Genomic DNA, 54330 nt, shown 5'->3' on the forward strand with positions numbered 1-54330 from the left:
GTGCGGCCCGCCGGCGCGACACCGCGGCCGCCGAATTGGCCGAGGCGGAGGCCGCGGTGGCGCTGGCACGCGCGAATACCGCTGCCTCCCTGCGTAGTTGGTGGAACACCCACGGTGAGCTGTACTCACCCGTGGCCGCCGGATTGTTCGAGGCGCTCGACGCCGCGCTCGCCGAGGCCGGCGGCGACGATGCGCCGCCGCTGCCGCAGGTGCTGGCCGAGCACACCGAATCGCTCACCGAGTCGCTGCGGGATCGCCGCCGTCTGGCCCGCGCGAGCGCCGATCAGGCTCGCGATCGCACCACGGCGCTGCGTGCCGAACAGCAGCGGGTCGCGGCCGAACAGGACGACGCGCCCCCGTCCCCGCAGAGCCGCGCCGAGGCCCGGACGACGCGTCCCGGCGCACCGCTGTGGCGGCTGGTGCGTTTCGCCGACGACATCGATGCCGCGCGAGCCGCCGGGATCGAGGCGGCTTTACAGGCCGCGGGCTTGCTCGACGCCTGGGTCGGTGCGAATGACGAGGCGCCGCAGGCTGATTCGGACACCTTCCTGACGCCGCTCCCGCCCACCGCCCGGCCCGACGGTCCCACTCTCGCGCAGGTGCTGGTCGTCGAGGACGGTGTCGGCGACGATGCCGATTCGCCGATCGCTACGGTCTCGCGCACCCACCTCACCGATATCCTGGCCTCTATCGCATTGAGCGACAACGGCTCCCACGTCGGCGACCTCGTTGCCGTCGGCGGTGACGGCGGTTTCCGGCAGGGTGTCCAGATCGGCCGCCACCACAAGCCGCAGGCCGAATTCATCGGCGCCACCGCCCGGGCCCGACGCCGGGAGCGGCGCCTGGCCGAGTTGGCCGAGGAGATCGCCGCCGCCGAACAGACCGAACAGACCGCTCGTGCGGACGCCGATGAGGCCTCCGGCGAGTTGGCCCGGCTGGCGGCCGCCGCGAAGGACTTGCCGCGCAGCAGTGCGGTGATCGCCGCGCTGCGTTCGGTGTCCGAGGCGGCGGGAGTTCTGCGCTCGCATACTGAGGCGGCGGCGCAGGCCGAACACGATCTGGACCAGGCGGTCGCGGCGTTCACCGCGGCCGACAAGAAGGTGCGCGCGGTCGCCGCCTCCCGCAACGCGCCTCGCGACCCCGCGGAGCTGGACGCGCTCGCCGCGGCCGTCCGCCATTTCGAGAACACCGGCACCGCCCTGCTGCGGCTGCGCGGCGACCAGCAACGCGAGGCCGAACGCGCCCGCGAGGCCAGCGACCGGCTCGCCGAATCCCGCGATCTGGCCGAGGCTTTCGCCGAGGAGGCCGAAGCCGCGCGGGCCGGGTACGAGGAACAGTTGCGCAAACTCGAGACGCTGCGTGAGGCGCTGGGCGCCGACGCCGCCGATATCGACCGCGAACTCGAGCAGGCCCGCGAGCGCATCGACGCCGCCCGCGCCGAACAGCGGGCCGCTCGCAAGGCCGCCGCCGAGGCGATCGAAGCGGTCGGTTCGGCCGAGGGCGCCTATCGCGCCGCCCACGAGTCGCTCGGCACCGCGCTGACCGAATTGCTCACCGACGTGCGGCAACTCGCGCCCTACGCGCGGCCCGATCTGCTCTCGCTGCTGGGCGCGCCCACCGAGAGCCGGTGGCCGAGTTCGCCGGCGGCCTGGTCGACGGCCGATCAGCTGCTGTATCGCATCGAATCCGGCGGGCCGGAGAACGAGACCGCCGTCCTGCCCGTCGAGGTGCACGAGTTGTTCGACAACCTCTGCGCCGCCACCACTTCCGTGCGCGCCGGGGAGTCCGCCCGCAAGTCGACCCGCAGCGCGGTGACCGCGGCGCTGCAGGAATTCGACGCCGCACTGGCCTCCGCGCGCCAGGACTACCGCCTGCAATGGGACGCGGCCGACGGCCTGACCGTGGTCCAGGTGCACGACGACAACGGGATGGCGGCACTGGCCGATTTCGCCGACCGCATCGCCGCGGCTCGCGCCGATCAGGAACTGCTGCTGACCGATGCCGAGCGGCGTATTCTCGAGGACGCGCTGCTGACCGGGCTGGCGCAGCAGATCCACGAACGCACCTGCGACGCCCGCGATCTCATCGCCCGGATGGGCACGGAGATGAAGCAGCGGCGCATGTCCTCGGGCAACACCATCGGGGTGCACTGGGTGCTGGCGGACAATCTGTCGGAGTCGGCGCGCGCGGTGTGCAAACTGCTGGACCGCGCCGCTGCCGATCTGGGTCCCGACGAGTTGGCCACTGTGCGTGCGCATTTCGCCGCCGAGATCCGGGCGGCACGCGCGGCGCATCCGGAACGGTCCTATCCGGAGATTCTGGCCACCACGCTGGACTACCGGACGTGGCGGGTGTTCTCGTTCACCCTGGTGACCGCCGACGGCTCCGAGGTTCGGCTCACCGTCGCCCGGCACAGCGCGCTCTCGGGTGGCGAACAGTCGGTGTCACTGCATCTTCCGCTGTTCGCCGCCGCGCACGTGATGCTGGATTCGGCCGATCCGCAGGCGCCGCGACTGCTCGCACTGGACGAGGCGTTCGCCGGCGTCGACGACAACGGTCGCAGCGAATTGCTCGGCCTGTCGGTCGATTTCGATCTCGACCTGTTCATGACCGGCTACGACCTGTGGATCACCTACGATCACGTGCCCGCGTGCGCGCATTACGACCTCGCGCATTCGGCCGCCGAGAACACCGTCAGCGCGACGCTGCTGGTATGGGATTCCTCGGCGCTGCTGGCCGAACACGACGGCTCCGATCTGACCACCGCCCTGGGCTCGCCCAACCGGCGCCGCACCCCGCATACCGTCGAGGGCGGCATCACTTTCGACGAGGCGCTGGAACCGACCAGCTAAACCAAATTCGTTGCGCGCCAGGCATATTCGCGCCCGGCGCGGCTCACCGGTCGCCGAAGGTGACCGACAGCGTATCCCGGTCGCCGGGTGCGACCACGACGGTCAGCGGCGGATCGGGAATCGGCCGGTCGGAGGCGGCGTAGCCGACCCAGCCGGTGCCGACGAAGACCGCGATCAGCAGGGCGGTGGGCAGTTCCGGCAGCAGCCATCCGCACGGTATGGAGGACAGACCGGTCTCGGGGATCAGCTGGACCGTGGGTATGTCCGGTCCGGTCTCGCTGTGCACCGCATTGCCACGTATCGCACCGCTCCGCCGTACCGGAACCCGCCCTTGCACCCGAACCTCCATCGCTTCGAGCGTCCCGGCCCGTCTGCCGGGAAACCGCCAGACATTTACAGTGCCCCATCCGCGAGTGCGCCACACCGGTATTGGACAGGACAATCGGCGTGTCTCCGAAAGTTTGCTGAATACCGATTGGTAGCTATCCGATTCGCGAGTTTCGCGCTACCGGTGCGGACGGACACTGGCGTCGGGCCACCGGGGCGGGCAGGCGCCACCGGGGAAGGTCTGCAACTCGAAGTGCCACCACTCGTTGTCGAACGTCCGGCACAGCCCCCACCGATTTCCGTTGTCCTGCATCCACTGCGCGCCCTGCTGCGGGCCGACGTCGATGGCCTTACCGGTTACGTGCGTGGATTCGTCCGGCGGCAGCACCCACCGCCGCGCGGCGTCGGGACCGCCGTAGGTGGCGATGCCCTGCTCCCACAGCTGTTCCTGTTCCTCGCGGGTGCGATGCCCGGACACGATCTCGAGCGGAACACCCTGCTGGTGGGCCTGGCTTTCGGCCATCGTGTAGGCGGCGGCCAGCAGCGGATCCAGTCCCTCGGTGCCGGCGGCGAACGCGGTATGGGCGGGTTCGGCCAGACCCGGTCCGGCGGCACCGGCCAGCGCCACACCGACCACCACGGCTGTACCGGCAAGTCCTCGCAGCATGAAACCGATCGTAACCAGCGCCGATCCCCACACCGCGCAACCGGGTGCCGGCCCACCGTCACGCCCGCGAGCCGCCGGGCACGACCATCGCCTGACATTCCGGGCGGCTGCGTCGTCGAAAGGACGTACCAGTTTTTCAGCCATCCAGGAGCTCCGGACATGACCAGAATCGGCATCATCCTCGGCAGTACCCGCCCCAACCGCAACGGTGCCCAGATCGCGCAGTGGGTTCTGGACTCGGCATCGCGTCGCGGCGATGCCGAATTCGAACTGATCGATCTGCGCGATCACCCGCTGCCGCATCTGGACGAGCCGGTGCCGCCGATGTTCGGCCCCTCGGTGCACGCGCACACCCGGGCGTGGGCCGAGCGGATCGCAGCGTTCGACGGTTTCGTGCTGGTGACCCCCGAATACAACGGCGGGATGCCGGGGGTGCTGAAGAACGCCCTCGATCACGTCTTCGCCGAGTGGGTCGACAAGGCGGTCGGATTCGTCTCCTACGGCGCGAACGGTGGCGCCCGCGCGGTTGTGCAGCTGCGGGCGGTCTGCAGCTCGCTGGGGATGGCCGATGTGGGCTATCAGGTCTCGATCTCGGTGCTCACCGATTTCGAGAACCACACCACCTTCACCCCGCGGGACCATCACGCCGCCGCGCTGGACAAAACGCTGGACCAAGTCGTCGCGTGGAGCACCGCGCTGGCCCCGCTGCGGGCCGGCGCCGAAACCACTCTCGCCAATTCCTGAGGAGCCGAACATGACCGTATCCAACGATTTTCAGTCCCGCGCCGACCGGCTCGCGGCCGACGAAGCCGAGATCCGCCGCCAGATCGACCGGGTGGTCGACGGACTGCGCGCCAAGGATCTCGACGCCGTGCGGCAGGCGTACGCGACCGACGTCGTGTCCTTCGATGTCGAACCGCCACTCCAGCACGTCGGGATCACCGCGAAACTCGACAACTGGGCCAAGGTTTTCCTGTTCTTCGAGGACGTGGACTACGAGATTCGCGATCTGACGTTCACCGTGGGCGAGGACGTGGCATTCGGGCACGCCTTCGCCCGGCTGCACGGCACGATGAAGAACGGGGTGGCCAACAGCGGTATGTGGGTCCGGGTCACCTACGGAATGCGCAAGATCGACGGCACCTGGCTGATCGTGCACGACCAGGTGTCGGTGCCCTTCGACATCGCGAGCGGCACCGGGGTCGTCGATCTCGAGCCCTGACAGGCACTTTCGACGTCAGCTGGCGGAGACCGCTTCCTCGTAGGCGCGCAGCGTCGCGATGACCAGGGCCCGCTGCTCCGCGGTCAGCGGGCCCAGCGCGGCGCGCCACCCCCGATCCGCGCCACCGAGCCAGTCCGCCACCGCCTTTCGGTGCGCGCCGGCGATCGCGACGAGGGTGCGCCGCCGGTCGTTGTCGTCGGTGCGGCGTTCCAGGACGCCCTGGCGGCTGAGGTCGGCGATCATCAGGCTCACGGTGGTCGGCGCCACCTCCAGTCGCCTCGCCAGCTCGTTGACCGTGAGCGGCCCGTCGAACAGCACGTACGTCAACAACGACAGATGGCGCGGCGCCAGATCGAACGATCGCAGGGCGTCGGGCACCGGCAGGCGTTTCGCCCGGCCGACCAGTCGCGGCATGAGCAGCACCATCGCCCGGACGCTCTCGTCCAGGGACAGCCCGTCGTGCTCCGTTGACATACCCTTCTCCCTCAAATACCTTTGCTTTCAAAGCTAAATTGCCGAACAGGCCCATCGTCCCATGTGGACAACTGCCCCCTTCTCGGAGGAGAACGATGACCGATCCCGCCCGGCTCCGCGCGCTGACCATCGGATTGCATCCACGAGCGCTGGACTACAGTCGCCTTCCCGATCTGGACGAGGAGCAACTCACCGCCAGGGTCGACGCCGCCAATGCCGCGCTGCGCGATACCGAATTCGATATCACACCGTGCCTTGTCTCCGCGTCGCCCGACGAGGCCGAGAACGACATCCGCGCGGTGCTGGCGACCCGGTCGTTCGACCTCGTCATGGTGGGCGGGGCGGTGCGAGCCATACCCGAGCACACCCTGCTCTTCGAGCGCGTGGTCAATCTCCTCGCCGAGGCGGCGCCGGGAATCCGGTTCTGCTTCAACACCTCACCGGAGACCACCCTCGACGCCCTCCGCAGAGCGGCCGCATTCGCCTGAATCCTGCCGGCGGCGAAGCCTTCCGGCAACGATCACAGGGAGTCGTAGACGGCGGCGACCAGGTCGTAGGCTCGCCGGTCACCGGCGAGCCAGTCACGGCGCAGATTCGGAACGAAGGCGATCGCCACCCGGTTGTCGACATCACCAATGCCGATCGAGCCGCCCGCGCCGGGATGTCCGAACGCGGTGGGTGCCGCGGCGTCCGGCAGCACGAAATTCTGCGACGGCAGCATGTATCCCCAGCCGAACGCCGTCTCGAGTTGCAGCACCGCGTCCACCCCGCGCACCCGCTCCCGCGCGGCCTCGGCGAGGACCGCCTGCGGCAGCAGCGTTCCCGCGACGAGGTCACGATAGAAGCCGGCGAGAGCGCGAGCTGTGACGACCAGACCCGACGCCGGCCACCCACCCGCCAGCACATCCGAATTATTGTATGCCGCAGCGGGATTGGACGAGGAGCGCATCAGCAGCGAATCCGGATCGCGATACGCCTCTGCCACGCGGGCCGCCGCGTCCGCATCGATCGGCCCGCTGTCGTCGGTCCACACCATCTCAGCGGCGGGCGGGCGGGCCAGGCGCGCCGCTCGAGCGGCCTCGTCGGCGGAAACACCGATGCGCAGATCCGCACCGAAGTGGCCGCGCACATACTCACCGACCGTCGACCGGGTATGGCGGCGTACGAATTCGCCCACCAGCCAGCCGAAAGTCAATGCGTGATAACCGTGTTCGCTACCCGGACGCCACATCGGGCGCTGCGCCGCGAGGGTGCGTGCCATCAGTTCCGCGTCAGCGGCCTCGGCCACCGTGATCGGCTGCTCGAAGACGGGCAGCCCGGCGCGATGGGTCAGCATGTCGGCGAGTGTCGTGGATTCCTTGCCGGCGACCGCGTACTCGGGCCACCACCCTGCGACCGGCTCGTCCGGGTCGATGCCGAGGTCGTGCGCGACGGCGAGAGCCGCCGTCGCGGTGACCGCTTTCGTGCAGGAGAAGACGACGCAGGCCGTGTCCTGCTCCCACGCCCGCCCGGTGCGTTCGTCGGCGACACCACCCCACAGATCCACCACAGCGCGCCCGTCGACACACACCGCCACGGAGGCGCCCAGATCGCGCCCCTCGCCCAGGTTGGCGGCAAACACCTCGCGGACCGCCTCGAAGGCCGGATCCACCCATCCCTGTACGCCGGTCATCACAGAATTAGAACACGTTACAGAGACTGTCGCCGGTGTTCGCCGCCGAACCCGGCGCACCGGGGCGAAATGCGCGGCGGCGTGTCGCTCTGCCGCGAGTCCGAATCACCCGATAGCGTGCGAAGCGGTCGTGTGCTCTGCCGGCCCGACGACGAGGAGGCAGTCATGGCTCTTCCGCTGACCGCGAACACCCTGGTGCCGCTGGCCGCCGCACTGGGGGCGAGCGCACTGGTCGCAGTCGCCTCCCTGGCGCCGGGACGAACCCGGAGGATCCCCGCGCAGGCCGACGAGGTGACCCGGCGGCGCCTGGTGCGCCAAGGTGGCGTCGCACCCACCGGCCGGCACCGGGCGGGACGAGCTCGGTGGCGTGCGGCCACATCGACGTCGCGATAGGACGGATCACGAATCGAGCCATTGTTCGATCGCGTTCAGTTCAGCGGTGCAGAAGACCTCTTCCCCGCTTTCCCTGTCCAGCAGTTTCCATTCCGGTTGCGGGCGGACGCTGCGGAGGAGAACGTAGCCGGCGGTTTCGGCGCGCGCGGTGAGCTCGGGAATGCGTTCCGGCATCGGATCTGCTTGCGCTGCCGAGGTATTCGTCTCACGATCACTCATCGTCGTCGCTCCTGAGGGTGTTCGGGCGGGTGGAATCGGGACGAATGCGACCGGCGGCGACCAGCGCGGCGAAGGCCTCACGCTTGCGCGGGCAGTCGTGATCGCGATGCATCTGCATCCAGTGGTGAGCCTCGGCCGTAGTGAAGGACCGGGCGGGCGGGGCACAGCTCCAGTCCGTGAGCCGAGCGATCGGCGACCTGGAGTTCGCGCCGTTCCATCGCTCGACGTGCCCGGTACGCGGAGAATCATCGCTCGGCCAGAAGCATCCGACAGCGAGCAGCACGACGCCGCACCCCGCCAGCACTGTGACGACGCTCGACAGGGCGTTCCACGTTCCCATCGCTCACCGGTCACGAATGGTGTTGGGGTACAGATCGTTCGCGAGTTCGCTCAGCCCGGCGAGCACCTGCTGGAAGGTTTCGATCGGCACGCCGCGCTGTCGCGGTAGACCGGAAAGGTCACTGCCGACCGGGAATTCGATGCCGCGCCGATGCGCACGCTCGCGCGGGCTCAACCGCGGCGGCTCGATCCGCCGGACATGCACCAGGGTCCGATAGGCAACCTGTTTCCACGCGCACAGTTCGATACGGCAGTTCCGGTGATGCTGCATCAGATGGTGGGCCAGTTCGATCTGCGAGAGATCGCAGATATCCGGTAGCGCGAGGAGAGCATCCTCGTCGATCGGCGAGTGCGGCACTGGTTGCATCTCCTTCGATAACGTTGGGCTGGAACGCAATTCACGACCGGCGCTCGCCGGGCGGGTACGATTCGGCTATCATGTGCGGTAGCCGTGGCACAGGGGGCGCACTCCACCTGTAGCCGCACTAGCGATTCGTCAGGTTCCTCTGTTTGTGCCGACCGCAGGAGCGGTCATGCTTTCGCGTCGGTCGTGGTCGCAGCACCAGAACACCATCGACCGGCCTGGTCCGCGTGCGCGACATGAAATCCCGCCGGAAGTGCCGCAAAGCGCCAGGACGGATTACAGGAATCCAGAGGCACCATTTCACTTCGCAACGCATAGAAAGGGGCATTCGATGGCCGAACGCGGGGAACCGCTGTCCCTGCCGAAACGCCAGCTCGGCTACTACCTCAGGCAGGCCCGGGAGGAAACCGGCATGAGCCTGGCCGAGGCCGCGGCACATATCGGACGCTCGGCACCCACGTTGATGCGTATCGAGAAGGGGCTCACCCAGAAGCTGTCGGTTCCCGAGATCGAGGCGTACTGCCGGCTGTACGAGTTCGATGAGGAGAAGGTCGAGGCGATGAAAGGCCTTGCCCAGCAGGCCGATACACAGAACTGGTGGCACGATTACGACGATCTGATTCCGGCCGACTTCGATATCTATGTGGGGTTGGAAACCGCCGCACAGGAGATTGCGACATACCAGCCCGAACTGATCCCCGGCCTACTTCAAATCCCCGACTATGCCCGGGTCCTTTCGCGAAACGCGTTGCCGAGCGGCACGGATGACGCGATCGAACGGCATGTCCACCTCAAAATGCGACGGCAACTCCTCGTCACTCGCAAGGTCCGGCCAGTTGGATTGCAGCTCATCGTTCATGAGGCGGCTCTTCGTCGTGTCGTCGGAAGCGGCAAAGTGATGAGTTCCCAGGTGCGTTACCTGGCAGATATAAGTACGCGCGCGAATATCGACATTCGGATTCTTCCATTCACCGCCGGCGTACCGGTAGGCGAAGCGATCGGTCCATTCGTGATGCTGCGCTTCGGCCACGCCAACCACAACGTCGTGTACGCGGAAACCTACACGGGTGACCTGTATTTGGAGAAACCCGCTAGCCTCCGTCGGTACGCTGGAGCATACGAGGTCATGCAGTCTGCCGCACTGGATGCGGCACGCAGCAGGATCACGTTACGGCAGATAGCGAAGGAGCATCTAGGGTGAGCGCTGATCTATCCGGGGCGAAGTGGTTCAAGAGCAGTCGAAGCGGGGGCACGAAGGAGTGCGTCGAGGTCGCATTCCTCGACGGTGGAGCGGTCGGTGTCCGCGACTCCAAGAACCCAGGTGGCCCAGCCCTCGTGTTCACCCCCGCTGAGTGGGACGCCTTCACCAGCATCGTGGGCAACGGCGGCCTCGACGGATCACAGGCGTAGTCGACCGGCGCAGCGAGTCGGCCGGGCGGCTCGCAGTCGGTGATTCCGCACGGATCCCTGTTTCAGGAATCGGCGAGTCTGAAAAGTGTTGCGCCACAGTCCTGCTGGCACAGCAGGCCGGGCCGCCACCGGCACCGGTTCTCGCTGCCACCGGCACCGGTTCGCGGCGAGCTCCAGGCCGATCCCGCGTCCAGTACCACCGCGGGAGCGCTCGGACGGTCTACACGTAACACTGCCCCAGCGCCGATGGAGGTGGTCAGCGCGGCATCGTCGTGTCGGCATTCGCGACTGTCGATCCTCCCGATCCGCTAAGTACCGGAATCGGGCTGAAGCTCGAAAGGCACTGGGCAGGAGGGTGTCTCACTGCAGGTGAGCAGGTCCTCGCACCCGGCGGCCAACGCGGCACGCAGGGTGTCGCGGACCGCGCCGAGTTCGGCCAGTTCGGCATCGACCTCCGCAAGCTTGACGCGCGCACGGGTCCGCAATCCGGCATCGCGCCGGTGGTGGCTGGTACCGGAGAGCAGGTCGGCGACCTCGTCGAGGGTGAACCCGAGCCGCTGGGCAGCCTTGATCACCCGCAGCACCGTCACCGCTTCCTCCGGATACAGGCGGTGCCCGCCGAGGGTGCGCTGCGGTTCGGCCAGCAGGCCGCGGCGTTCGTAGTACCGCAGGGTCTGGGTGTTCACCCCGGCCGCGGCCGCGAGCTCGCCGGTGCGCAGCCCGGTCACCGCGCACCGCCGGTGATGCGGGCGGCGAATGCGTCGAGCACCGCCGTATAGGCCGGTGGGACAACGATACTCAGCACTGAACCTTCCTCGGTGGCGCCGAAGTCGAACGCGAAGAACGAGCAACAGCTACTCTCCCGCGCCGCGAGGTCCCGGGCCCGCGGCTCGGCATCGGCGGCGAGAATCAGGTCGAGCCGGTGAGGGCCCGGTCGACGAACAGCACGGACCGCCTCAGCGAGAAACCGATCGAACTCGGCCACCCGGATCGGCTGCTCGGCCGTGGGCAGGGTGCATGCCGACGGCACCCAGTCGTCCTGAAGCGGAGAAATCGTCATATGTCGACGGTAAGCCTGTACCCCGGTACCGGATGCAAGCTCGAGATTCACCCGAAGACCACCCAGCAATAATTCACTCTTTTCTGTATACAGATTTCGATGTACCGTTTATGTTATGCAGACGTTGCCTGTGGCCCACACCGATGCGCTGGCCCGCTTCGGGCACGCCCTGTCGGATGCGACCCGCACCCGGATCCTGCTGAGCCTGCGCACCGGTCCGGCCTATCCGGCGGAGATGGCCGAGCAGATCGGGGTATCTCGCCAGATTCTGTCCAATCATCTTGCGTGCCTGCGCGGATGCGGGCTGGTCGTAGCGGTCCCCGAGGGTAGGCGTAACCGTTACGAACTTGCCGACCACCGCATCGCCGCCGCCCTCGAAGACCTGCTCGGGCTGGTGCTCGCGGTCGATCCGGCCTGCTGCCCCGCCGCCGAGACCGAGGGCTGCTGCTGATGTCGCAGTCGCTGGGTATGCCGGGTGTGCCGTCGACCGTGGCGGCCGGCCCGTCGTCGCAGCGGCGTGCCGTGCTGGCGCGGCGGATCCGCTGGTTCGTGGCCGCGACCATCTCCTACAACGTCATCGAGGCGATCATCGCGCTCACCGAGGGCAGCCGGGCGTCCTCGACCGCGCTGATCGGATTCGGACTGGATTCGGTGATCGAGGTGTCTTCCGCGGCCGCGGTGGCGTGGCAGTTCGCCGGACCGAACCCGGAGGCCCGGGAGAAGATCGCGCTGCGCATCATCGCGTTCTCGTTCTTCGCACTCGCGCTCTACGTCACCGTCGACTCGATCCGCGGCCTGCTCGGAATCGGTGAAGCTCGCCACTCCCCCATCGGAATCGGTTTGGCCGCAGTCAGTTTGGTGATCATGCCCATCCTGTCGGCCGCGCAGCGACGCGCCGGTCGCGAACTGGGCTCCGCCAGCGCGGTCGCCGACTCCAAACAGACCCTGCTCTGCACCTACCTGTCCGCGGTACTGCTCGTCGGTCTGCTACTCAACGCCCTGTTCGGATGGTCGTGGGCCGATCCGATCGCCGCACTGGTCATCGCCCTGATCGCGGCGAAGGAGGGCGTGAACGCCTGGCGCGGCGACACCTGCTGCCCCACCCCGGCCGCCCTCGGCCCGCACCAGACCGACGACCACACCTGCGACTGCGAGCACCCGTGATCGCGTGTAAGTAGCCGCACATCGCCGCGAAAACCTGTTGCCGGACAACCGGGACCACTGCTATCTTTCCCGGAGCCGTGCAAGAGAACGAGGAGGTGGTACCCGTGAACGCAGTATCGACATGGGTGCTCCCCTCAGGGGTCACGGTCGGGCGATAGGTCGTCCGGGAGCGCCGCGAAAGCACTCCCGAAAGGCACGACCATGCATCTCACCTCGGAACAGCGTCTCGACGACGACGTCCTCGAACGCCGGTTCACCCTCGGCGAGATCCCCGGCATCCTGTGGACGCCGGCATCCTCCCCCGCACCCACACCGCTGATCCTGCTCGGCCATCCCGGCGGACTGGACAAGATGTATCCCCGTCTGGCGGGCCGGGCCCGGCGCGCGGTGGCGCAAGGCTACGCCGCGGCCACGATCGAACTCCCCGGCAGCGGTGACCGGCCGCGTTCCCCCGACGCCGAGCAGGCCCGCGCCGATCTGCGCCGGGCGGTTCAGGCCGGCGAACCGGTCGACGGCGAGATCGTGGACCGGCTCGTCCTACCGCTGGTCGACAAGGCGGTACCGGAATGGCGGGCCACCCTGGACGCCCTCCTGTCGCTGCCCGAGATCGGCGGGCCGGTCGGGTTCTCGGGAGGGGTGATCGCCATCGCGCTCCGGCTGGCGGTCGTCGAGCCACGCATCGTGGCTGCCGTGTTCTTCGCCGGAAGTTTCGTGCCCCGCAGCATGTTCGACGAGGCCCGGCAGGTCACCATCCCGCTGCTGGTCCTGCTGCAGTGGGACGACGAAGGAAACGATCGGCAGCAGGCCCTCGACCTGTTCGACGCCTTCGGCTCGAAGGAAAAGACGCTGCACGCCAACATGGGCGGGCACACCGGCGTCCCGCACTTCGAGGGAGACTACGGAGACCAGTTCTTCGCACGGCATATGAAGTGATGCCGCGCAGCGTCTCTCGACCTGCACCCCATGCGGTCCCGTCGGCATGTCGCTGCGCATAACCGTGCACACCGCACCGCCCTATGCGGTTTTCCGCGATTTTCATCGAGGTTTGCACGATATGTTCGGCCGAGACAGACCCGCCGCTATCGCACCAGCATCCAGTCGAATGTCGTTGCGGTGTCAGCAGTTGCCGCCACGATGACGGTAGCTCGCAGCTGACCCGACCGGCCGGCGCCGGTCGGGTCAGCATCCCCGCGAATCATGCGAGGCCGTCGGTCGGTTAGCGGGAGGGGTCCGGGTGATTTCGTTGATCGTTCGCGTCAAACGCGGCGCCGCCTGGTCGCTGTCGTGAGCCGACAAGGCTTGGTTGACGATCAGCCAATCTTCGATGTTGTCACCACCGACGTACTTGCGAAAACAGTTGTAGATCGCGTAGTAGGCGAACTCCACCGGGTCGGGGAAGGCGAGATCATCGTCTTGCAGCGCGGTGATGGGCTCGAGATACCGGTTGCCGACATCCGCGAGATCCACACCGGCCCCGGCAGAGCGAAGGGCATCGGCGGGAAGCTCGACATCCACGTGGTGCCGCATTCCGACAACCGAGTCGCGATAGCGTAGCGCGCTGGGCTTCTCCCGCACGTAACCGATCCAGGTCGGCAGCGCATCCTCGCACAGCGACAGGTGAACCCGTCGTCTGTACTCGGTTCCGAGTTGGAAGAAAAGGGCGCTCGGCGTCATGAACGACACTCTGCCAAGTGGCGCATCAGTTTTCGATCGCCGGTGCCGGCGGGCGCTCTTGCGGGGTCTCTTGGTCGATGGCGGCTCGGTCCGAAGCGGCTGTGCGCGAGCATGTTCGCACGCGCACTACCGTTGCCTTGGCCGCGTCTTCGGAAGGGCTTGCGGACCGCGGATTCAGTAGCCGACGGTGAAACGCCGCTGCACGAAGCGAGGAGTCTCGATCTCGTCGAGTAATGCGACGGCGGTGTCCTCGAACGAGATACGACTGCGGCCGTCGCGGTCGAGGACCGGCTGGTCTCCGCCCACCCGGAAGCGGGCGGTGCGCTCGCCGGGGCCGATCTGCTCGGCGGGGCTGAGATAGGTCCACAGGCGGTTCGACGTCCGCAGCACAGTCGCGCCACAGTCGCGTACACGGTGGGGTCCGCGATATCGCCGCTCTCCGCGAGCGAACCGAACCAGCTCAGCGGTGACGGGCAACGAACGTCCTGTCATGCCGCATATCGCGCCGGCGAACTCGCCCCACGACTCGGACATGCCGAAACCAACTGGGGGCAGTAATCCCGGCCCAGCGAAGCTATGACTCGCATCACAAGGTGTTATCCCGCAGTCGTGGGCGGTGTCGCGTGGGCGTGCCCGAACACAACGGCATTCGCCCACAGTCGTGGCGATCGGCAGCGGCTACGTCGCCGGCGTGGCGGCGTCGACGACCAGCCACACTCAACCAGTGAACAGGACAAACCATGACGAGCAACATCGAGTCGAGTGAACTGACCGGGAACTACGTCATCGATACCGAGCACACCCGAATCGGGTTCATCGCCCGGCACACGATGTCCACGAGGGTGCGCGGTAGCTTCGGCGAGTTCGAGGGCAACGCGCACCTGGACGGTGACCACCCGTCGAAGTCGAACGCCCAGCTCATAATTCGGGCACAGAGCCTCGACACCGGTAACAAGCGGCGCGACGATCTGGTGGCAAAGAAGTTCCTCGGTGCAGACGACCACCCGACCATCACCTTCACTCCGACCGAGGTCGAACAGACCGGCGCAACCATCCTCAGAGCCACCGGCGACCTGACTATCCGCGGCGTCGCCGCACCCGTCACCGTCGACTTCGAATCGACTGTCAGGCAACGCGATACGCGCGGGATCGTCCGGCTCGGCCTCACCGGCAGCACCACCGTCGACCGCAAGGACTGGGGCGTGCATTGGAAGGCGGCCGTCGGCATGGTCAGCCCGAAGGTCACCCTGGAATTCGACGTCGTCGCGGTGCGCCGGTCCTGAGCGACAGCGGAAACGCTTGTCCGCCATAGCAAGAGAAGGGGAAGGTAGATGAGGTCCGATGGGGCACCACAGCGGAGACGCCGGCGGTGGTGGATACTCGTGGCGGCGCCGGTCCTGCTGGTGATCGGTATGGTGGCGCCGGCCCGGGCCGATCCGGGCACGGACCCGGCGCCCGGTGAATGGCTGTATGCCGACACCCCGGCGGCGCGGTTCCACTATCGGAAAGCGGGCGAGGGACCGCCGCTCATCCTGCTGCCGGGCGGGACCCTATGGTCGTACACCTACCGCGACATCATCCCGGCGCTCGCCACAGACCACACCGTCTATGCCGTCGATCCGCCCGGCACCGGGTACACGACGCTGCACGATCCCGGCTTCGGATACGACGTGCATGCCATGGCGGATGCGTTGCGCCAGTTCGTATCCGCGGTCGGGCTGACACGTGCGTCCGTCCTCGCACATTCCCTGAACGGTTCCGTCGCGGTGGATTTCGCCGCACGGTATCCGCAACAGGTAGATCGTTTGGCACTGCTCGCGCCGCTGGTCCTCGACACCCGGCTCAACGCGAACATGCAACTGATGCGGCAGCCGGTCATCGGCGAACTGGCCACATCGGTGATGACCAGGGACATCTATCGAGCGAGCCTGCGGGACGCCTACGCGCATCCGGAAATACTCACCGAGGACCTGACCGACACGTATTGGGCCCCGCTCAGCCGTCCGGAGAATCGGACCGCCATGTGGAAGCAGCCTCGGCACCTCGATCTGGCGGCCGTACAGCGGGAGGCAAGCGAGGTCCGCGCCGACACGCTGATCCTGTGGGGTGAGAACGACCGTGTCGTCGATCCGTCGCAGGCCCAGCCGCTCGCGCGGCTGATCCCGACGTCCAGGCTGCGGATCGTCCCCGGCGCCGGACACAATGTCCACGAGGACGATCCAGCCACGGTCACAGCCGCCCTCACCGAGTTCTTCGGCCCGCACTAGCCTGCGGACGAGTTGGGCACCGGGGATGAGGATGCGATTCCGGCTGTTGCGAGGTGACGCGTGTCACGCCGTGTTACGTCGTGGGCGTTTCCGGTGTCTGATGGGCATGACTGATCACAGCGACACCACCGAAATCGTCGTCATCGGCGGCGGATACGCAGGCGTCATGGCGGCCAACCGGCTGCGCAAACGCCAGGACGTGACCGTCACGCTCGTCAATCCCCGTCCGCGCTTCGTCGAGCGTATTCGGCTCCACCAGTTCGTCGCCCGAACCCGCGATGCCGCCCTCGACTACGACACGCTGCTCGGCAACGGCGTGCGGCTGCTGGTCGACCGCGCCACCCGCATCGACACGGGTGCCCGCACTGTGCTGCTCGCATCGGGGCGTGTTCTCGACTACGACTACGTGATCTACGCCGTCGGCAGTAGCGCCGACTCGCCCACCTCCGTACCTGGCGCGGCCGAATTCGCCCACCCTATCGGCGAGTGGGAGCACGCCGAACGACTGCGGACCGCGATCGACGAATTGGCCCGGGATGCCCGGATCACCGTTGTCGGTGGCGGTCCCACCGGCATCGAAACCGCCGCCGAACTGGCTGATCAGGGCCGCGCAGTCACGCTGGTGGGTGGCGGCCGGTTGGCGCCGACGTTCCGGGAACCTGCCCGGCGCTCGGTGCTGAAATGGCTGTCCTCGAACCAGGTCGAGGTGCTCGAGGATGCGCGGGTGGCGAAGGTGTGGCCGGACGCGGTGACATTGGCGGATGGCACCGTGCTGGCCGGCGCTCTCACGATCTGGACCGCCGGATTCGGTGTGCCGGATCTCGCTGCCGACAGCGGCCTGCCCGTCGATGCGCTGGGCCGGCTACTCACGGATGAGACACTGACCAGCGTGGGCGACGATCGCATCATCGCGGCCGGTGACGCTGCCGCACCCTCGGGCCGGCCGCTGCGTATGAGCTGCCAGGCCGCCGCGCCGCTGGGTCTGCACGCCGCCGATACCGTCCTGGCACGCATCGCCGGCACCCGTCCCGGCGTGCTGAACATCGGGTTCATCGGCACCGGTATCAGCCTGGGCCGCCGCGCCGCGGCGGTGCAGTTCACCCACCGTGACGACACGGCCGGAAAACTTCACCTCGGCGGTCGCTGGGGTGTCCCGATCAAGGAGGCGGCGAGTAATGGTGCGGTGACGGGAATTCGGAAGGAAGCCCGCAAACCCGGCTCGCTCTCGATCTACAAGGGTGCCGGAAACCGGCACCCGCTGCCGGCGGCGGAGAACGTCACGCGATGACCGCCACTACCGAACACGCCGAGCGGTTCACCTTGCTGCGACCGCTGTTGTTCACGATCGCCTACGAAATCCTGGGCTCCGCGACGGAATCCGATGATGTGCTCCAGGACAGCTACTTGCACTGGTCCCGGGTGGATCTCGCGATCGTGCGGGATACCAAATCGTATCTGGCACAACTGGTGACTCAGCAGGCTCTCAACGCGGTACGGGCCGGTTCCCGCCGACGCGAGGACTACGTCGGTCCGTGGCTGCCCGAGCCGCTGCTGATCAGCGAACAGGATGCGGTCAGCGATGTGGTGCTCGCCGAATCGGTATCGATGGGGATGCTGGTGCTGCTCGAAACGCTCACTCCGGATGAGCGCGCGATCTTCGTGCTGCACGAGGTATTCGGCTTCGCCTACGACGAAATAGGTTCGGCGATAGGCAAATCCGCGACCGCGGTGCGCCAGATGGCCTACCGTGCCCGTGCCCACGTCCAAGCGCGACGCAACCGATTCGGGCCTGTCGACTCCGCCCGCACCGCCGATCTCACCGAACGGTTCCTGGCCGCGGCGACCACCGGCGACCTGTCCGGACTGCTGGCGCTACTCGCACCCGATGTCGCCTTCACCACCGACAGCGGAGGCAAGGTCAGCGCGGCCGGCCCGCGGGCGCGGGGAGCGCAGGATGTGGCCACCATTGTGATCGACGTATTCCACATGGTCGGACGGGTGCCCGGCCTGCGGCTCGAGTCGGCGACCTACAACCACACCCCTGCGATCGCGATCTACGACGGCGATCGGCAGGAGGCCGCCTGCCTACTCGAGAGCGCCGAGGGCCGGATCACCAACCTCTACATCATCCGAAATCCGGACAAACTCGCGACCCTCGCGGTCCCGCGCGCCATCACGCGCAGCGACCCGACCGTGCACAGGCCATAACGCGCCCCGGCCGGCGCCCCCCTGGGCGGGACGGCCGGCTCGGTTCGTCCACGTCGGTCGGTTACCACTCTGCCAAGTGGCGCAGGGATATCCGTTCACCCGGTTCCGGTTGGCGCTCTTACGATTTGCGCACCTTTCGCGCGTCAAGGCCGTGCGGCCACCACCTCGGACGCAACCTCGAGGAATTTCAGGTCGGTGACGGCCGGGACCAGGATGAACTCGTCACAGCCGGCCCGCTCCGCGCCGTCGAGAATGCCGGCGAGCACCTCGGGATTCGACGCGCGCGCCGACGCGGCGATCATGCCGGCCAGGTCTGGCCCGAGGAAGCCGAGGTAGCGAGCGGTGAAGGAGCGCAGCGCCTCGGACGCATCGGGGACGCCCAGCGCGGTGAAGCAGCCGCTGACCTTGCGTGGCTTCGTCGTACGACCGGCCTCGGCCCAGCATCGGTCGGCGAGCTCGCCGACCTTGGCGATCTCCTCGGCGTCGCCGGAGATGCTGAAGCCGGAGATGCCGTCGGCCCACCGCGCCGCGCGACGCATCGCCTTGGGCCCCATCGCGCCGGCGAGGATGATCGGCCCATCCGGCTGCACGCACGCCGGCCCGATCGGGTCCGCGCCCTCGAACGGGGGCTCGCCGGCCAGCAGTGACTTCAGCTCGGCGACCTTGTCGTCGAGTCGCTGGTGCCGTCGCTCGAATTCGGCGCCGAGAGCGCGGTAGTCGTGCTCGCGAGCGCCGACGCCGACGGCTACCTCGAGACGGCCGTTCGCGAGCTGGTCGAGGGTGCCGATCTGCTGGGCGACCATCGCCATCGGATGCTGTGGGAGCACCCAGAGGTTCGCCAGGACCTGCACTCGCTCGGTGACCGCGGCGCAGGCGCCCAGCGTCGCGACCATCTCCGGATTCGAGAACGTCACCCGCTCACCCACGGAGACGCTCGAAAACGGACCCGCGTCGATTCGCCGGGCCCAATCGAGCGTCGTACCCGGCCCGTAGCCGGGAGCCATCTGCGGAAGTGCGACACCGATCTTCATGGGGCGACCCTTTCAGACCCACCCGGCCCCGGTCACGCGATCCCCGATATCGCTCCGGAGCTTCACATGCGGTTCGTCCTCGACCGCGGCCGGCGCCATGGCGTTCGCAACACGACTCACGCGACCGGTCCCGGCAGAAGGCGCTCTTCCAGGGCGTCGCGCGGGATAGTAGGCCATCCGAAGTGATTGGCTCACAAGGCTTTACAGCGCATACCCCTGACATGTCAGGATGGGGCGCATGACTTCGATTCCGGAAGGCCATGCATTCACCGCTGATCCGGCCGCGGTGAGCGGCTACGACAGCATCGCCGAGGGGTATGCGGCCGAAAACGAGACCGGCCTCCTGCACGCGTACTACAACCGGCCCGCGATCGTGGAGCTCGCCGGGAATGTGTCCGGGCGGCGGATCCTCGATGCCGGCTGCGGCTCGGGTCTCCTGTTCGCCGCGCTGCGCGACCGTGGCGCCGTCGTGACCGGCATCGACGCGAGTGCCCGGATGCTGGAGCAGGCCCGGCAGCACCTCGGCGCCGACGCGGATGTGCGAGTCGCCGACCTGGCCGATCCGCTGCCCTTTCCCGACGACGCGTTCGACGATGTCGTCGCGTCTCTGGTCTTGCACTATCTGCGAGATTGGGGACCGACTCTCGCCGAGTTGCGACGAGTGCTGGTCCCCGGCGGCAGACTCCTGGTCTCGGTCGAGCATCCTTTCGCCAACTTCCTCGGGCAGCGCCTGGCCGGTGACCCGACCAACTACTTCGAGGTCCGCAACCGGATCGAGGAATGGACCATGGGCGGCCGGACCGCCCGACTGAGCTTCTGGGACCGGCCATTACACGCGATGACCGACGCCTTCACCGCTGCGGGATTCCGCATCGGTGTCATCAGCGAACCCCCGGCCCTGCCGGCCGCCCGCGACCTGATCCCCGAGGTGCTCGGCGAGAGCACCGACAACAGATTCCTGTGCTTCCTGTTCTTCGTCCTGCACGCCGACTGACAACCGCAGCCTCGGGCGCGGCCGGTCCTGGATGTCCGGACGATGCCCGGATTCTCGACCGGGATCCCCGCGCGCAGGGACTGGCACCCACCCCAGCATGCCTCTAAAATAGAGGCATGGTCGAAAGTCTCATCCTGCCGGTGTGGCAATCGAAAGACACCACGCAACTGCCGGCCTTGCTCGCCGAAGGCGTGACCTTCTCGAGCCCGGTCGGCGACTACCACGGGCGCGCCCGCGCGGCACATCTGCTGGCCACGATCGCGACGGTGCTCGACTCGGTGCAGCAGACGCGGCAGTGGTCCGACGGGCAGCAACGGATATTCGCCTTCACCGCCCGATTCGCCGACCAGGAACTCCAGGGTGTGTTGCGGGAAGAACTCTCCGAGACCGGCAGCTTGACCCACGTGACACTGTTCCTGCGACCGTATCGGGCATTGCGCGCGGCCATCGCGGAAATGGCACGGCGACTGGAAGATTCGCCCCCGCCGCAGGCGGCATGACCGTGGCGGCCGAAACGCCGCGCCCGGGGCGCCCGGTGCGCGGATCGACCACCGGGCGCCCGATCATGGCGCTGTTCGATCTGCTCGGGCGGCGCTGGGTGCTGCGGGTGATCTGGGAACTCGATCAGGCCCCGGGTCCGCTCACCTTCCGCGAACTGCGCACCGCATGCGGCGACCTCTCCTCGAGCGTGCTGACCCGCCGGCTGTCCGAACTCACCGAGGCGCGCCTGGTCGAACATCACGAGGGTTATCGGCTGACCCGCGCCGGGCGCACACTCGTCGAGCGACTCACACCGCTGACGCAATGGGCGACGGAGTGGCGCATGATGATGGACGAGTAGCCACTCCGGGCCGGAGGGCAGCGGTAACGCTCATTCGGATACCGCACCGGGCCGTCCAGGTCGACATCGCGCCGGAATCCTCGAACCAGCCTTCACGTATCAAAAATAGATTTATGAGACGGGCGGGCCGCCGTCGGAAGTTGTGAGGTTCCGATAGACGGTCGCACGGGACACGCCCAGGCTCGCGGCGATCTCGTCGACGGTACATTCGCCGGAATCGCGCATTCGCCGAGCGGTTTCGACCATCGCGGGGGTCATCGCACCCGGTCGGCCGCGACCGGTCCGGCGCCGCGAGATGTCGGCGGACCGCCCGGACGCGCGAGCAGTGACACGGGACGGCGCCCCACCCAGCAGTCGCTGCACCCCATCGAGAATAGCTGCGCGTAAACGCTTTTCACTCTGGTCGGCAAAGAACACCACCGGATCACTGAGCGCCGCGTAGATCTGCGCGGCCCGGACCCGGGCGGTGAAATCCGCGCCGGGGCCGGCGAGCAATGCCTGCGCGGTCAGGGCGATGTCACGCAGCCGCCGGTAGGTGGCAGTATCGGCCGACAGCGCCTGGTCCTGCATATGCATCCGCAGCAATGGCCGATGCTGGAGCCAGGTATCGATGAGCCCTTCGGCCACTGCCCACCGTCGCGCGTCCGGATCCCGGATGGATCGGACCGATTCGAGCATGGCCTCGGTGTCTGCGAGCAATGGTTCGACCAAGGCGACGACGATGTCGCTCTTGCTCGGAAAGTGATAGAGCACAGCCGTTTTGGTCAGTCCGACCTGCTCGGAGATCTCCCGCACGGAGACGGCGTGGTAGCCGCGCTCGGCGAACATCACCAGCGCGGTGCGCAGGATTCGAGCACGCGAATCGTCGGTCACGATCCCGATCCTATCCCTTGACTGACCGACGGTCAGCACCTTATCGTTGAGACCTGACCAATGGTCAGTATTTTTGCGACAAGGAGGACGCGGTGAAGAACGAGCGGATTCTGATTTCCGGCGCCGGTATCGCCGGACAGGTGTTGGGGTACTGGCTGGCACGGCACGGATTTCGGCCCACCGTGGTGGAACGGGCACCCCGGTTGCGGACCGGCGGCCAAGGGGTCGATATCCGCGATCAGGCGATCGACGTGGCCGAGAAGATGGGGATCATGGCGCGTGTGCGGGATTCCGCGGCCGACGTCGCGGGAATGAGATTCGTCCGCGCCGACGGACGCGACCTCGCTCGGATCGACATGCAGGGAATCAAGGAGAAGTACGGCAGCACCGAGGCGGAGATCATGCGTGGCGATCTCGTCCGGATCCTGCACGACATCACCGCCGACAACGTCGAGTACATCTTCGGCGACTCCATCCGCGGGCTCGAGCAAGACGCCGACGGTGTCACCGTCACCTTCGAGCATGCGCCGACGCGACGCTTCGACCTGGTGATCGGAGCCGACGGCCTGCACTCGGCGGTCCGGCGACTGGCCTTCGGCCCGGAGTCCGACCACGTGCGGCACATGGACCACTACTTCGCCTTCGGTAACACCGACTCGGCGTTGGGACCCGACCGGTGGATGACGGTCTTCAATACGCCGGGACACTTCGCCGGGATCTACCGCTCGGGCAACCACACACAGGCCAAGGCGTACCTCATGTTCCGCAGTCCGCGGCGCGATATCGACCCGCGCGACCAGGAGGCGGCGCGGGCGCTGCTCGCCACCGAGTTCCGTGGCGAAAACGCCTGGCACGTGCCGGAATTGCTGCAGGGCGTACTCGCCGATCCCGACGCCTACATCGACACGCTCGGCCAAGTTCGCATGAATTCCTGGTCGATCGACAGGGTCGCGCTGGTCGGCGACGCCGCCTACTGCGCGTCTCCGGCCTCGGGCGCCGGGGCCGAACTGGCGTTGATCGGCGCCTATCGGCTCGCGGGTGAACTCGCCGCCGCCGGCGGCGACCATCGCATCGCCTTTCACCGGTACGAGCGGACCCACCGGCCGTTGGTCGACCGCAAACAAAAGATCGGCCCCAACCTGCGACTGATGGCCCCCAAAACGCGGGTCGGCATCGCCGTGCGCAACCTCATCACCCGCCTGCCGCTCCTGGAATCGATGGCCGGAATGGAACGCATCATGGCGCCCAAGTCCGTCGAGCAGCTTCCCGACTACAGGCCGCCGGCAGCGACGATCGCGGAATGAACCGCTTCGGCGCACAGTGCCATCGCGGTTCGCCTCGCGCCCGCTGGTCCCTCGTCGACGCCGGCCGAGTTCAGCCGGAATCAGGAATCTTTGTCCTTGCGAAGTTCGTCCGGTGGTTTGTTCTCGGTGACCTGCTCGTCGACCGAGTCGGCGAAGGCGGTACCGGCGACCATGCCGTCGGTACCGGGTACGACGACGCTGGCCCGGGCGCCGGGCTCGTAGATCTTGTCCAGCCTGTCGGCTTCCTTCTTGGCCCGCTCGCGGGTTTCCCGATCCGGTTCCGGCGCGGCCGTCTCGGCGGGCTTGGCGGTCGACTCCGAGGCATCCGATGTGTTCTCTGTCATAGTGGCGTGATTCCCGCCCGTCCCGCTCTTACACGGGCTCTGCGATCATCGAGGTCGGCGTTCGACATCGGTCCGGTGTGGCACGGCGTGTGGCATCCGCCTGTGGACCTCGCAACCGGGCCCGTCCGCGACATCGACCGGCGAAGTGCCCCGTCGGACTACCCGCAGCCTGTGCCGGCATCGCGGCGCCGAGTGCGCGCCGGCACGACCTCGCGCGAGCCCCGGGCACCGTGCTGCACCCGCACATGATGCCGGTCCCGTAGGGCGCCGAGCCGACTCGAAAGACCGGACCATACTGCGCACGTCCTGCGATGACGCATAACGCGCACACCGTAGCGACTACTCGGGCTTGCGACTGGTGAAGTCGAAGGATCCGCTGTCGATGCCCCAGGAGATGATCCGTTCGGGGATGATGCGGATGATCGCGCGTTCCTGGGGCGCGAACGGAGGCTCCTCGTCGTCGAGCGCAACGGCCGTGCCGCGCACCTCGATGCCGCGAATTTCGTAGGGCTCCAACGACACCTGCTGGTCGACGACGAACGACACGCGGCTGCCCGCCTCGACGTTGCGATACTTTCGGCTGGCGCGCATGCGCATACCCCCGATGTCGATGGTGCCGTCGGCGTTCACCCGATAGCTGGTCGGGTTGTTCTGCACGACGCCGTCGGGGGACACCGTGGCGAGGCGGCCGATTCCGGCCTCGGCGAGGAACTTCTGCTCGTTGATGGTGAAGGTCATGTCGATTACTCCTCGGTGAACTCGAATCACGGTGCGCTTCCGGCGATCAGCCGGAGTTGTCGGTGGCGCCGAGCGTCAGCGATCCGGCTCCCCTACCGAAATCTATCAGCGCTAGCGACTAGAGCGACGGTAACATCATCTTCGATAGATTGTCTAGTGTTGCTAGATTTCAGTCCATGGGCACGGGTTTACGCTCGAATCAACAAGCTCGACAGGCCGTTTCGCCCGAGCGAATACAACGACCTCGGCAGCACCGATGAATTCTCCGCGGCCCCGCCGTCGACACCACTGGATACCGACAGCACTGGGCCCGTCCCAGCGCGGGAACAAGCACAGGGAGGCAACGATGGGCACTCACGGACCCGAGCGGGGGCAGACGAACCGTTCAGTGATCGGCACGGGTGTGCAGGGGGCGCTGTGAGCGGCACTCGAGTGTTGGTGACGGGGGCGAGCATCGCCGGGCCCGCGCTGGCCCACTGGCTCGTCCGGAGGGGCGCCGAGGTGACCGTGGTGGAGCGGGCGCTCGGACTGCGACCCGGCGGTCAGGCCGTGGACGCGCGCGGAGTGACCAAAGAGGTCATCCGGCGGATGGGACTCGACGCGGCGGTTCGCGCCGCGCGCACCGAGACCGCCGGCGCGTACACCGTGGACGCGAACGGCACAGTGCTGGAGACCTTTCGGGCGGACGACGACGGCGGCGACGGTTACATCTCCGAGATCGAAATTCTGCGAGGGGACCTGTCCCGGGTGCTCTACGACGACACCCGCGACGGTGCCGAATACCTCTTCGGCGATCGGATCGCCGAACTGACACAGGACGCGGACGGGGTCGACGTCGTCTTCGCGGGCGGCGATCAGCGGCGCTTCGACCTGGTGATCGGGGCGGACGGACTGCACTCGGCGTTGCGCGCCATGGTTTTCGGCCCGCGCGAGCGGTTCATCCGTCACCTCGGGCAGGCACTGGCCTTCTACACCGTGCCCAACGAGTTCGGGCTCGAGCGCTGGCTGATCGATTATCAGGAGCCCGGGCGGTCCGCCGGTCTGCGACCCATCCCCGACGCCACCAAGGCCATGGCCATGTTCTCCTTCACCGCCGCCGACCTCGACGTCGACTACCGCGACGTCGAGGCCCAGAAGCGCCTGCTCCGAGAACGGATGGCCGGCATGGAGTGGTTGACTCCGCGCATTCTCGCGCATCTGGACGACAGCCCGGACTTCTATCTCGACCAGGTCGCCCAGGTGGTGATGGACCGATGGTCCAGCGGTCGGGTGGGGTTGCTCGGGGACGCGGCGTTCAGCTCCTCACCGCTGTCCGGGCAGGGCACCGGGCTGGCCCTGGTCGGCGCCTACCTGCTGGCCGGAGAACTGGCGGCCGCCGACTGGGACCCGAAAATCGGATTCGCCCGCTACGAGGAACAGATGCGCCCGTACGTGGAGGCCAACCAGGAAATCGGCCGATTGCACGCCCGCAGCCGTGAGGTCCCCACGCCCGATTCCGAGCCGAGCCCCGATTTCACCGGCGAATGGTTCGCCGACCTGATCGAACGCGCGCTCAACGGCGTCGAGCTGCCCGACTACGCGGGTGTGCCCGACTCCGGGATCACGGCCACACCGCCGACCACCTCAGCTGCCGGACCCCGGTAGGCCCCCGCCGAGTCGAGTGCGCCCTCCCGCCCGCTCCCCCGCATCGGAGGACTGGGCCGGCTCTGCGGCCGGCCCGAAGTGGGCGGAGAGGCGCTCGCACAACGGAATCAGAGCGGACTCCTCGATCCACGGACCGCTGTCCCACGAGTCGACTACCCCGAAAGCCGATGTGGCACTGGGGCTGCGGCGCTGGAGCATGCCGGCCGGACCGGCGATGACGCGGTGTTCAGAACATCCCGTTCGGGATCTGATCGGGTTCGGGGACGGGCTGGACGACATCCCAGTGTTCGATGATCTGCCCATTCTCGAGCCGCCAGATATCCACGACGGCGACATCGGGCTCATCGCCTCCGGGGGACATGCGGTAATGCAGTACCACGTAGTCGTCCTCGGCGATGACCCGCGCGAGTTCGAGGTGGGCGCCGGCGACCGGGGCGGTGGTGACGAACTCGATGAAATCGTCTCGACCGCTGGGGTTTCCGGGGCTGTGCTCGATGAAGTTCTCGTGTAGCAGGGTGCGGAGCACGTCGACGTTTCCTGCCGCGAACTCGCGGAAGCCGTCGACGACGAGTTGTTTGTCGGTCTGATGCATGCGACGACTGTTGCTCAGGTGCGCGGGGCGCGTCGATTACATGCGGTGTAATGGCGGCCGCGCCCGGTGACCGAGCAGACTCGGAGCATGACGAGCGACCGGCCGATCGGGGAACTGCTGCGCGAATGGCGGCACCGCAGTCGGTTGAGCCAGCTGGATCTGGCCATTCAGGCTGAGGTGTCGCCTCGGCACATCAGTTTCGTCGAAACGGGACGGACGATTCCCAGCAGCGCGATGGTCCTGCATCTGGCCGAGCAGTTGCGGGTGCCGTTGCGGGAACGCAATCGACTACTGGTCGCCGCGGGGCACGCACCGGTCTTCCGGGAGCAGCCCCTGCACGATCCCGATCTGGCCCGAGCTCGGGAGACCGTCCAGCAGGTGCTGCTGGGGCACGAGCCCTATCCGGCGCTCGCGGTGGACCGTCGATGGAATCTGTTGCTGGCCAACAGTGCCGTCGACGTATTCCTGCACGGAGCCGACCCGGCGCTGCTGGAGCCGCCGATCAACATGATGCGATTGGGACTGCATCCGGGCGGGCTGGCGCCGAGGATTCGCAATCCGGACCAGGTGCGCGGGTATCTGTTGCCCCGGCTCGCCCACCAGGCCGCACGCACGGGAGATCCGCAGCTGCACGCGTTGTACGCGGAACTGGCGGAGTTCGGCCCCGCGCACGAGCCTCAGCCTCCGGACCCCACCGAGATCGCCCTGCACATCCGGCTCGAACATCGCGGGACAGAGCTGTGCTTGATCAACACGGTCACAACCTTCGGCGCGGCGTTCGACATCACGCTGGACGAGATCGCCGTCGAAGCCTATTTCCCCGCCGATCTCGCGACCCGCCGGTTCTTCCAGACGAGCGCAACGACCGACGATCCGCGATAGCCGAACCCACCCGAGACTCCGGCCCGCCCGCCGAGGCGGCTGATACTCTCCGCTGCATGCCTGTGATCGTTGCCACCATCACCCCGAAGCCCGACAAATTCGACGAGGTCGCGGAACTCCTGACCCGTCTCATCCCGGAGGTCCACAACGAGGACGGGTGTGAGCTCTACGCCCTGCACCGGGGCAAGGACCGCTTCGTGTTCATCGAGAAGTGGCGCGACATGGCGGCCCTGGGCGCGCACGGCGCCGGGCCGAGCCTCAAGGCGTTGAACGAAGGACTCGAAGGCCTGGTCACCGGCTCGCTGGACGTCCAGGTTCTCGAAGCAGTCCCCGCAGGCGACCCGGACAAGGGCGCCCTCTAACCATTCCCTCGCGCCGCGCGGTGGCCGGACCGCGCGGCGTTTGTCATGCGCTCACCCCTCGCTGCGAGGCCCCGCTATCGCAGCCGCGACGATCGTTTCGAGCTCGGCGCCGATACGGTCGAGCGCTCTGGTGCTGCGCTCGGCGCGGCACATCGCCACACTCCCCTCGACGGCGGCGACGGTCAGCGTGGCGATACGCTCGGCGTCGGCGTCATCGGCTCCTTGGTCGCGCAGCGACGCGCTCAGCAGTTCGATCCATCGAGCGAAGGCGGCGGCCGCTGCTTCGCGAGGGCCTTCCTCGACGTCGGCGAGCTCTTCGACCGACACCGCCAGCACAGGACATCCGGCCCGGAAATCGTTGTCCACCAGAATCTTTCGCCACGTGGCGAGGAACGCACGTAATCCTTCGACCGGTCCGTTGTCGAGCTCGCGGACCAGCAGCATGGCGGTCAGGTCACCGGCGAAGGTGACGGCCTCGGTGGCCAGCTGCGTCTTGCCACCGGGAAAGTAGTGGTACGTCGACCCCAGCGGCGCGTGGGCGTATTTGGCCAGTTCGCGCACACTGGTGGCGTTGAGGCCGCGCCGCCGGATCATATCGGCCGCGCCGGCCACCAACTTCCGGCGTGCATCCTGAGATTCCACCACCCTAGCTCCTTGTCTATAACGCCCGTCATATAGTAGCGTGCGCCGATTATAACGGTCGTTATAAGCCGTTTCCCGAAGCGAAGGAGCACATCGATGCCGATGATCCACCTGACCGTGCCCGCCGGAGCCCTGTCCGGCCCGGCGCGCGACGAGCTGTTGCGATCACTTCCGACGACGCTGCTGAAGTGGGAAGGAGCGCCGGACACCGCGTTCTTCCGAGCGCAGGCGTGGTGCCGCGTCGAGGACGTGGCCGCCGGCGGATTCGCCGCACTCGAAGACGACCTGCCGCACTTCCGGGTGGATGTGACCGTTCCCGAAGGCGGCCTGTCGCCACGCCGCAAAGCCGGACTCGTCACCGACGTCACCGAGCAGGTGCTCACCGCGGCCGGTCTCGCCGACGGCGACGCCTGGCGGGTGTGGGTACTGATCCACGAACAACCGGAGGGCACCTGGGGCGCCGGCGGAAGCATCGTGAAATTCAAGGAGCTGGCCGCGCTCGCACAGGGACAGCGCGACAATGCGTGAGCTGCAGTTCATCCGAGCCGGTCGGCTGGAGTGGCGGGAACGGCCCGCACCGGCGCTGCGCGATGCGCGCGACGCGCTGGTGCGCCCGATCGTGGCGGGCCGATGCGACGGCGACACCCTGCCGATTCACCGGCATGTGTCCCGGGCCATGCAGTTCGGCATCCGGGCGGGGCTGATCGATCCGGTCGTGGGCAGTATCTGCGGGCCGGTCCCGTTCCGGGGCCCGTTCGGCATCGGGCACGAATGCGTCGCCGAGGTCGTCGAGGTCGGCGCGGACATCCCGACCCTGCGTCGCGGTGACCTGGTCGTGGTCCCGTGGGCGATATCGTGCGGCGAATGCCGTGAATGCCGACTGGGACTGACCGCGAAATGCTCCATCACGCGCACCTCCACCCTGGCGGCGTTCGGATTCGGCCCGGCGAGCGGCCCCTGGGGTGGGATGGTCGCCGACCTGCTACGGATCCCGTTCGCCGACCACATGCTCGTTCCGCTTCCGGCCGGCGTCGACCCGCTGCGAGTCGCGGCCGCCAGTGACAATCTCGCCGACGCCTGGCGATGTGTGATTCCGGGTCTGCGTATTCGGCCCGGCGGAAAGGTCCTGGTGCTCGGTGGCGCGGCACAGAGCATCGGGCTGTACGCGGCCGGGCTGGCGGTCCGGCACGGCGCGGAGGTCGTCGACTATGTCGATCATCGGCGCGAGCGGCTCGACATCGCCGAAAAGCTCGGCGCCAGAGCGCATTCCACGACGGCGAAGGGCAAGATCCGGCGCACCGACATTCCCCGCCGCGATTACGACATCGCCGTGGAAGGCACATCCACGGCCGCGGGCGTCGACGCCGCGCTGCGCTCACTGGCACCGGGCGGCTTCTGCCGGCCCGTCGGCTACTACCTACCGGTCGGCACCAAGGTTCCGCTGATGCACATGTACGCCAACGACGCCACCGTGAGTATCGGAGTCTCCCATGTCCGGCCGATCCTGCCGGATCTCCTGGATTTCGTTGCCCGGCACGACTTCCCCGCCGAAACGGTCACCACGCTCACGGCCGACTGGGACGACGCGCCCGAGGCGTACACCGCGCACACCACCAAACTGGTCCTGCACCGCGCACCGCTCCATGCCGCGGCGGACGGAGCCGCGCACGGTGGTCCGGCAGCGTAACCGGACCTCGGTCCCGGGCCGCTATCGGCAGCGGCCCGGGCCGAACCTCAGACCCGTTCCTTGGAGCGCGTCCGCACGCGCAGCGCGATCGGCTTCTGGGTTTCGGCGAAGAAGTCGTTGCCCTTGTCGTCGACCACGATGAAGGCCGGGAAGTCTTCGACGTCGATCTTCCAGACCGCTTCCATGCCGAGTTCCGGATATTCGAGGACCTCGACGTTCTTGATGCAGTCCAGAGCGAGGCGGGCGGCCGGGCCGCCGATGGAGCCGAGGTAGAAGCCGCCGTGCTCCTTGCACGCCTTGGTCACCTGCGCCGAGCGATTGCCCTTGGCGAGCATGACGAACGAGCCGCCCGCGGCCTGGAACTGGTCGACGTAGGAGTCCATGCGGCCCGCGGTGGTCGGCCCGAACGAGCCCGACGCGTAACCCTCGGGAGTCTTGGCGGGGCCGGCGTAGTAGACGGCCATATCGCGCAGGTACTGCGGCATCGGCTCGCCGGCGTCGAGGCGCTCCTTGATCTTGGCGTGCGCGATGTCGCGGGCCACCACCAGCGGACCGGTGAGCGAGAGCCGGGTCTTCACCGGGTACTTCGACAGCTCCGCGCGGATCTCCGACATCGGCCGGTTGAGGTCGACCTTCACCACGTCGCCGCCGAGGATCTCGTCGGTCTGCTCCGGAAGATATTGCGCCGGTTCGCGTTCCAGCTGCTCGAGGAACACACCCTCGGGGGTGATCTTGGCCAGCGCCTGGCGGTCGGCCGAACACGACACCGCGATCGCGACCGGGCAGCTCGCGCCGTGGCGAGGCAAACGGATCACCCGCACGTCGTGGCAGAAGTACTTACCGCCGAATTGTGCGCCGATCCCGAAGGACTGGGTCAGCTTGAAGACCTCCTCCTCCAGCTCCAGATCCCGGAAGCCGTGCGCGGCCATCGAACCCTCGGTCGGCATGGTGTCCAGATAGTGCGCGGAGGCGTATTTCGCTGTCTTCAAAGCGAATTCGGCGCTGGTGCCGCCGATGACCACGGCCAGGTGGTACGGCGGGCAGGCGGCGGTGCCCAGCGAGCGGATCTTCTCGTCGAGGAATTCCAGCATCCGGGTGGGGTTCAGGATGGCCTTGGTTTCCTGGTAGAGGAACGACTTGTTCGCCGAACCGCCACCCTTGGCCATGAACAGGAACTTGTAGGCCGGATGCGCGGGATCGCCTGCGGTGGAATACAACTCGACCTGCGCCGGCAGGTTCGATCCGGTGTTCTTCTCGTCCCACATGGTGATCGGCGCCAGCTGCGAATACCGCAGGTTCAGCTTGGTGTAGGCGTCGAACACGCCGCGTGAGATCCATTCCGCGTCGTCCGCGCCGGTGAGCACGCCCTCGGACTTCTTGCCCATCACGATGGCGGTGCCGGTGTCCTGGCACATCGGCAGGATGCCGCCCGCGGAGATGTTGACGTTCTTGAGCAGGTCCAGCGCGACGAAGCGGTCGTTACCGGAGGATTCCGGATCGTCGATGATCTTGCGCAGCTGGGCCAGGTGCGCCGGGCGCAGGTAGTGGCTGATGTCGTGCATCGCCTCGGCGGTCAGCATCCGCAGCACGTCGGGGTCGACCTGCAGGAAGGTGCGTCCGCCCGCTTCGAATGTGCTGACGCCCTCGGTGGTCAGCAACCGGTAGGGGGTCTCATCGGCTCCGGTGGGAAGCAGATCCGAATAGCGGAACTCAGGCGCGGTCACGAATCGCACTCCTTGTGTGTCTGCGGGTGCACTCGGCCGGCGGGAGAACCGCTCGCGGCCGAAACAACGCTCCGACTCTAATCAGCACACCGCGTCACACCGAGGTCAGGCCAGCCTAATCTTCATTGCCGAGCACAAAGGTTGCACCTTCAATGCGGTGGGTGTAGGTGTCGATCCGATACCGCGATCTCGGGTATGCCGACAGCGGGAAGGCAATACCATGACCGACGCAGAACCCTGGAGAGGAATCGTGACCGAACCCCGTTGGCTCGACGATCTCGAAACGCGTGCGTGGCTCGGCTTCGTCTTCACCCGTGATCTCATCGCCGCCGCCGTCGGCCGCGACTCGCTGCGCGCCTCGAATCTCACCTACGTCGAGTACACGGTGCTGGCCCGGCTGGCCGACGCCACCGACCACCGGCGCAGCTTCGCCGAACTGGCCTCGGTGCTGGAATGGTCGCAGAGCCGGCTCTCCCACCAGATCACCCGCATGGAGAAGCGCGGGCTGGTCGCCCGCGAGGCCATCCCCGACGATGCCCGCCGCACCGCCGCCGTACTCACCCCGAAGGGTGCGGAAGTGCTGGCCACCGCCGCTCCCGCCCATGTCGAGAGCGTGCGGCGGCATATGATCGACGTCCTCGACCGCGACCAGCTGGCCGCACTCGCCGACATCTACGACACGTTGCTCACTCATCATCGCGCGCCGGACCCGGGCGTCGAGGCCTGCATCGACCACAGCGGCGCCCTGCCCCGCGAACCCAGTCCGCAGCCGGGCTGATGGGGTGGCCGAGCACACACCTCCGCGACATGTTTCGATTGTTCGCCAGCGGGTATCGAGTGAGACTAGGCTCGACTGCGGCTTCTCGACGGCAGCCACGCGCGAGCGACCCCGACGAACCGACCTCCCTTAGGAAAGGGGCACGAGTTTTCATGTCCGACGTGTCCATCGGCCTCTCTCCGGATTCGATACCGGCGGGTCCGGTCGAGAATCTGCTGCCGCAACTGGTCGAACATCTGCGCCAGAATCGCACTGAGCTACGTGAGGAATGGGCACGTCGTATCGGGGATGCCGCACTGCTGACCGCGATGACCCCGGAGGAGATCTTCTCCGAGGCCACCTCCATCTACGACAACTACGTCGAGGCGCTGCAGACCGGTAGCGTCGAGGCGCTGCAGGCCTACGCCCGCGACCTGTCCGAACGCATCATCCCGCGAGGCGTCGAAACCGACGAGGTCGTCGGCATCGTGCTGCTGCTGCGAGATGTGCTCGCGCGCAGCCTGTTCGAGAAGTACCAGTCCGACTTCGAACTGCTCAAGCGGGTGCTCGACGCCTACGAGCCCGCGGCCAACCGGATCGCCAACACCGTGGCCATCTCGTTCGTGCAGGAGCGCGAGCGCGTCATCCGCCAGCAGCAGGAAGCCATCCGCGAGCTGTCGACGCCGGTGCTGCAGGTGCGTGAGCAGCTGCTGATTCTGCCGATCATCGGCGTGCTGGACAGCCAGCGCGCCCGGCAGCTCACCGAACAGCTCCTGCGCGCGATCCGCGCCAACCGCGCCAAGGTGGTCGTCATCGACATCACCGGTGTCCCGATGATCGACTCCACGGTCGCCAACCACCTGGTGCAGACCGTCGACGCGTCGAATCTGATGGGTGCCAACGTCATCATCACCGGCCTCTCGTCGGAGATCGCGCTCGCGCTGGTCACCATCGGCCTCGATCTGACGAAGATGAACGCGGTCGGTGACCTACAGGGTGGTATCGAGGAGGCCGAGCGATTGCTCGGCTACGAGATCTCGAGACTCACCGACCGCGACGGACGGTAGTCAAGGCGTCTCATGCCGGTACCCATTCTGAAGCAGGGCACCTACCTGATCGCGTCCGTGCAATCGGCTCTCACCGACGCCGATACCGAACGCCTGCAGGACGACTTGATGACCTACGTCAGCAAGTACCGTGCCCAGGGAATCATCGTCGACGTCACGGCCATCGACGTCATGGACTCCTTCGCCGCGCGCTCCCTGCGTACCATCGCGCACATGACCAAGCTGCGGGGGGCGGAGACGGTGATCGTCGGTCTGCAGCCCGAAGTGGCGTTCGCGATGGTCCAGCTGGGTCTGACCTTCGAAGGCATGCACACGGCTCTGGACCTCGAGGAGGGGCTGGCCTGGCTCAACAGACAGTTGCCCAACGGCCGGCGAAGCGGTCGGTGATCGTGGCCTCCGACAACGTGGTGATAGCGGTGAAGGTGTCGGGCGACATCGTGACCGCGCGACAGGCAGGGCGGGAGCTGGCTACCGAGCTGGGTTTCACGTTGACCGACATCACCATGATTTCCACGGCCATCTCCGAAATCGCCCGCAATATCACGAGTTACGCCGGAACCGGTGAGATCCGGGTCGCGGTGCAGGAGCGCGACGGCCGCCGGGCACTGGTCGTGCAGGCCCAGGACCAGGGGCCGGGTATCCGGGACATCCCCCGGGCGCTGGAGGACGGCTACTCCACCGGCCGCGGACTCGGGCTGGGATTACCCGGCGCGCGACGGCTGATGGACGGATTGATCGTGGAGTCGGCGCCCGGACAGGGAACGCTGGTGGAGATGTGGAAGTGGGTACCCACCGGTGCATGAGGACGGATCCGTCGGCACTGTCGAATGGGCGGTGGCGGGCCGCGCACTGCCGGGACAGCGCGTCTCCGGTGATCGGTCGGTCGTACTCGACGCCGGCGACGGTTCGGTGCTGTTCGCGGTGCTCGACGGGCTGGGGCACGGGGCCGCGGCCGCCGACGCCGCCGACCGGGCCGCGCAGGTCCTCGCCGACAATCGCGCCGAACCGCTCGACGTGCTGATGGTGCTGTGTCATCGCGCGATGGCCGACACCCGGGGTGCGGCGGTCTCGCTGGTGCTGTTCACCGGCGACGACGAACTGCAGTGGCTCGGGGTCGGCAACGTCGAATCCCGGGTGGTCGCCATCGGCCCCGGCAAACCCGCGGTGCGGGCGACAGCGCTGCTGACCGGGGGCATCGTCGGCTATCTGCTGCCGCCGAATCTGCAGACCCAGACCGTGGCGATCCGGCCCGGCGACGTGCTGGTGATGTCGACCGACGGCATCGTCAGCGATTTCGTCGACACCCTGGATCTGGCGCGGCCGACCACCGATATCGCCGACGACATCCTGCGCCATCACGTCAAGGACACCGACGACGCGCTGGTGCTGGCCGCGCGCCACCGCGGTCCGATCGCGGGTGCGTCGTGAGCCGGCCGAGCCGGCCGACGAGCGCACCACGGGTGCGGCCATGAGCGCGGTGCTGGCCGCATTCCGCGAGGCGTATGCGAATGCGCTTCGGCTGCACATGGATTCACCCACCCAGAACACCCTCGCCGAAGGGTACGAACTCGGCCGGCGCGCACTCGTCGAGGGCGTGAGCATTCTGGATCTGACCGAGCACCACTTCCGGTTGCTCGACGAACAAGGTCTGATCGCCGGCCCCGCGGCGCAGCACCTCGACGGTGATGCCGCGCAGCGCGCGCAGGCGGCGCTGGAATTCCTGCTGCAGACTCTCGCCGCGCTCGATGTCGCGACCCGCGGATTTCTCGACAGCACCCGCAGCTACGAATTGCAGCGGTTGCGGGCCGAGGATCTCGAGGGCCGCGATGCCTTCTGCACCGCACTGGTGGAGTCGCTGCAGGACGGCTTCTTCGTCGCCGCCGACGACGGAACCATCACCGAGGTCAACTCGTCCTTCGGCGCGCTGACCGGATACGGGCCCGACTCCGCCCCCTATCCACTGCCGCATCCGTGGACCGACGACGATTCCGCGGCGGACCATCCTGCGCTGGGCACCGAGGCCGCGCGCTTCGTGATGCCGGCGCGCCACCGCGACGGGCGGCGGGTGTGGCTGGCGGTCAGCACCAACTCGTTGCGCAATCCGGAAGACGACGAGCGACTCTTCGTGGGCACCATCCGCGATGTGACCGCCGAACACGACGCACAGGCCCGCGACCAGGCGGTCTCGCGGCTGGCCACCGCCGTCGGCGCCGCCACCACGGTCGCTGAAGTGCTGTCGGTGGGTCTCGAGGAACTGCGCCGGGCCATCGGCGCGGAAACCGCCGTGGTGTCGATGTGGGCGAATCGCCAGACCGCGCCGGAGTTGTACGTCTCGGGCCCGGTGGCCGGCGGCGACGCCGTCTCCCGGCAGGTGATCGACGCGCGGGCGCGGGCGCTGCTGGACCGGACCCGGATGCGGCCGCATCGCGCCATGTTCGCCATCCCCGAGGGCGTGGCGAGTTCCGAGGGCATCGTGGCGCCGCTGGGCGAAACCGGCGATGCCGCACTGTGGGTGCGCTTCGCCGCGCCGCGGGCGATCAGTTCCGGTGACTGGGCGCTGTTCTCACTGCTCGTCGGCCATCTCAGCCTGGCGGTGCAGCGCGCTCGCAACTTCGATCAGGCGCGCTCGACCTCGCTGACGCTGCAGCGCGCCATGCTGGGTCCGATCGAACTGCCGCCCGGTTTCGCGGTGCACTACGAACCGGCGCTGCCCCCGCTCGAGATCGGCGGCGACTGGTACGACGTGGTGCAGTTGCGCGACGGCACCCTGGGCATCGTGGTCGGCGACTGCGTCGGCCGCGGTCTGTCCGCGGCGGTGGTGATGGGCCAATTGCGCACCGCCGCACAGGCTTTGCTGCTGCGCGGCGCCGGGCCCGCTCAGTTGCTGGCCGAACTGGACGCGGTGGCCGCCCGCATTCCCGGCGCCATGTGCACGACGGTCTGCGCCGCCATCCTCGATCCGGTGCGCGGGCTGGTGCGGTACTCGAGCGCCGGGCATATGCCGCCCGTGCTGGCGGCGCCCGGTCACACCGGCCGGCTGCTCGAAGGCGGCCGCGCGGTACCGCTGGCCACCTTCGACATCCCGAACCGGCCCGAGGCGACCACCGCGCTCGAACCCGGCTCGACGCTGGTGTTGTTCACCGACGGCCTGGTCGAGCAGCGCGGCATCGATATCGACATCCGGTTCGACCAGATCGCCGACGAATTGTCCGGCGCCGCATCGCAACTGCCGCGCGAGGTGGCCGACGCGGTGCTGTCGCGGCTGCGCCCCGACGCGGGCTACGACGACGATATCGCGATGGTGGTCTACCGCCAGCCGCCCCGGCCACTGCACCTGGACATACCCGCCGAACCCGCACGGCTCTCGGGTGCGCGCCGCGCGCTGACGTCGTGGCTGTCCGCAGCCGCCGTCGGTCACGACCTCGCCGCCGATCTGGTCGCCGCCGCCAACGAGGCCTGCACCAACAGCATCGAGCACGCCTATCCCCCGGGCACCTCCGGCCACGTGACAGTCACCGCCGCCCATGTGCGCGGCGCGGTCTGCCTGGAGATCGTCGATTCCGGGGCGTGGCGGCCGCAGCCCGAGGATCCGGGCACCCGCGGACGCGGCCTGTCGATGATGCGCGCTCTCGCCGACGACGTGGAGATCGAGCAGACCGAGTCGGGCACGCGAGTGCGGCTGACCGCGAAATTGCCCCTGGTGACGTTCTCGGCGGCGAGCAGGGTCTGAGCAGGCCGGTCCGCGAACCGTACGGCCGTGGCCGACCAGCCCCGCGTCGACCCTTCGGTGCCCGATCAGCGCATGGACCGCACCGCGTTCCGCGTCTCGATACCGAGCAGGCCGAGGGCGAAATCCGCGTACTCGGTGGCGATCTGCTCAGGAGTGGCGGGCCCTTCGAGCCGGAACCATTGCGGCAGTGACGTACACATCGTGGCGATGGCGCGCCCGGCCACCCGCGCGTGGGCGGCGGTCAGGTTCGCCTCCGCCAGCGCGGTATCGATGTCCTCGTCGAGGCGATACTGAATCTCGTTGCGGGAGGCGGCGATTCGACGGCGATTGTCCGGTGTGAGGCTGCGCATCTCGCTGGCGCCGATGAAGGCCAGCTCGCGGCGATGGGTGTGGAACAGGGCGAGAGCCTCGACCACGCGGATCAGCCGCTCGCGGCCACCGATCACCTCGCCGCGCGCCGCCCGTGTGCGCCAATGCAATTCGTCCATGGTGAGGTCGAGGGCGCGGACGAGAAGCTCCTGTTTGTCCCGGTAGTGGTGATAGACGCCGGGCACACTCATTCCGGCGCGGTGGGCGATCGATCGCATGGTGGCGCCGTGATATCCGGTCTCGACGAAGGAATCGATCGCGGCGGCCAAGACGGGATCGATGTCCAGCGGCGGGAACTCACGCCAGGCGCGAGGCGCATCCGTTTCGGAAACGCCGGCCGTGCGAACACGCGGGCGTGGCGGCGGCGCGGGAGTTTCGCCGATCAGCCACGCGACGGTGGTGCCGAGCGCCGCGGCCACGGCGCGCAGCCGGGCGATCGAGACGCCCGTCTTGTCGTTCTCGACGGCGCTGAGTGTGGCCGGACTGACACCGATCCGTTCCGCTGTCGTGCGCAACGAGAGCCCGGCAGCGGTTCTCGCCTGCCGCACCCGGCTGCCCACACCCTGTCGATCTCGCTCGGCACTATCCATGATGTTCAGGATAACTGAACAGCGCCAGCGGGCGCAGAACACCGAATTGACAGGCTTTATCGTGTCATGCGAGTCTGCATGACAGGTTATTGCCGAGCGATCGTTCGGCGACTGAGATCGAGGAGTGGACCGTGGCGATCGAGCTGTCCCTGCCGCCCGAGGTACACGAGCTGGCCGAACGTACCCGCGCCTTCATCCGCGACCGGGTGCTGCCGCTCGAGGATGCGCACGACGGCGACATCACCGCCGCCGGTGGCGACACCTTCCGCGTCGAGCTACAGAAGGCCGCCCGCGAGGCGGGTGTGTTCGCGCCGCACGCGCCGATCGAATACGGCGGCCACGGCCTCGGGATGTCGGACCGCGCACCCGTCTTCGAGGAGGCCGGCTATTCGCTGTTCGGCCCGACGGCGCTGAATATCGCCGCCCCCGACGAGGGCAATGTGCACATGCTCGCGCATATCGCGAACCCCGAGCAGAAGCAGCAGTACCTCGCGCCGCTCGCGCACGGCGACGTGCGCTCCGCCTTCGCGATGACCGAACCGGCGCCCGGCGCGGGCTCCGATCCGTCCGCGCTGGCCACCCGCGCGGTCCGCGCCGACGGCGGATGGCGGATCAACGGCCGCAAATGGTTCATCACCGGCGCCGACGGCGCGGGCTTCTTCATCATCATGGCCCGCACCTCGGGAGAGCCGGGCCAGCGCGGCGGCGCGACCATGTTCCTGGCGCCGGCCGAGACTCCCGGCATCCGGGTCGGACGCCATCTCGACACACTGGATCGGTCGATGGTCGGCGGGCACTGCGAGGTGTTCTTCGAGGATCTGCTGGTTCCCGAGGAGGCCGTCCTCGGCGAGGTAGACCGCGGCTTCGAATACGCTCAGGTCCGCCTCGGCCCGGCCCGCATGACGCATGTGATGCGCTGGCTCGGCGCCGCCCGCCGCGGACACGACGTCGCGGTAACGCACGTGGCCCGGCGCGAGGGCTTCGGCTCGCGACTGGGTGATCTCGGCATGGTACAGAAGATGATCGCCGACAACGAGATCGATATCGCCGCCACCCGCGCACTGCTCACCCGCGCGTGCTGGGAACTCGACCGCGGCGAACCGGCCGCCAACGCCACCTCGATCGCGAAAACCTTTGCGGCCGAGGCCATTTTCCGGATCGTCGACCGCAGTATGCAGATGTGCGGCGGTCTCGGCGTGTCGGGTGATCTCCCGCTGGCGCGGCTCTCGCGTGAGGTGCGTCCCTTCCGCATCTACGACGGACCATCCGAGGTCCACCGGTGGGCTATCGCGAAACGTGCGGTCGGCGCCGCGAAGCGGGCATTGCGAGCAGCCGAATGAGCCTGCCCGGAATGGATGTCGCCGCGCTCGACCGGTTCCTGCGCGAGCAGGGCGTCGACGTGCGCGGTGAGCTGCGTGTGGAGCTGATCAGCGGCGGCCGTTCGAATCTGACCTTCGTCGCCGCCGACGAGGCGTCGCGGTGGGTGGTGCGCCGCCCGCCGGTCGCGGGCCTCACCCCGTCCGCGCACGATATGGCCCGCGAGTTCACGGTGACCCACGCCCTGCGCGAATCGGCTGTGCCCGTGGCGAAGACGGTCGCCTTCGACGCCGACGGCGCCACACTCGGCGCGCCCATGACCGTCGTGGAATTCGTCGACGGCACCGTCATCCGCGATCAGGACGACCTCGCCGCCCTCACCGACACCCAGATCGACGCCGCCGTCGACGAGCTGGTGCGTGTACTGGCCGAGCTGCACGCCGTGGATCCGAACGCGGTCGGACTCGAGAAATTCGGTCGCCCGGACGGATTCGTCACCCGGCAGGTGAATCTGTGGGCCTCGCAGTGGGAACGGGTGAAGACCCGCGAACTTCCCGACGTCGCGGCCCTGCACACCGCGCTGGCCGCGGCGGTGCCCGGCCGGTCGGCGGCCTCGATCGTGCACGGCGACTTCCGGATCGACAACACCATTCTCGATGTGCGCGATCCCGGTCGGGTCCGCGCCGTCGTCGACTGGGAACTGTCCACCCTCGGCGATCCGCTGACCGATGTGGCGTTGATGTGCGTGTACCGGGCGCCGATCTTCGATCTGGTGCTCGGTTCGCCGGCCGCGTGGACCAGCGACCGTATGCCCGGCGCCGACGATCTCGCCCATGCCTATGCCCTCGCGTCGGGCCGCGATCTCGGGGACTGGGGCTTCTATCTCGCCCTGGCCAATTTCAAGCTCGGCGTTATCGGCGAAGGCATCACCCACCGCGCGCTGCGGGGCTCGGACGCCGGCTCCGCCGCCGAACGCGCGGCCGAGGCGACACCGGAATTCATGGCCGCCGGCCTGCGCGCACTGAAAGGAGTCCGGAAGTGACCGGAAATCGGAAGTCCGCCCTGATCAGCGGGGCGTCCCGCGGTATCGGGCTCGGCATCGCGAACAGGCTTGCCGAACAAGGCTATTCGCTCACCGTCACCGCGCGTGACGCCTCGCGCCTCGACGAGGTTGCCGCGCAGCTGCGGGCGGCCGGCGCCACCGACGTCGTCGCCGTGGCCGCCGATATGTCCGACACCGACGGCGTCGAGCGGGTGCTGGCCGAGCATGCGCACCGATTCGGCACCCTGTCGGCGCTGATTCTCAACGCGGGGGTCGGCACCGCCGGTCCGGTCGCCGACACGTCCATGCGGCGCTTCGACAAAACCCTCGCGGTCAATCTGCGTGCGCCGCTGCAACTCATCCAGGGCGCGTTGCCGATGCTGCGCGCCGCCGCCGCGGCCGCGCCCGACCGCGGCGCGAAAGTGATTGCGCTGTCGTCGATCACGGGTGTCTACGCCGAAACCGGACTCGCCGTCTACGGCGCGGCCAAGGCGGCACTCATCTCCCTGATCGCCACCCTCAACGCCGAGGAATCGGGTAACGGCATCAGCGCTACCACCCTCGCCCCCGGCTATGTCGACACCGATATGAGCGCGTGGATCCACGACCGCATCCCGCCGGAGCGGATGCTCGCCGTCAGCGACATCGTCGAAATGGTCGATGCCCTGCTGCGGTTGTCGTCGCGAGCGGTGGTCCCGAACATCGTTGTGTCCCGCGCGGGAAGCGACGCCTACCGCGCATAGCGACCTCGCTGCCGCCGGATTCCGGTCCGGCGGCAGAATCCGCGACTGCGGGTGGAAATCTTCGATATCGGCGCGGTCGTCTACTTTCTACGCAAGGTGATCTGGATCGTTCCGGATTCACCTCGCTCGTTCGCCGAGAATTAGCTGCCGCTCCCCCCGCAAATCTCGACATTCCAGCGAGCAACGCGCCGACGATCGCCCCCAGAAGTGAGTACTCACTTCGCCTCGGGGGCGGACATGATGCGGCGATGTAGATGACCTCATCGCCCCTCTCGCGGGAACACGACAGACATCAAGATCATCTGAAAAACAGCGACGACGTCGCCGAATCCCCCGCCGCACCCAGCAAACACCACCGGACGAGCGCGCCTGTCAACCCCCGGACACGGGTTTGCCCGCCCCGGAGTTCGGGAAATACCTTCTGAGTTTGCTAGGTATTCGCGGGTCTGTCCGCGAGAGGTACAGCGGCGGAACTAACCGGCACCAGCTCGCCGGTGGTTCCGATTGCGGACGACGCGAGGAGGACCGCCATGAGTTTTCTGGCCCTCGGCTTTCTGCGCACGGAGGTGTCCCACCTGCAGCAGGAGTGGGATGCGGCGCAGATACGTTGTCTGGCAAGACGTTTGGGTTACACGCTGTCGGAAACGGTCGCATTCGGCGATCGCACCGACAATCCGGTGCAGTTCCTGATCGGCGCGGCGATCACCCACGATGCCGAAGCGGTGATCGTGCCCAGTCTCGAGCACTTTCCCGACGCCATCGTGCCCGCCGAACTCGTCGAGGTCACCGATGTGATCACCGTCAGGCCCGAGCGCACCTACGCGCGCTGGCCCCTCGGGGAGACGCCCGGCGCCGGCGGTGCGAACTGACTCGTCAGACCGCTTGCGCCGCACCAGCCAGACCGCGGCCACCGCGCCCGCCGCCGTCACGCCGATCGCCGGTAGCGGGATCTGCTTGACGACCTGCGCGGCCCGGTCCGCATTGTCCTGAGGGGACCGGGCACCGCGGTGCAGCCGCTCGCGGGTGCGACCGGGCACGTCGAGCTTGTCGCTCAGCGCCTGCACCGTTCGGCCCAGTTCCTCGCGCGTCAGATCCCGGTCGTAACGCAACGCTTCCGGATCGGAAGGGATGTTCATCGCCGAGTCCTCTCCTTGATGACGGCAACATCTTCCCGGACATTCGCGGCGGCATCCTCCGGTATCGGCGGACTCCCCTTGCGGATGCTCGTCCGCCCGAGGAGACCGAGGACGCCGGCGACCACGGCCAGCGCGCCGGCCACGATCAACGCGGCCGCCCATGCGGGCAACACCAGCGCCAGACCCAAGATCGCCGCCGCGACCAGCGCGCCGATGACCGCGAGCCCCAGCACGGCGGCGGCACCGACGAGTCCGGCGCCGGCTCCCAGCCGTTTGGCCTTGCCCTGCGCCTCGACGACGGCGAGTTTCGCCTCCTCACGGACCAGCCGGCTCAGTTGCTCCGTGGTGGTGCCGACCAATTCGGCCACCGACGCCGTCTCCGGCGCTCGGCCGTTCTCGATATGCGCCATGACCAACCACTCCTCCGGGCGCCGATCGAATCGGGCGACCTCGCTCCGCCCGCGAGCGAACCGCCTCTCCGGTTGTGCTCGCGATACCCGGGAAATCCGCGATAACACCTCCGGCGGGGCGCACGGGCGCGGGATTCCGCGTGCGTCGCACGGTTAACTCCTTGCGCCGGAAAGCAATTGCCCGGCCGGAGAGAGTCTCGGGTACCCAGCAGGTAGATTGACAACCGTGACCAATACTTCCGGAGACGCGTATCCCCTCGCCGACGCGATGACCACCTCGGTCAGCGTGCACGACGATGCGACCGTGCTCACGGTGGCCGGCGAGGTCGACCTGGCGACCGCTCCCGCACTGGAGAGTGCGATCGAGGCGACCCTCGGCGGTAAACCCGCGGCGCTGATCATCGACCTGTTGCAGGTGAGTTTCCTGGCCTCGGCCGGTATGGCCGCGCTGGTGGCCGCTCATCAGCGGGCCGGCTCCGCCACGAGCATCGTCCTGGTCGCCGAGGGACCGGCCACCAGCAGACAGCTCAAACTGACCAATCTCGATCAGGTATTCGCCCTGCACCCGACCCTCGACGCCGCGCTCGCGGCGCTGCACCAGGGCTGATCCGGAGACCGAGTGCCCAGGGACCGAGTGCCCAGGGACTGAGCGGCCAGGGCCGGCAGCCCGGAAGCGGACTGCCGGCCACGCCGGTCAGACCAGCTCGCGCAGCTGTTCGATCAGCTTCACCCGTTCCGGCGCGGTCGCGGCGAGCGGAACCACGTTCAGCACCGTGACCCCGGCCTCCCGGAACGCCGCCACCCGCTCCTTGACGAAGCCCGCCGAACCGATCAGCGAGATGTCGCGCACCAGATCGTCGGGCACGACCTTGGCGGCCTCGTCCTTCTTCCCGGCCAGATACAACTCCTGGATGCGGTCGGCCTCGGCGCCGTAACCGTACTGAGTGGCCAGCGAGTGGTAGAAGTTCTTGCTCTTGGCGCCCATCCCGCCGATGTAGAGGGCCAGATGCGGTTTGACGAACTCCCGCAGCGGCTCCACGTTGTCGCCGATCGCCAGCGCCGGTCCGGCATAGACGTCGAGGTCGCCGAGTTCCGGGTCCCGTTTGGCCTTTCCGGCCGCCAGCGCCTCACCCCACACGTCGCCGGCCTTCTCCGGTAGGAAGAAGATCGGCTGCCAGCCCTCGGCCAGTTCGGCGGCCAACTGCACGTTCTTCGGGCCGAGCGCGGCCAGCAGCACCGGGATACGGTCGCGCACCGGGTGGTTGATCAGCTTCAGCGGCTTGCCCAGTCCGGTGCCGCGTTCGGCGGGCAGCGGGATCGTGTAGTACTTGCCCTGGTATTCCAGGCGTTCGCGCCGCCACACCTTGCGGCAGATCTCCACGACCTCGCGGGTGCGGCCGATCGGCGCGTCGTAGGGCACGCCGTGGAACCCCTCGATGACCTGCGGTCCGGAGGCGCCCAGACCGAGGACGTAGCGGCCGTCGGAGACGTAGTCCAGACCCGCGGCGGTCATCGCGGTGAGCGTGGGCGTGCGGGTGTAGAGCTGCAGAATGCCCGAGGCCAGCTGCACCCGCTCGGTCTTGGCCGCCAGATATCCCAATCCGCTCACCGCGTCGTAGGAGTAGGCCTCGGGCACGAACACGATGTCCAGGCCGGCCCGTTCCAGATCGGCGACCTCGGCCGCGACCTCTTTGAAGCCCCCCGCATAGTTGATGCCCAACCCGATTCGCATCGTATGCAACTCCGTTCATATGCAACCAGTTGCAGTGAGATTATCGCACTGCACCACCCGTCACAAACCGCGATCCGCCGCCGCGGCCGGGGTGGCCTCGGGCTCCATCCTGCACACCGCCCGTACGCCGTCCGCGACAGGGCGGTGCGGCCCGGTCGATGATCGGGCGCGCGGCCCGGTACGGTTATCGGCGTACCGCACGCCGATTCCTCGAAACGGGAGGCCCCGCAGCATGTCTCAGGACACCGCGTCGTCGCCGCACACCACGACGTTCGGAGAGTCGACGATCGGCCGCTACCTGGACGATCTCGCCGCCAAGATCCCCGCGCCCGGCGGCGGTGCGGTCGCGGCGCTGCACGCCGCCCAGGGAGCCGCCCTGGTGGCGATGGTGGCCCGCTACACCACCCGCGCCAAGGACGCCGACAACCGCCCGGCGATCGATCGGATCATCGCGGCGGCCGACGCCGCCCGTGAGCGCGCGCTGGCCCTTGCCGACGCCGACGCCACCGCCTTCACCGCGGTCGGCGCCGCCTACAAGCTGCCCAAGGACACCGACGAGCAGGTCGCGGCCCGCAAGGAGGCGATCGCCTCGGCACTGCTGCAGGCCGCCCGGGTGCCCGCCGCGGTGGTCACCGAAGCCGACGAGGTGCTCTCACTGGCCGCGGATCTGCTGCCGATCGGCAATCCGAACGTGGTCACCGACATCGGCGCCGCCGCCGACGCCGCGCGGGCCGCGGCCGCCAGTTCACAGTTGAATATCGCCATCAACGTCGGCTCGCTCGGCGACCACGAGACCGAGGAGTTCGCACCCGCGCTGCAGCGCATCGAGGAGATCTTCGCTCGTGCGGATGCACTGCACACGGACGTTCTCGCTGCCGTCGTCGGCTGATCGCATTACCACACCCCTCGGCTAAACCTCGGTTTGCCACACCGTAACTGTCGTTACGAAGCGAAAACTATTCCGGCGACCATGATCATCCGGAACTAGGATCGAGGTCCTGATCCACACACCACCTGAGGGGGTGGAGCCATGAGGACCATGATGCGTCATGTATTCCTGGCGACAGTCATAGCAGTACTGGCCGCAGTCACCACGGGCACAGCGGCAGCGGTGCTGGTAACACCACAAACCACATCCGTGGCCTCGATTTCACCGAGCAACGGCGCCGTCGTCGGAATCGCCCATCCGGTCACCGTCCGGTTCACCGCACCCGTCACCGATCGCGCCCGCGCCGAACGATCCGTGCACGTCGGCGACCGGGCCGGGACGTTCTCCTGGGCCGACGACAAGGAACTGGTCTGGAACTCCACCGGATACCTGCCGGCCGATGCGCGATTCACCGTGACCGCCGGCAACGTTCGATCCGAATTCCGGACCGACGGCGGGACCACTGCCGATGCCGACATGTCGGCGCATACGTTCACCGTGTTCATTCCGGGGCAGGCGCCACGGGTCATGCCCGCCTCGATGGGTAAGCCCGGACGCGAGACTCCGGTGGGCACCTTCCCCGTGATAGAGAAGGACCGCACCATCATCTTCGACTCCCGCACCATCGGTATTCCGCTCGACGATCCGGAGGGCTACTACCTGACCGGCGAGTTCGCCGAACGGCTCACCTCGGGCGGCGTCTTCGTACATTCGGCGCCGTGGTCGGTCGGGCAGCAGGGTAATTCGAATGTCAGCCACGGCTGCATCAACCTGGCCCCCGCCGATGCCGAGTGGTACTACGACAACGTGAGTGTGGGCGATCCGGTGACCACCCACTGGTGATCAGCGTGCCGCTTCGGCCGCCTCCACGACGTGCCGCATCAGTAGCGCGGTGGTGACGGGTCCGACACCACCGGGAACCGGACTCAGTGCGGCCGCCCGGCCCTCGACCGAAGCGGCGTCCACATCGCCGACGATGCCACCGTCGGGTCCCTCGTTGGTACCCACGTCGATGACCACAGCGCCCTCGCGCACGTGGTCGCCACCGATCAGCCCAGCCCGCCCGGCCGCCGCGACCACGATATCGGCGGCCGAGGTGACCGCCGGCAGGTCCGTGGTGCGCGAATGGCACACCGTCACCGTGGCATTCTCGGCCAGCAGCAGCTGTGCCAGAGGTTTGCCCACCACATTCGACCGGCCGACGACCGCGACGTGCCGGCCCGCCATCGCGATGTCGTGATGTTTGGCCAGCTCCACCACCGCCTGTGAGGTGGCGGGCGGGAATCCGGGCAGTCCGGCGGCGAGCAGTCCCAGCGACAGCGGGCTGACGCCGTCGACATCCTTGGCTGCGGCGATGGCCGAGCTGACGTCGTTGAGTTCCACGCCCGCGGGCAGCGGCGTCTGCAACATCACCGCGTGCACCGCCGGGTCCTCGCTGAGCTTCGCCAGCGCCTCGCGAATCTCCGCGGCACTCGCTTGCGCTCCGAGATCGGTTGTCTCACAGTCGATTCCGAGTCGTCCGGCCGCGCGCTGCAACGAGTTGACATACCACCCGCTGGCCGGATCGTCGTTGGCCACCACCAGCACCAGGCGGGGGGCGGCCCCGCCTTCGGCCAGTGCGGCGGCGCGGTTCTTCGTCTCGGCGTTGAGGTCGGCTGCGAGTTGTTTGCCGGTCAGCGGTATGGTGTCCACCCGGCCACCCTATCGGGCCGCGTACCAGCGCCCACGGCCGCCGTCACCCGCGCGAATACCGACTCGAGCGGGAGTAAATCCGGGGCCCTCACCGATTCCGGTCGTATGGTGGGCACGGCTGTGCCCATGCCCCACCCACCCAAGCGGGATCCCGCTCGCCCGGAAAGGTGTCGACTGCAGTGAACATCGCCAGACGTGTCAAACATCTTCTCGTCGCGGCCTCGGCGGCCGCGCTGCTGGCCGGACCACTCACCACGACGGCCACGGCCGCCGACGGACCGGCGCCGCTCTACAACTCGGCTCAGGAGAACTTCGTCAACGGCAACGACGCCGCGGGTCTGGCCGACCTGCGCTCGCTGCTGGACGCCACACCCGACGACGCGCAGGCGCTGGCCCTGCAGGGTATCTGGTCGGACTACACCGGCGATCTGCTCACTCGCGAAGCCGCGTTCAACCGGCTGGCGGCCATCGACCCCGGCATGGCCCAGGGGGCCCGCAATCTCATCGGCGCCATCGGCGCGGCCGTGGGCACCCTGCCCAATCCGCTGCCGGCGCTGGTCGGCCCGCAGACCGGCATCGTGGTGCTCGGCTACGGGCTGCTGCCCGACGGCAGCCTGCGCCCCGAACTGGTCAACCGGCTCACCGCCGCGTGGTTGCAGGCGATCGCGGCGCCGATGTCGCCGATCGTGGTGACGGGCGGCAACCCGCAGAACGGAGTACCCGAAGCCGCCGCGATGGCGGGCTGGCTGATCGGCCACGGCATTCCGGCCTCCCGGGTGCTGGTCGAGGACCGCGCCACTTCGACCGTGCAGAACGCGCTGTTCAGCACCCGGATGCTTCAGGACGCCGGTGCGACCAGCGCGGTCGTGGTGACCTCACCGAATCACATCCGCCGCGCGGTGGCCGATTTCATCGTCGCCGGCACCCGCGTGGTGGGGGCGATGACCTCGCTCGATCAGCTGGTGTCGCAGCTGCCGCCGCCGAGCAAGGCCGCCCAGCGCGGCATCTATCTCGACGCCACCCGCACCTTCCTGCTGCCGTCGGCCCGCTAGCCGGCGCACGGAAGATTGTGGTTGACGCCGCGCCGACAATAGTGGGGTGATCGACCCCGAATCCGACGAGTCCGCCACCGATACGATCGTGGCCGACCTGCGCCGCGCCGGATGCGTCTTCGCCGAGGAGGAAGCGGCCCTGCTCCGGCAGGCCGCCTCCTCCCCCGGCGAGCTCTCCGCACTCGTCGCACGTCGCGTCGACGGCATACCGCTCGAATATCTTCTGGGCTGGGCCGACTTTCGCGGCGTGCGGGTGGCGCTCGACCCGGGCGTATTCGTGCCCCGGCAACGCACCGCGTTTCTGATCGACGAGGCCCTCGAACGCACCGCCGCCCGGCCGGGCGATCGGCGCACCGTTGTCGACATGTGTTGTGGCTCGGGCGCGTTGGGCCTGGCCGCGACGACCGCGTTGCGCGCCGGCGGGGTGGAGGTCGAACTGGTCGCCGCCGACATCGACACCGCCGCGGTGGCGTGCGCGCGGCGCAATCTGGAACCGCTGGGCGCGCGGGTCTTCCGAGGTGACCTCTTCGCCGCGCTGCCCGGCGAACTGATCGGGCGCGTGGATCTGATTCTGGCCAACACCCCGTACGTGCCGACCGCGATGATCGCCCGGATGCCGCCGGAAGCCCGCGACCACGAACCCCGCACCGCCCTCGACGGCGGCGCCGACGGACTCGACGTGCTGCGCCGCGTGGCCGATGCCGCCGGGCGGTGGCTGACGGTCGGCGGCTGGGTACTGGTCGAGATCGGCACCGCCCAGATCGACACCGCCACAGCGATCGCCGCGGCCGCCGGACTGCGCCCCGCGATCGCGGAATCGTCCGACTACGGCGCGACGGTGGTATGCGGAACCCGGACGAGCGCCGTGGGCTAGCCGCCGATTCCGCGGCGGAGGTCGTCGGCCGTGCGCAACCGTTCCCGCACCCCCGCCAGGTCGGCCTCGAGTGCGCTGAGATCCGGTTGTGTTGCCGCCGTGGCATAGTCGGCGACTCCCGCCTCGACCGCCGCGACCGCGCGTTCGGCCTGTGCCAGCTGTGCCGTCCGCGCGTCGGAATGCAGCATCGAGATCGCGACCAGGTGGTCGTCGAGAGCCAGGGCGGACTGTTCCAGATCCGCGCGCAGAGTCACCGTTGCCGCCGTGTCGTAGGCCGTCACCGCGCGCAACGCCGTCATCGCATCGCGCAGGCGGCGGTGCAGGCGAGCCTCGGGGTCGTGGGAACGCGCCCATGCGGTCGGCGCGCGAGTGGCCGTACCCGGGACCACCTGATTCTCGGCGGCGATGCGGCGGCGCTGATGGGCCAGGGCCACCGCCCCGATCGCGACGATCCCGCCCACGATCACCACGAGGGCGAGCACGAGCAGTAGCAACACGAACATGTCATCTCCCGTGGTGGACGACGGTGGTGTGGCCGGTGCTGTGATGGTGGGTTCCGCCGCCGTGCCACATCGACAGCGCGACCACCGCGCCGATGATCAGCAGCGTGACGACCGTGACGAACGCGGCGAGTTTGACCTTGCTCCACGGCCGCTGCCCGACGACCTCACCGGTCAGGCCGTTGATGTAGACCCGGAACGGGGTGTTCGCGTAGACCACGGTCAACAGCCAGATCGGCAGCAGAATGTGCTTGTACGCCAGCGAGTTCCAGGTCGAACGCAGGTCGTGGATGTGCTGGCGGTCGCCGCCGATGTCCTCGCGCACGGTCTGCTCGATGACCTGTTCCATCCGCGTCCGGGCGACCGGGAACATCTCCTCGGCGTCGCGATCGTAGGTGCGGGCCAGGTGGCCGGCGACGTACTCGGGCGAATAACCGGTGGCCTCCGCGACCGGCCACGGTTCGAGGTCGGCGACACGGGCGCTGTCGTCGATGTCGTTGGCGAGAATCGGCAGATCGTCGAAGCGGTTGCCGACCTCGCCCATCGCCGGATACCAGCGTATTTCGGTGCGGCTCTTCAGTTCCCCGTCGTCCCAGTACCGTTCCGTGTACTCCTCCCCGCGTTCGCCGCGATACCACGTGTGCACGTCGGCGTCGTAGGTGAAGTAGGCGTGGTAGACGCTCGCCAGCGAACCGAGCCGCTTGTACTTCTTGAACGCGGTGGGCGCGAACCACCGTCCCGCGACCCACTTCTCGACGCGTTCGCGCGCCGCCTTCTCGTCGATGCGGAACGGGACCACACCGTCCACCGGCAACCGGGCCGGAGCGTTGTGCACATCGTCGCGCTGGATCGGCGTGGTGCAGTAGGGACAGCGTGTCGCGGTCAGACTGCCGACGAATGTGGTTGTGCCACCGCAATTCTGACACTTCACCTCGCGATCGCCGGTGATCTGCGGTCCGGCGGTCACGGCCTGCAGCGCGCGCAGCTCCCCCATCGCCTGCCGCAGATCCCGCGCGACGACCGGTGCCCGCGGCGCCGAGAGCGGCGAGTAGTTTCCGCAACTGGGACACCGCAACTGCTGCGAGGCGATGTCGAACACCAGCTGGCCGCCACAGGCCGTACAGGGGTAGGTACGCGTCAGTTCGGTCCGGTGCAGCATGGCCGGATCCGCGGAACCGTGCGGGTTCGTAGGAGGTGGCGCCCCAGACTCGACGCCGCCGGGTATGTCGTTCCCGGGACCGAACGGCGTCGTGCCCGGCGGCGGATGAAGCGCCGGGCCGCCGCCCACTCCCGGCCCGCGATTCGCGACCGACGGCGGCCCGGGACGTCCGGCGACCGGCGCAGGATATTCCGCACCGACGCCCACCGGTGGCGGTGTCATGCCGTCCTGCATGCGGTAACCACCGCCCGGCATCGGTGACGGGGTCATACCCCCCGGCTCGCGATAGCCACCCGGCACGGGCGGCCGCAACGGAGGCGGCGTTACGCCCTCTGGTGCGCCACGGCTGCCCGGGATCGGCGGCACTGGATACGAGTTCGGTTGTGGGCGTGGGTCGTTCATCGGTCCCCCGGTTCGGCTGAGGTGGGGCTAGCCGGCGGGAGGCGGCGGGGGCGGGGTGCCGGGCAGCGGCGGCGGACCACCGAACAACGACTGCAGCGCGGGGACGGTCGAGGCCGCGGCCCACGCGGACATGCCGGTGGTCCAGACGTTCGTCTGCGGTGTGAGGCGCCCGGCGGCGACGAACTGACGCAGCTGATCCACCGGGAACGGACCCGCCGCCTGCCCGTCCAGATCGATGTGGAACTGCTGCTGCACCGGAAGCGGCGGCGGCTGCTGCCCGTAACCCTGCTGGGCATAACCGGCGGCGGGCTGGGCGAAGGCGCCCTGCATCGCCCCTGCCATCTGCCCGCCGAGGGCCACGCCCATCCCGGCCTGCATCGCCGCGCCCATCGCCCCGCCGCCGGGATTCTGCGCGGCGGCGAGCATGGCGTCGGCCGCCTGGACCTGCTGATACCGGTTCGGATCGCGCACGTTGTCGGCGAAACCGCCGGCCTCGACACCGCGGGCCACGCCGCGGGTCATCGCCTGCTGGATCTCCTCCGGCAGCGAGATCGTCATGGTGACCGCGTCGACCCCCAGTCCGAACGACGCCACCCGCTGCGCCACGAATTCGCGCAGCTTGTCGGACAATTCGACCTGACGCCCCTGCAGATCGATCGCGCCGAGCCCGGTGGCGAGCACCATGTCGGAGAAGGCCAGCGCGACGGTGCGCCGCAGCAGATCGGTGATCTGCTCCATGTCGACCACGCTCTCGGTGCCGATCACCTGGCGCAGGAAGACGGCCGGGTCGACCACCTTCACGATGGTGGTGCCGTTGGCGCGGACCTGCACCATGCGGAAGTCGGGATCACGGACGGTCACCGGTTGCGGTGTGCCCCAGCGGAAATCGGTGACCGGCCGGGTGTTGACGAAGTACACCTCCGACCGGAACGGGCTGTTGAAGCCGTGTTTCCACCCCTGCAGGGTGGACATGATCGGCATGTTCTCCGTGGTCAGCGCGTAATGGCCGGGCTCGTAGCGGTCGGCGAGCTGCCCCCGGTAGACGAAGACGGCCTGCTGGCCCTCGCGCACGATCAGTTCGGCGCCGTTCTTGATCTCGTTGTCGTAGCGCGGGAACCGCCACGCCAGCGTGGAATTCGTATCGTCGAGCCATTCGATGATGTCGACGAATTCGCCACGGATCTTGTCCATCAGGCCCATGCGTACTTCCGTCCTCCCTCGGCGCATTCCGCCGCGCAGAGTATGGCACAAACGGATTCGCTTCGGCCGCTAGCATGGGCGTTGTGGAGCAGCGATACGTGCGCAGGTCGGGACGGGTGATCCTCGCGGACGCCGACGACCGGATCCTGCTCATCGCCTATCGCGGCACGCTGGATCCGCTGTACTGGATCACGCCCGGCGGCGGCATCGACGCGGCGGAATCGCCGGCCGAGGCGGCGGCCCGGGAACTGGATGAGGAGACCGGATTGCGAATCAGCGCAGCCGATCTCGGGCCGCAGGTGGCGGTGGCCACCGGGCATCTGGACATCCCGGGATGGCTGTCGGGTTTGTTCCGTGAGGACTATTTCTTCTACCGGCTGCCCACCAGCGGCACCGATCCGGACACGAGCGGGCTGCTGAGCTACGAAAGCACCGTCATCGACGAATTCCGCTGGTGGAGTGTCGGCGAGCTCGCGAGCACCGACCAGCAGGTGTATCCGCTGGGTCTCGCCGGGCTCCTCGGCGAGCTGCTGGCGGGGCGGATTCCGCCGGAGCCGGTCACGCTGCCGTGGCGTGACCGGCGCGACGAAGCCTCGTGAATCGGCCGCGTCTCAGGACTTGCGACCGGTGAATTCGTCCATCGAGTGGTAGACGCCCACCTTGTTCAGGTAGAAGTCGCGCACCTTCAGCGGCAGCAGACCGGAGATGGCACGGTTGAGCCGCGAGGTCCACGGCAGCACGACCAGCGCCGCACCGTTCTTCATCTCCCGCCACGCGGTGTCGACGACCTCTTCCTGCTCGAGGATCGGCGTGAACCAGAAACCCTTGGCGCCGTTGAACATTCCGGTGTTGATGTAGGTCGGGCACACCGTGGTGACCTTCACGTGCTCGTTGCCGGACTGCTCGAGTTCCAGGCGCACCGAATCCGACCAGCCCAGCGCCGCCCATTTGGACGCGGCGTAGACGCTCATGCGCGGATTGGACACCAGCGCCGCCGAGGAGGCGATGTTCAACACCCGCGCCGGGGTTTTACGCTGCACCATCGCGGGCAGGAATTCCAGCGCGATGTACATCGGCGCCAGCGAATTGATCGCCATCGTCTGGTCGATGTCGGCACGGTTCTCGGTTTCCCAGAAGTAGCCGTTGCCGCGCACGATGCCGGCGTTGTTGACCAGCACGTCGATATCGCCGACCTCCGAGCGCACCGCGGCCGCGGCGTCGATGATCGACTGCTGGTCGGAGACGTCGACCACGCAGTGGTGCACCCGGCTCACCGATCCGGAGGACAGTTCGGCCGCGGTCTGCTTCAGCGCGGTCTCGTTGACATCCCACAGCACCACGTCGGCGGCCTGTTCTCGCACCGCGCGCTGGGCGAAGGATTTGCCCAGGCCCATCGCCGCGCCGGTGATCAGTACCCGCTTGCCCGCGACCGTATCCATATCCGTTCCTCTTCCTGCGTACCCGAGTCCCTCGTGCCCGAAGTCCCCTGTGCCCGAGCGGGCGAGATCATTTCTGCCGCAACGCCTTCATCACGCCGAAGTAGAGCGTCATGGTCTTCGCCCACAGCGCTTCCGACATGCCCGGCAGCGGCGCGAGCGGCAGCGCGCGCTGGACCGCGATGGTTTGGGTGTCGACGTATTTGAGCAGCCCTTCGGGACCG

General features: G+C 68.1%; 66 protein-coding genes and 2 pseudogenes (1 of these 68 only partly in view). 40 read left to right on the top strand and 28 right to left on the bottom strand.

Features of this window, described 5'->3' with window-relative positions:
- On the top strand, positions 1-2852 hold a 2852-nt coding region (locus tag NN2_RS22050; RefSeq protein ID WP_063015776.1), incomplete at its 5' end, for an SbcC/MukB-like Walker B domain-containing protein.
- A gap of 43 nt (positions 2853-2895) precedes the next feature.
- Here NN2_RS22050 and NN2_RS22055 read toward each other — a convergent pair.
- Complete coding sequence (locus NN2_RS22055) at positions 2896-3138, bottom strand: hypothetical protein (RefSeq protein WP_064901890.1); 243 nt, start codon at positions 3136-3138, stop codon at positions 2896-2898.
- Between the two features lie 219 nt (positions 3139-3357).
- Complete coding sequence (locus NN2_RS22060) at positions 3358-3846, bottom strand: M15 family metallopeptidase (RefSeq protein WP_063015778.1); 489 nt, start codon at positions 3844-3846, stop codon at positions 3358-3360.
- Between the two features lie 159 nt (positions 3847-4005).
- Here NN2_RS22060 and NN2_RS22065 point away from each other — a divergent pair, with 159 nt between their 5' ends.
- On the top strand, positions 4006-4590 hold the full coding sequence (locus NN2_RS22065) for an NADPH-dependent FMN reductase (protein WP_063015779.1): 585 nt from the start codon (positions 4006-4008) through the stop codon (positions 4588-4590).
- Between the two features lie 10 nt (positions 4591-4600).
- Complete coding sequence (locus NN2_RS22070; protein WP_063015780.1) at positions 4601-5068, top strand: YybH family protein; 468 nt, start codon at positions 4601-4603, stop codon at positions 5066-5068.
- A 15-nt stretch (positions 5069-5083) separates the two neighbouring features.
- Here NN2_RS22070 and NN2_RS22075 read toward each other — a convergent pair whose 3' ends face one another.
- Complete coding sequence (locus NN2_RS22075) at positions 5084-5542, bottom strand: MarR family transcriptional regulator (RefSeq protein WP_063015781.1); 459 nt, start codon at positions 5540-5542, stop codon at positions 5084-5086.
- 95 nt (positions 5543-5637) lie between these two features.
- On the opposite strand from NN2_RS22075, the gene NN2_RS22080 reads away from it, so the two are divergent.
- Positions 5638-6030 (top strand): hypothetical protein, encoded by a 393-nt coding sequence (locus tag NN2_RS22080; protein ID WP_030518359.1) that lies wholly within the window; start codon positions 5638-5640, stop codon positions 6028-6030.
- A 32-nt stretch (positions 6031-6062) separates the two neighbouring features.
- Here the strand turns inward: NN2_RS22080 and NN2_RS22085 are convergent, their stop codons facing one another.
- Entirely contained in the window at positions 6063-7214 is a 1152-nt protein-coding gene (locus NN2_RS22085; protein ID WP_063015782.1) for a serine hydrolase domain-containing protein, read from the bottom strand.
- Between the two features lie 165 nt (positions 7215-7379).
- Between NN2_RS22085 and NN2_RS37830 the strand changes: the two genes are divergently transcribed.
- Positions 7380-7607 carry a hypothetical protein gene (locus tag NN2_RS37830; RefSeq protein ID WP_169812432.1) on the top strand — a complete coding sequence of 76 codons (228 nt, stop codon included), beginning with the start codon at positions 7380-7382 and terminating at the stop codon, positions 7605-7607.
- A 6-nt stretch (positions 7608-7613) separates the two neighbouring features.
- Here the strand turns inward: NN2_RS37830 and NN2_RS37340 are convergent, their stop codons facing one another.
- Genes NN2_RS37340 through NN2_RS22100 form a run of 3 tightly spaced genes read right to left on the bottom strand, consistent with a single transcriptional unit; the run spans position 7614 to position 8523 of the window.
- Positions 7614-7826 (bottom strand): hypothetical protein, encoded by a 213-nt coding sequence (locus NN2_RS37340; RefSeq protein ID WP_146098585.1) that lies wholly within the window; start codon positions 7824-7826, stop codon positions 7614-7616.
- Positions 7819-8166: a hypothetical protein gene (locus tag NN2_RS22095; protein WP_063015784.1), complete on the bottom strand. Its 348-nt coding sequence runs from the start codon at positions 8164-8166 to the stop codon at positions 7819-7821. The genes NN2_RS37340 and NN2_RS22095 overlap by 8 nt, the downstream gene beginning before the upstream one ends.
- Positions 8167-8169: 3 nt before the next feature.
- Entirely contained in the window at positions 8170-8523 is a 354-nt protein-coding gene (locus NN2_RS22100; RefSeq protein ID WP_063015785.1) for a hypothetical protein, read from the bottom strand.
- A gap of 337 nt (positions 8524-8860) precedes the next feature.
- Between NN2_RS22100 and NN2_RS22105 the strand changes: the two genes are divergently transcribed.
- Positions 8861-9730, top strand: a complete 870-nt coding sequence (locus tag NN2_RS22105) for a helix-turn-helix domain-containing protein (protein ID WP_063015786.1) — start codon at positions 8861-8863, stop codon at positions 9728-9730.
- Entirely contained in the window at positions 9727-9939 is a 213-nt protein-coding gene (locus tag NN2_RS22110) for a DUF397 domain-containing protein (protein WP_063015787.1), read from the top strand. Before NN2_RS22105 ends, NN2_RS22110 begins: the two co-directional genes overlap by 4 nt.
- A 308-nt stretch (positions 9940-10247) precedes the next feature.
- Here the strand turns inward: NN2_RS22110 and NN2_RS22115 are convergent, their stop codons facing one another.
- The gene (locus NN2_RS22115) at positions 10248-10667 is read right to left on the bottom strand and encodes a MerR family transcriptional regulator (protein ID WP_063015788.1); all 420 of its coding nucleotides are present in this window, start codon (positions 10665-10667) and stop codon (positions 10248-10250) included.
- Positions 10664-10999, bottom strand: a complete 336-nt coding sequence (locus tag NN2_RS22120) for a hypothetical protein (RefSeq protein WP_063015789.1) — start codon at positions 10997-10999, stop codon at positions 10664-10666. Before NN2_RS22120 ends, NN2_RS22115 begins: the two co-directional genes overlap by 4 nt.
- A gap of 115 nt (positions 11000-11114) precedes the next feature.
- Here NN2_RS22120 and NN2_RS22125 point away from each other — a divergent pair, with 115 nt between their 5' ends.
- The 3 genes from NN2_RS22125 (at position 11115) to NN2_RS22135 (ending at position 13096) form a co-directional block, all read left to right on the top strand.
- A complete protein-coding gene (locus NN2_RS22125) occupies positions 11115-11450 on the top strand; it encodes an ArsR/SmtB family transcription factor (protein ID WP_063015790.1) in 336 nt (111 codons plus the stop codon).
- Entirely contained in the window at positions 11450-12163 is a 714-nt protein-coding gene (locus tag NN2_RS22130) for a cation efflux transmembrane domain-containing protein (RefSeq protein ID WP_063015791.1), read from the top strand. Before NN2_RS22125 ends, NN2_RS22130 begins: the two co-directional genes overlap by 1 nt.
- 201 nt (positions 12164-12364) lie before the next feature.
- A complete protein-coding gene (locus tag NN2_RS22135) occupies positions 12365-13096 on the top strand; it encodes a dienelactone hydrolase family protein (protein WP_063015792.1) in 732 nt (243 codons plus the stop codon).
- A gap of 246 nt (positions 13097-13342) precedes the next feature.
- Here NN2_RS22135 and NN2_RS22140 read toward each other — a convergent pair whose 3' ends face one another.
- Both NN2_RS22140 and NN2_RS22145 read right to left on the bottom strand, forming a co-directional pair.
- Entirely contained in the window at positions 13343-13837 is a 495-nt protein-coding gene (locus NN2_RS22140; RefSeq protein ID WP_063015793.1) for a hypothetical protein, read from the bottom strand.
- Positions 13838-14011: 174 nt separating this feature from the next.
- Entirely contained in the window at positions 14012-14227 is a 216-nt protein-coding gene (locus NN2_RS22145; RefSeq protein WP_245007356.1) for an NAD(P)-dependent oxidoreductase, read from the bottom strand.
- A gap of 350 nt (positions 14228-14577) precedes the next feature.
- Here NN2_RS22145 and NN2_RS22150 point away from each other — a divergent pair, with 350 nt between their 5' ends.
- The 4 genes from NN2_RS22150 (at position 14578) to NN2_RS22165 (ending at position 18312) form a co-directional block, all read left to right on the top strand.
- Complete coding sequence (locus NN2_RS22150; RefSeq protein ID WP_063015794.1) at positions 14578-15120, top strand: YceI family protein; 543 nt, start codon at positions 14578-14580, stop codon at positions 15118-15120.
- 99 nt (positions 15121-15219) lie between these two features.
- The gene (locus NN2_RS22155; protein ID WP_063015795.1) at positions 15220-16104 is read left to right on the top strand and encodes an alpha/beta fold hydrolase; all 885 of its coding nucleotides are present in this window, start codon (positions 15220-15222) and stop codon (positions 16102-16104) included.
- Positions 16105-16210: 106 nt separating this feature from the next.
- Positions 16211-17392, top strand: a complete 1182-nt coding sequence (locus NN2_RS22160) for an NAD(P)/FAD-dependent oxidoreductase (protein ID WP_063015826.1) — start codon at positions 16211-16213, stop codon at positions 17390-17392.
- The gene (locus NN2_RS22165; RefSeq protein WP_063015796.1) at positions 17389-18312 is read left to right on the top strand and encodes a sigma-70 family RNA polymerase sigma factor; all 924 of its coding nucleotides are present in this window, start codon (positions 17389-17391) and stop codon (positions 18310-18312) included. Before NN2_RS22160 ends, NN2_RS22165 begins: the two co-directional genes overlap by 4 nt.
- Before the next feature lie 143 nt (positions 18313-18455).
- On the opposite strand, the gene NN2_RS22170 is transcribed toward NN2_RS22165, so the two are convergent.
- Positions 18456-19343, bottom strand: coding sequence for an LLM class flavin-dependent oxidoreductase (locus NN2_RS22170; protein ID WP_063015797.1), 888 nt, complete (start codon positions 19341-19343; stop codon positions 18456-18458).
- 238 nt (positions 19344-19581) lie between these two features.
- On the opposite strand from NN2_RS22170, the gene NN2_RS22175 reads away from it, so the two are divergent.
- The 3 genes from NN2_RS22175 to NN2_RS22185 all read left to right on the top strand — a co-directional run bounded on the left by NN2_RS22175 (position 19582) and on the right by NN2_RS22185 (position 21178).
- Positions 19582-20337 (top strand): class I SAM-dependent methyltransferase, encoded by a 756-nt coding sequence (locus NN2_RS22175; protein ID WP_063015798.1) that lies wholly within the window; start codon positions 19582-19584, stop codon positions 20335-20337.
- 116 nt (positions 20338-20453) lie between these two features.
- Positions 20454-20837, top strand: a complete 384-nt coding sequence (locus NN2_RS22180; protein WP_063015799.1) for a nuclear transport factor 2 family protein — start codon at positions 20454-20456, stop codon at positions 20835-20837.
- The gene (locus NN2_RS22185; protein WP_174555002.1) at positions 20834-21178 is read left to right on the top strand and encodes a winged helix-turn-helix transcriptional regulator; all 345 of its coding nucleotides are present in this window, start codon (positions 20834-20836) and stop codon (positions 21176-21178) included. Before NN2_RS22180 ends, NN2_RS22185 begins: the two co-directional genes overlap by 4 nt.
- Before the next feature lie 111 nt (positions 21179-21289).
- Here NN2_RS22185 and NN2_RS22190 read toward each other — a convergent pair whose 3' ends face one another.
- Positions 21290-22051: a TetR family transcriptional regulator gene (locus NN2_RS22190; RefSeq protein WP_063015800.1), complete on the bottom strand. Its 762-nt coding sequence runs from the start codon at positions 22049-22051 to the stop codon at positions 21290-21292.
- 92 nt (positions 22052-22143) lie between these two features.
- Between NN2_RS22190 and NN2_RS22195 the strand changes: the two genes are divergently transcribed.
- Positions 22144-23355 carry an FAD-dependent monooxygenase gene (locus NN2_RS22195; RefSeq protein WP_063910843.1) on the top strand — a complete coding sequence of 404 codons (1212 nt, stop codon included), beginning with the start codon at positions 22144-22146 and terminating at the stop codon, positions 23353-23355.
- 80 nt (positions 23356-23435) lie between these two features.
- Here the strand turns inward: NN2_RS22195 and NN2_RS22200 are convergent, their stop codons facing one another.
- Complete coding sequence (locus NN2_RS22200) at positions 23436-23699, bottom strand: hypothetical protein (protein WP_063015801.1); 264 nt, start codon at positions 23697-23699, stop codon at positions 23436-23438.
- 339 nt (positions 23700-24038) lie between these two features.
- On the bottom strand, positions 24039-24437 hold the full coding sequence (locus tag NN2_RS22205; RefSeq protein WP_063015802.1) for a PPOX class F420-dependent oxidoreductase: 399 nt from the start codon (positions 24435-24437) through the stop codon (positions 24039-24041).
- 417 nt (positions 24438-24854) lie between these two features.
- Between NN2_RS22205 and NN2_RS22210 the strand changes: the two genes are divergently transcribed.
- Positions 24855-26081, top strand: a complete 1227-nt coding sequence (locus NN2_RS22210; protein ID WP_063015803.1) for an FAD-dependent monooxygenase — start codon at positions 24855-24857, stop codon at positions 26079-26081.
- 226 nt (positions 26082-26307) lie between these two features.
- Here NN2_RS22210 and NN2_RS22215 read toward each other — a convergent pair whose 3' ends face one another.
- On the bottom strand, positions 26308-26673 hold the full coding sequence (locus NN2_RS22215; RefSeq protein WP_063015804.1) for a nuclear transport factor 2 family protein: 366 nt from the start codon (positions 26671-26673) through the stop codon (positions 26308-26310).
- A gap of 87 nt (positions 26674-26760) precedes the next feature.
- On the opposite strand from NN2_RS22215, the gene NN2_RS22220 reads away from it, so the two are divergent.
- Together NN2_RS22220 and NN2_RS22225 are read left to right on the top strand one after the other, a co-directional pair.
- On the top strand, positions 26761-27555 hold the full coding sequence (locus NN2_RS22220) for a helix-turn-helix domain-containing protein (RefSeq protein ID WP_063015828.1): 795 nt from the start codon (positions 26761-26763) through the stop codon (positions 27553-27555).
- A 56-nt stretch (positions 27556-27611) separates the two neighbouring features.
- Positions 27612-27917 (top strand): putative quinol monooxygenase, encoded by a 306-nt coding sequence (locus NN2_RS22225; protein WP_063015805.1) that lies wholly within the window; start codon positions 27612-27614, stop codon positions 27915-27917.
- A gap of 51 nt (positions 27918-27968) precedes the next feature.
- Here NN2_RS22225 and NN2_RS22230 read toward each other — a convergent pair whose 3' ends face one another.
- Complete coding sequence (locus tag NN2_RS22230) at positions 27969-28559, bottom strand: TetR/AcrR family transcriptional regulator (RefSeq protein WP_218022048.1); 591 nt, start codon at positions 28557-28559, stop codon at positions 27969-27971.
- A gap of 96 nt (positions 28560-28655) precedes the next feature.
- Between NN2_RS22230 and NN2_RS22235 the strand changes: the two genes are divergently transcribed.
- Together NN2_RS22235 and NN2_RS22240 are read left to right on the top strand one after the other, a co-directional pair.
- Positions 28656-29087 (top strand): tautomerase family protein, encoded by a 432-nt coding sequence (locus NN2_RS22235; RefSeq protein WP_063015806.1) that lies wholly within the window; start codon positions 28656-28658, stop codon positions 29085-29087.
- Positions 29080-30246, top strand: coding sequence for a zinc-dependent alcohol dehydrogenase (locus NN2_RS22240; RefSeq protein ID WP_063015807.1), 1167 nt, complete (start codon positions 29080-29082; stop codon positions 30244-30246). The genes NN2_RS22235 and NN2_RS22240 overlap by 8 nt, the downstream gene beginning before the upstream one ends.
- Positions 30247-30293: 47 nt before the next feature.
- Here NN2_RS22240 and NN2_RS22245 read toward each other — a convergent pair whose 3' ends face one another.
- The gene (locus NN2_RS22245; protein WP_030518332.1) at positions 30294-31970 is read right to left on the bottom strand and encodes a fumarate hydratase; all 1677 of its coding nucleotides are present in this window, start codon (positions 31968-31970) and stop codon (positions 30294-30296) included.
- 250 nt (positions 31971-32220) lie between these two features.
- Here NN2_RS22245 and NN2_RS22250 point away from each other — a divergent pair, with 250 nt between their 5' ends.
- From NN2_RS22250 to NN2_RS22275, 6 genes are all read left to right on the top strand, one after another.
- Positions 32221-32748, top strand: coding sequence for a MarR family winged helix-turn-helix transcriptional regulator (locus tag NN2_RS22250; protein WP_063015808.1), 528 nt, complete (start codon positions 32221-32223; stop codon positions 32746-32748).
- A gap of 152 nt (positions 32749-32900) precedes the next feature.
- The gene (locus NN2_RS22255; protein WP_030518330.1) at positions 32901-33794 is read left to right on the top strand and encodes an STAS domain-containing protein; all 894 of its coding nucleotides are present in this window, start codon (positions 32901-32903) and stop codon (positions 33792-33794) included.
- A 12-nt stretch (positions 33795-33806) separates the two neighbouring features.
- Positions 33807-34181 (top strand): STAS domain-containing protein, encoded by a 375-nt coding sequence (locus NN2_RS22260; RefSeq protein ID WP_030518329.1) that lies wholly within the window; start codon positions 33807-33809, stop codon positions 34179-34181.
- Positions 34181-34597, top strand: a complete 417-nt coding sequence (locus NN2_RS22265) for an ATP-binding protein (RefSeq protein ID WP_369801617.1) — start codon at positions 34181-34183, stop codon at positions 34595-34597. The genes NN2_RS22260 and NN2_RS22265 overlap by 1 nt, the downstream gene beginning before the upstream one ends.
- Entirely contained in the window at positions 34590-35222 is a 633-nt protein-coding gene (locus NN2_RS22270) for a SpoIIE family protein phosphatase (protein ID WP_030518327.1), read from the top strand. The genes NN2_RS22265 and NN2_RS22270 overlap by 8 nt, the downstream gene beginning before the upstream one ends.
- The gene (locus NN2_RS22275) at positions 35212-37524 is read left to right on the top strand and encodes a SpoIIE family protein phosphatase (protein WP_439955861.1); all 2313 of its coding nucleotides are present in this window, start codon (positions 35212-35214) and stop codon (positions 37522-37524) included. Before NN2_RS22270 ends, NN2_RS22275 begins: the two co-directional genes overlap by 11 nt.
- Before the next feature lie 65 nt (positions 37525-37589).
- Here the strand turns inward: NN2_RS22275 and NN2_RS22280 are convergent, their stop codons facing one another.
- Positions 37590-38483 carry a TetR-type transcription factor C-terminal domain-containing protein gene (locus tag NN2_RS22280; RefSeq protein WP_063015809.1) on the bottom strand — a complete coding sequence of 298 codons (894 nt, stop codon included), beginning with the start codon at positions 38481-38483 and terminating at the stop codon, positions 37590-37592.
- 131 nt (positions 38484-38614) lie between these two features.
- Between NN2_RS22280 and NN2_RS22285 the strand changes: the two genes are divergently transcribed.
- From NN2_RS22285 to NN2_RS22300, 5 genes and pseudogenes are all read left to right on the top strand, one after another.
- Entirely contained in the window at positions 38615-39823 is a 1209-nt protein-coding gene (locus NN2_RS22285; RefSeq protein ID WP_063015831.1) for an acyl-CoA dehydrogenase family protein, read from the top strand.
- A complete protein-coding gene (locus NN2_RS22290) occupies positions 39820-40842 on the top strand; it encodes a phosphotransferase family protein (protein ID WP_063015810.1) in 1023 nt (340 codons plus the stop codon). The genes NN2_RS22285 and NN2_RS22290 overlap by 4 nt, the downstream gene beginning before the upstream one ends.
- Complete coding sequence (locus tag NN2_RS22295) at positions 40839-41585, top strand: SDR family NAD(P)-dependent oxidoreductase (protein ID WP_063015811.1); 747 nt, start codon at positions 40839-40841, stop codon at positions 41583-41585. The genes NN2_RS22290 and NN2_RS22295 overlap by 4 nt, the downstream gene beginning before the upstream one ends.
- Before the next feature lie 33 nt (positions 41586-41618).
- A pseudogene (locus tag NN2_RS37345) lies at positions 41619-41702 on the top strand (class I SAM-dependent methyltransferase); the annotation flags it as partial.
- Between the two features lie 413 nt (positions 41703-42115).
- The gene (locus NN2_RS22300) at positions 42116-42454 is read left to right on the top strand and encodes a hypothetical protein (RefSeq protein WP_063015812.1); all 339 of its coding nucleotides are present in this window, start codon (positions 42116-42118) and stop codon (positions 42452-42454) included.
- A gap of 150 nt (positions 42455-42604) precedes the next feature.
- Here the strand turns inward: NN2_RS22300 and NN2_RS38990 are convergent.
- Positions 42605-42721 (bottom strand): annotated as a pseudogene (locus NN2_RS38990) (DUF3618 domain-containing protein); the annotation flags it as partial.
- Positions 42718-43131 carry a phage holin family protein gene (locus NN2_RS22305; protein WP_063015813.1) on the bottom strand — a complete coding sequence of 138 codons (414 nt, stop codon included), beginning with the start codon at positions 43129-43131 and terminating at the stop codon, positions 42718-42720. The pseudogene NN2_RS38990 and the gene NN2_RS22305, both read right to left, overlap by 4 nt.
- Positions 43132-43399: 268 nt before the next feature.
- Between NN2_RS22305 and NN2_RS22310 the strand changes: the two genes are divergently transcribed.
- Positions 43400-43738, top strand: a complete 339-nt coding sequence (locus NN2_RS22310; protein ID WP_030517651.1) for an STAS domain-containing protein — start codon at positions 43400-43402, stop codon at positions 43736-43738.
- An 87-nt stretch (positions 43739-43825) separates the two neighbouring features.
- Here the strand turns inward: NN2_RS22310 and NN2_RS22315 are convergent, their stop codons facing one another.
- Complete coding sequence (locus NN2_RS22315; protein ID WP_063015814.1) at positions 43826-44863, bottom strand: LLM class F420-dependent oxidoreductase; 1038 nt, start codon at positions 44861-44863, stop codon at positions 43826-43828.
- A gap of 232 nt (positions 44864-45095) precedes the next feature.
- On the opposite strand from NN2_RS22315, the gene NN2_RS22320 reads away from it, so the two are divergent.
- Positions 45096-45752 carry a cyclodeaminase/cyclohydrolase family protein gene (locus NN2_RS22320; protein WP_063015815.1) on the top strand — a complete coding sequence of 219 codons (657 nt, stop codon included), beginning with the start codon at positions 45096-45098 and terminating at the stop codon, positions 45750-45752.
- A gap of 141 nt (positions 45753-45893) precedes the next feature.
- A complete protein-coding gene (locus tag NN2_RS22325) occupies positions 45894-46634 on the top strand; it encodes a L,D-transpeptidase (protein ID WP_063015816.1) in 741 nt (246 codons plus the stop codon).
- Here the strand turns inward: NN2_RS22325 and NN2_RS22330 are convergent, their stop codons facing one another.
- Positions 46635-47483 carry a bifunctional 5,10-methylenetetrahydrofolate dehydrogenase/5,10-methenyltetrahydrofolate cyclohydrolase gene (locus tag NN2_RS22330; protein WP_063015817.1) on the bottom strand — a complete coding sequence of 283 codons (849 nt, stop codon included), beginning with the start codon at positions 47481-47483 and terminating at the stop codon, positions 46635-46637.
- 179 nt (positions 47484-47662) lie between these two features.
- Here NN2_RS22330 and NN2_RS22335 point away from each other — a divergent pair, with 179 nt between their 5' ends.
- Together NN2_RS22335 and NN2_RS22340 are read left to right on the top strand one after the other, a co-directional pair.
- The gene (locus NN2_RS22335) at positions 47663-48535 is read left to right on the top strand and encodes a YdcF family protein (protein WP_063015818.1); all 873 of its coding nucleotides are present in this window, start codon (positions 47663-47665) and stop codon (positions 48533-48535) included.
- A gap of 49 nt (positions 48536-48584) precedes the next feature.
- Positions 48585-49409: a putative protein N(5)-glutamine methyltransferase gene (locus tag NN2_RS22340; protein ID WP_218022050.1), complete on the top strand. Its 825-nt coding sequence runs from the start codon at positions 48585-48587 to the stop codon at positions 49407-49409.
- Here the strand turns inward: NN2_RS22340 and NN2_RS22345 are convergent.
- The 3 genes from NN2_RS22345 to NN2_RS22355 all read right to left on the bottom strand — a co-directional run bounded on the left by NN2_RS22345 (position 49406) and on the right by NN2_RS22355 (position 52670).
- Entirely contained in the window at positions 49406-49912 is a 507-nt protein-coding gene (locus NN2_RS22345) for a hypothetical protein (RefSeq protein WP_063015819.1), read from the bottom strand. The genes NN2_RS22340 and NN2_RS22345 overlap by 4 nt on opposite strands.
- Position 49913: 1 nt before the next feature.
- Positions 49914-51068, bottom strand: a complete 1155-nt coding sequence (locus NN2_RS22350) for a TFIIB-type zinc ribbon-containing protein (protein ID WP_063910845.1) — start codon at positions 51066-51068, stop codon at positions 49914-49916.
- Between the two features lie 429 nt (positions 51069-51497).
- Positions 51498-52670, bottom strand: coding sequence for an SPFH domain-containing protein (locus NN2_RS22355; protein ID WP_063015820.1), 1173 nt, complete (start codon positions 52668-52670; stop codon positions 51498-51500).
- 83 nt (positions 52671-52753) lie between these two features.
- Between NN2_RS22355 and NN2_RS22360 the strand changes: the two genes are divergently transcribed.
- The gene (locus tag NN2_RS22360; protein ID WP_063015821.1) at positions 52754-53269 is read left to right on the top strand and encodes an NUDIX domain-containing protein; all 516 of its coding nucleotides are present in this window, start codon (positions 52754-52756) and stop codon (positions 53267-53269) included.
- A gap of 12 nt (positions 53270-53281) precedes the next feature.
- Here the strand turns inward: NN2_RS22360 and NN2_RS22365 are convergent, their stop codons facing one another.
- Positions 53282-54109 (bottom strand): SDR family NAD(P)-dependent oxidoreductase, encoded by an 828-nt coding sequence (locus tag NN2_RS22365; protein ID WP_063015822.1) that lies wholly within the window; start codon positions 54107-54109, stop codon positions 53282-53284.
- Positions 54110-54176: 67 nt separating this feature from the next.
- Positions 54177-54330 carry the final stretch of a succinic semialdehyde dehydrogenase gene (locus NN2_RS22370; RefSeq protein WP_063015823.1) on the bottom strand. 1418 nt of this gene lie beyond the right edge of the window, so 154 of the gene's 1572 nt are visible here — the last part of the coding sequence; its start codon lies beyond the right edge, outside the window; the stop codon is at positions 54177-54179.

Source organism: Nocardia nova NBRC 15556, from assembly GCF_001613005.1.
Taxonomy (GTDB): domain Bacteria; phylum Actinomycetota; class Actinomycetes; order Mycobacteriales; family Mycobacteriaceae; genus Nocardia; species Nocardia nova.

Coding starts and splice junctions, on each gene's coding strand:
- NN2_RS22060 (WP_063015778.1), bottom strand. CDS start 3,846: ATGCTGCGAGGACTTGCCGGTACAGCCGTGGTGGTCGGTGTGGCGCTG.
- NN2_RS22065 (WP_063015779.1), top strand. CDS start 4,006: ATGACCAGAATCGGCATCATCCTCGGCAGTACCCGCCCCAACCGCAAC.
- NN2_RS22070 (WP_063015780.1), top strand. CDS start 4,601: ATGACCGTATCCAACGATTTTCAGTCCCGCGCCGACCGGCTCGCGGCC.
- NN2_RS22075 (WP_063015781.1), bottom strand. CDS start 5,542: ATGTCAACGGAGCACGACGGGCTGTCCCTGGACGAGAGCGTCCGGGCG.
- NN2_RS22080 (WP_030518359.1), top strand. CDS start 5,638: ATGACCGATCCCGCCCGGCTCCGCGCGCTGACCATCGGATTGCATCCA.
- NN2_RS22085 (WP_063015782.1), bottom strand. CDS start 7,214: ATGACCGGCGTACAGGGATGGGTGGATCCGGCCTTCGAGGCGGTCCGC.
- NN2_RS37830 (WP_169812432.1), top strand. CDS start 7,380: ATGGCTCTTCCGCTGACCGCGAACACCCTGGTGCCGCTGGCCGCCGCA.
- NN2_RS37340 (WP_146098585.1), bottom strand. CDS start 7,826: ATGAGTGATCGTGAGACGAATACCTCGGCAGCGCAAGCAGATCCGATG.
- NN2_RS22095 (WP_063015784.1), bottom strand. CDS start 8,166: ATGGGAACGTGGAACGCCCTGTCGAGCGTCGTCACAGTGCTGGCGGGG.
- NN2_RS22105 (WP_063015786.1), top strand. CDS start 8,861: ATGGCCGAACGCGGGGAACCGCTGTCCCTGCCGAAACGCCAGCTCGGC.
- NN2_RS22120 (WP_063015789.1), bottom strand. CDS start 10,999: ATGACGATTTCTCCGCTTCAGGACGACTGGGTGCCGTCGGCATGCACC.
- NN2_RS22125 (WP_063015790.1), top strand. CDS start 11,115: ATGCAGACGTTGCCTGTGGCCCACACCGATGCGCTGGCCCGCTTCGGG.
- NN2_RS22130 (WP_063015791.1), top strand. CDS start 11,450: ATGTCGCAGTCGCTGGGTATGCCGGGTGTGCCGTCGACCGTGGCGGCC.
- NN2_RS22135 (WP_063015792.1), top strand. CDS start 12,365: ATGCATCTCACCTCGGAACAGCGTCTCGACGACGACGTCCTCGAACGC.
- NN2_RS22140 (WP_063015793.1), bottom strand. CDS start 13,837: ATGACGCCGAGCGCCCTTTTCTTCCAACTCGGAACCGAGTACAGACGA.
- NN2_RS22150 (WP_063015794.1), top strand. CDS start 14,578: ATGACGAGCAACATCGAGTCGAGTGAACTGACCGGGAACTACGTCATC.
- NN2_RS22160 (WP_063015826.1), top strand. CDS start 16,211: ATGACTGATCACAGCGACACCACCGAAATCGTCGTCATCGGCGGCGGA.
- NN2_RS22165 (WP_063015796.1), top strand. CDS start 17,389: ATGACCGCCACTACCGAACACGCCGAGCGGTTCACCTTGCTGCGACCG.
- NN2_RS22170 (WP_063015797.1), bottom strand. CDS start 19,343: ATGAAGATCGGTGTCGCACTTCCGCAGATGGCTCCCGGCTACGGGCCG.
- NN2_RS22175 (WP_063015798.1), top strand. CDS start 19,582: ATGACTTCGATTCCGGAAGGCCATGCATTCACCGCTGATCCGGCCGCG.
- NN2_RS22180 (WP_063015799.1), top strand. CDS start 20,454: ATGGTCGAAAGTCTCATCCTGCCGGTGTGGCAATCGAAAGACACCACG.
- NN2_RS22185 (WP_174555002.1), top strand. CDS start 20,834: ATGACCGTGGCGGCCGAAACGCCGCGCCCGGGGCGCCCGGTGCGCGGA.
- NN2_RS22200 (WP_063015801.1), bottom strand. CDS start 23,699: ATGACAGAGAACACATCGGATGCCTCGGAGTCGACCGCCAAGCCCGCC.
- NN2_RS22205 (WP_063015802.1), bottom strand. CDS start 24,437: ATGACCTTCACCATCAACGAGCAGAAGTTCCTCGCCGAGGCCGGAATC.
- NN2_RS22215 (WP_063015804.1), bottom strand. CDS start 26,673: ATGCATCAGACCGACAAACAACTCGTCGTCGACGGCTTCCGCGAGTTC.
- NN2_RS22220 (WP_063015828.1), top strand. CDS start 26,761: ATGACGAGCGACCGGCCGATCGGGGAACTGCTGCGCGAATGGCGGCAC.
- NN2_RS22225 (WP_063015805.1), top strand. CDS start 27,612: ATGCCTGTGATCGTTGCCACCATCACCCCGAAGCCCGACAAATTCGAC.
- NN2_RS22235 (WP_063015806.1), top strand. CDS start 28,656: ATGCCGATGATCCACCTGACCGTGCCCGCCGGAGCCCTGTCCGGCCCG.
- NN2_RS22240 (WP_063015807.1), top strand. CDS start 29,080: ATGCGTGAGCTGCAGTTCATCCGAGCCGGTCGGCTGGAGTGGCGGGAA.
- NN2_RS22255 (WP_030518330.1), top strand. CDS start 32,901: ATGTCCGACGTGTCCATCGGCCTCTCTCCGGATTCGATACCGGCGGGT.
- NN2_RS22260 (WP_030518329.1), top strand. CDS start 33,807: ATGCCGGTACCCATTCTGAAGCAGGGCACCTACCTGATCGCGTCCGTG.
- NN2_RS22280 (WP_063015809.1), bottom strand. CDS start 38,483: ATGGATAGTGCCGAGCGAGATCGACAGGGTGTGGGCAGCCGGGTGCGG.
- NN2_RS22290 (WP_063015810.1), top strand. CDS start 39,820: ATGAGCCTGCCCGGAATGGATGTCGCCGCGCTCGACCGGTTCCTGCGC.
- NN2_RS22300 (WP_063015812.1), top strand. CDS start 42,116: ATGAGTTTTCTGGCCCTCGGCTTTCTGCGCACGGAGGTGTCCCACCTG.
- NN2_RS22305 (WP_063015813.1), bottom strand. CDS start 43,131: ATGGCGCATATCGAGAACGGCCGAGCGCCGGAGACGGCGTCGGTGGCC.
- NN2_RS22310 (WP_030517651.1), top strand. CDS start 43,400: ATGACCACCTCGGTCAGCGTGCACGACGATGCGACCGTGCTCACGGTG.
- NN2_RS22315 (WP_063015814.1), bottom strand. CDS start 44,863: ATGCGAATCGGGTTGGGCATCAACTATGCGGGGGGCTTCAAAGAGGTC.
- NN2_RS22320 (WP_063015815.1), top strand. CDS start 45,096: ATGTCTCAGGACACCGCGTCGTCGCCGCACACCACGACGTTCGGAGAG.
- NN2_RS22325 (WP_063015816.1), top strand. CDS start 45,894: ATGAGGACCATGATGCGTCATGTATTCCTGGCGACAGTCATAGCAGTA.
- NN2_RS22345 (WP_063015819.1), bottom strand. CDS start 49,912: ATGTTCGTGTTGCTACTGCTCGTGCTCGCCCTCGTGGTGATCGTGGGC.
- NN2_RS22350 (WP_063910845.1), bottom strand. CDS start 51,068: ATGCTGCACCGGACCGAACTGACGCGTACCTACCCCTGTACGGCCTGT.
- NN2_RS22355 (WP_063015820.1), bottom strand. CDS start 52,670: ATGGGCCTGATGGACAAGATCCGTGGCGAATTCGTCGACATCATCGAA.
- NN2_RS22365 (WP_063015822.1), bottom strand. CDS start 54,109: ATGGATACGGTCGCGGGCAAGCGGGTACTGATCACCGGCGCGGCGATG.